The sequence below is a fragment of the Flavobacterium sp. PL02 genome (assembly GCF_035013205.1).
Taxonomy (GTDB): domain Bacteria; phylum Bacteroidota; class Bacteroidia; order Flavobacteriales; family Flavobacteriaceae; genus Flavobacterium.
Window position 1 is genome coordinate 576,713 of record NZ_JAYGJP010000001.1, and the last position, 57,671, is coordinate 634,383.

At 33.1% G+C, this 57,671-nt stretch carries 56 protein-coding genes (2 of these 56 running past the window's edge); 31 read left to right on the forward strand and 25 right to left on the reverse strand.

Annotated elements, in window-relative coordinates; translation table 11 throughout:
- Positions 1–19: the 5' portion of a class I SAM-dependent methyltransferase gene (locus SHI72_RS02420; protein ID WP_323488930.1), read on the reverse strand. It extends 761 nt beyond the left edge of the window; 19 of the gene's 780 nt are visible here — the first part of the coding sequence; its start codon is at positions 17–19; its stop codon lies off the left edge, out of view.
- Positions 20–222: 203 nt separating this feature from the next.
- Here SHI72_RS02420 and SHI72_RS02425 point away from each other — a divergent pair, with 203 nt between their 5' ends.
- Complete coding sequence (locus SHI72_RS02425; protein ID WP_323489630.1) at positions 223–1,773, forward strand: SDR family oxidoreductase; 1,551 nt, start codon at positions 223–225, stop codon at positions 1,771–1,773.
- A gap of 124 nt (positions 1,774–1,897) precedes the next feature.
- Here SHI72_RS02425 and SHI72_RS02430 read toward each other — a convergent pair whose 3' ends face one another.
- The 4 genes from SHI72_RS02430 to SHI72_RS02445 all read right to left on the reverse strand — a co-directional run bounded on the left by SHI72_RS02430 (position 1,898) and on the right by SHI72_RS02445 (position 6,127).
- Positions 1,898–2,344 carry a GNAT family N-acetyltransferase gene (locus SHI72_RS02430; RefSeq protein WP_323488931.1) on the reverse strand — a complete coding sequence of 149 codons (447 nt, stop codon included), beginning with the start codon at positions 2,342–2,344 and terminating at the stop codon, positions 1,898–1,900.
- A gap of 138 nt (positions 2,345–2,482) precedes the next feature.
- The gene (locus tag SHI72_RS02435) at positions 2,483–2,953 is read right to left on the reverse strand and encodes an FKBP-type peptidyl-prolyl cis-trans isomerase (RefSeq protein WP_323488932.1); all 471 of its coding nucleotides are present in this window, start codon (positions 2,951–2,953) and stop codon (positions 2,483–2,485) included.
- A 58-nt stretch (positions 2,954–3,011) separates the two neighbouring features.
- Positions 3,012–4,016, reverse strand: coding sequence for a hypothetical protein (locus tag SHI72_RS02440; RefSeq protein ID WP_323488933.1), 1,005 nt, complete (start codon positions 4,014–4,016; stop codon positions 3,012–3,014).
- Positions 4,017–4,264: 248 nt separating this feature from the next.
- A complete protein-coding gene (locus tag SHI72_RS02445; protein ID WP_039111235.1) occupies positions 4,265–6,127 on the reverse strand; it encodes an ABC-F family ATP-binding cassette domain-containing protein in 1,863 nt (620 codons plus the stop codon).
- A gap of 353 nt (positions 6,128–6,480) precedes the next feature.
- Here SHI72_RS02445 and SHI72_RS02450 point away from each other — a divergent pair, with 353 nt between their 5' ends.
- The gene (locus tag SHI72_RS02450; RefSeq protein ID WP_323488934.1) at positions 6,481–7,419 is read left to right on the forward strand and encodes a Dyp-type peroxidase; all 939 of its coding nucleotides are present in this window, start codon (positions 6,481–6,483) and stop codon (positions 7,417–7,419) included.
- 23 nt (positions 7,420–7,442) lie between these two features.
- Here the strand turns inward: SHI72_RS02450 and SHI72_RS02455 are convergent, their stop codons facing one another.
- The 4 genes from SHI72_RS02455 to SHI72_RS02470 form a co-directional block, all read right to left on the reverse strand.
- Positions 7,443–9,809 (reverse strand): FdhF/YdeP family oxidoreductase, encoded by a 2,367-nt coding sequence (locus SHI72_RS02455; protein WP_323488935.1) that lies wholly within the window; start codon positions 9,807–9,809, stop codon positions 7,443–7,445.
- Positions 9,810–9,820: 11 nt separating this feature from the next.
- Positions 9,821–10,702, reverse strand: a complete 882-nt coding sequence (gene fdhD / locus SHI72_RS02460) for a formate dehydrogenase accessory sulfurtransferase FdhD (protein ID WP_039117686.1) — start codon at positions 10,700–10,702, stop codon at positions 9,821–9,823.
- 346 nt (positions 10,703–11,048) lie between these two features.
- Positions 11,049–11,876, reverse strand: coding sequence for an NAD(P)H-binding protein (locus SHI72_RS02465; RefSeq protein WP_323488936.1), 828 nt, complete (start codon positions 11,874–11,876; stop codon positions 11,049–11,051).
- Between the two features lie 101 nt (positions 11,877–11,977).
- Positions 11,978–13,441 carry a PLP-dependent aminotransferase family protein gene (locus SHI72_RS02470; protein WP_323488937.1) on the reverse strand — a complete coding sequence of 488 codons (1,464 nt, stop codon included), beginning with the start codon at positions 13,439–13,441 and terminating at the stop codon, positions 11,978–11,980.
- A gap of 172 nt (positions 13,442–13,613) precedes the next feature.
- On the opposite strand from SHI72_RS02470, the gene SHI72_RS02475 reads away from it, so the two are divergent.
- From SHI72_RS02475 to SHI72_RS02485, 3 genes are all read left to right on the forward strand, one after another.
- Positions 13,614–14,063 (forward strand): GNAT family N-acetyltransferase, encoded by a 450-nt coding sequence (locus SHI72_RS02475; RefSeq protein WP_323488938.1) that lies wholly within the window; start codon positions 13,614–13,616, stop codon positions 14,061–14,063.
- Between the two features lie 173 nt (positions 14,064–14,236).
- Positions 14,237–14,668 (forward strand): DUF6326 family protein, encoded by a 432-nt coding sequence (locus tag SHI72_RS02480; RefSeq protein ID WP_323488939.1) that lies wholly within the window; start codon positions 14,237–14,239, stop codon positions 14,666–14,668.
- 298 nt (positions 14,669–14,966) lie between these two features.
- Entirely contained in the window at positions 14,967–15,677 is a 711-nt protein-coding gene (locus SHI72_RS02485) for a DUF4386 domain-containing protein (protein WP_323488940.1), read from the forward strand.
- 266 nt (positions 15,678–15,943) lie between these two features.
- Here SHI72_RS02485 and SHI72_RS02490 read toward each other — a convergent pair whose 3' ends face one another.
- The 9 genes from SHI72_RS02490 to SHI72_RS02530 form a co-directional block, all read right to left on the reverse strand.
- The gene (locus SHI72_RS02490) at positions 15,944–16,375 is read right to left on the reverse strand and encodes a hypothetical protein (protein ID WP_323488941.1); all 432 of its coding nucleotides are present in this window, start codon (positions 16,373–16,375) and stop codon (positions 15,944–15,946) included.
- A 4-nt stretch (positions 16,376–16,379) separates the two neighbouring features.
- Positions 16,380–17,468, reverse strand: coding sequence for an efflux RND transporter periplasmic adaptor subunit (locus SHI72_RS02495; protein WP_323488942.1), 1,089 nt, complete (start codon positions 17,466–17,468; stop codon positions 16,380–16,382).
- A gap of 7 nt (positions 17,469–17,475) precedes the next feature.
- The gene (locus SHI72_RS02500) at positions 17,476–20,625 is read right to left on the reverse strand and encodes an efflux RND transporter permease subunit (protein WP_323488943.1); all 3,150 of its coding nucleotides are present in this window, start codon (positions 20,623–20,625) and stop codon (positions 17,476–17,478) included.
- Positions 20,626–20,635: 10 nt separating this feature from the next.
- Positions 20,636–22,021 (reverse strand): TolC family protein, encoded by a 1,386-nt coding sequence (locus SHI72_RS02505; protein WP_323488944.1) that lies wholly within the window; start codon positions 22,019–22,021, stop codon positions 20,636–20,638.
- Positions 22,022–22,099: 78 nt separating this feature from the next.
- On the reverse strand, positions 22,100–22,507 hold the full coding sequence (locus tag SHI72_RS02510) for an HYC_CC_PP family protein (RefSeq protein ID WP_323488945.1): 408 nt from the start codon (positions 22,505–22,507) through the stop codon (positions 22,100–22,102).
- A 560-nt stretch (positions 22,508–23,067) separates the two neighbouring features.
- Positions 23,068–24,021, reverse strand: a complete 954-nt coding sequence (locus tag SHI72_RS02515; RefSeq protein ID WP_323488946.1) for a T9SS C-terminal target domain-containing protein — start codon at positions 24,019–24,021, stop codon at positions 23,068–23,070.
- 342 nt (positions 24,022–24,363) lie between these two features.
- Positions 24,364–24,906, reverse strand: coding sequence for a hypothetical protein (locus SHI72_RS02520; protein WP_323488947.1), 543 nt, complete (start codon positions 24,904–24,906; stop codon positions 24,364–24,366).
- A 64-nt stretch (positions 24,907–24,970) separates the two neighbouring features.
- Positions 24,971–25,462: a hypothetical protein gene (locus SHI72_RS02525; protein WP_323488948.1), complete on the reverse strand. Its 492-nt coding sequence runs from the start codon at positions 25,460–25,462 to the stop codon at positions 24,971–24,973.
- Between the two features lie 230 nt (positions 25,463–25,692).
- Positions 25,693–26,115: a hypothetical protein gene (locus tag SHI72_RS02530; RefSeq protein ID WP_323488949.1), complete on the reverse strand. Its 423-nt coding sequence runs from the start codon at positions 26,113–26,115 to the stop codon at positions 25,693–25,695.
- Positions 26,116–26,363: 248 nt separating this feature from the next.
- On the opposite strand from SHI72_RS02530, the gene SHI72_RS02535 reads away from it, so the two are divergent.
- Both SHI72_RS02535 and SHI72_RS02540 read left to right on the forward strand, forming a co-directional pair.
- Complete coding sequence (locus SHI72_RS02535; protein ID WP_323488950.1) at positions 26,364–27,554, forward strand: DUF5009 domain-containing protein; 1,191 nt, start codon at positions 26,364–26,366, stop codon at positions 27,552–27,554.
- Between the two features lie 70 nt (positions 27,555–27,624).
- Positions 27,625–28,266: a DUF4272 domain-containing protein gene (locus SHI72_RS02540; protein WP_323488951.1), complete on the forward strand. Its 642-nt coding sequence runs from the start codon at positions 27,625–27,627 to the stop codon at positions 28,264–28,266.
- 82 nt (positions 28,267–28,348) lie between these two features.
- Here SHI72_RS02540 and SHI72_RS02545 read toward each other — a convergent pair whose 3' ends face one another.
- Positions 28,349–28,738 (reverse strand): hypothetical protein, encoded by a 390-nt coding sequence (locus SHI72_RS02545; RefSeq protein WP_323488952.1) that lies wholly within the window; start codon positions 28,736–28,738, stop codon positions 28,349–28,351.
- Between the two features lie 20 nt (positions 28,739–28,758).
- A complete protein-coding gene (locus SHI72_RS02550) occupies positions 28,759–29,343 on the reverse strand; it encodes a hypothetical protein (RefSeq protein ID WP_323488953.1) in 585 nt (194 codons plus the stop codon).
- A gap of 400 nt (positions 29,344–29,743) precedes the next feature.
- Between SHI72_RS02550 and SHI72_RS02555 the strand changes: the two genes are divergently transcribed.
- The 15 genes from SHI72_RS02555 (at position 29,744) to SHI72_RS02625 (ending at position 41,720) form a co-directional block, all read left to right on the forward strand.
- Complete coding sequence (locus tag SHI72_RS02555; protein ID WP_323488954.1) at positions 29,744–30,877, forward strand: hypothetical protein; 1,134 nt, start codon at positions 29,744–29,746, stop codon at positions 30,875–30,877.
- A 26-nt stretch (positions 30,878–30,903) separates the two neighbouring features.
- Positions 30,904–32,067: a glycosyltransferase family 2 protein gene (locus tag SHI72_RS02560; protein WP_323488955.1), complete on the forward strand. Its 1,164-nt coding sequence runs from the start codon at positions 30,904–30,906 to the stop codon at positions 32,065–32,067.
- An 83-nt stretch (positions 32,068–32,150) separates the two neighbouring features.
- Positions 32,151–33,488: a dihydrolipoamide acetyltransferase family protein gene (locus SHI72_RS02565; protein ID WP_323488956.1), complete on the forward strand. Its 1,338-nt coding sequence runs from the start codon at positions 32,151–32,153 to the stop codon at positions 33,486–33,488.
- A gap of 165 nt (positions 33,489–33,653) precedes the next feature.
- Entirely contained in the window at positions 33,654–34,424 is a 771-nt protein-coding gene (locus tag SHI72_RS02570; RefSeq protein WP_323488957.1) for a 3'-5' exonuclease, read from the forward strand.
- 92 nt (positions 34,425–34,516) lie between these two features.
- Complete coding sequence (locus SHI72_RS02575) at positions 34,517–35,128, forward strand: fumarylacetoacetate hydrolase family protein (protein ID WP_039111211.1); 612 nt, start codon at positions 34,517–34,519, stop codon at positions 35,126–35,128.
- Entirely contained in the window at positions 35,128–35,472 is a 345-nt protein-coding gene (locus SHI72_RS02580; RefSeq protein WP_035625977.1) for an Hpt domain-containing protein, read from the forward strand. Before SHI72_RS02575 ends, SHI72_RS02580 begins: the two co-directional genes overlap by 1 nt.
- 199 nt (positions 35,473–35,671) lie before the next feature.
- Entirely contained in the window at positions 35,672–36,925 is a 1,254-nt protein-coding gene (locus tag SHI72_RS02585; RefSeq protein WP_323488958.1) for a CinA family nicotinamide mononucleotide deamidase-related protein, read from the forward strand.
- Between the two features lie 71 nt (positions 36,926–36,996).
- Positions 36,997–37,233, forward strand: a complete 237-nt coding sequence (gene rpmB, locus SHI72_RS02590; protein WP_007805815.1) for a 50S ribosomal protein L28 — start codon at positions 36,997–36,999, stop codon at positions 37,231–37,233.
- 27 nt (positions 37,234–37,260) lie between these two features.
- Positions 37,261–37,443: a 50S ribosomal protein L33 gene (gene rpmG / locus SHI72_RS02595; protein ID WP_017495179.1), complete on the forward strand. Its 183-nt coding sequence runs from the start codon at positions 37,261–37,263 to the stop codon at positions 37,441–37,443.
- 72 nt (positions 37,444–37,515) lie between these two features.
- Entirely contained in the window at positions 37,516–37,668 is a 153-nt protein-coding gene (locus SHI72_RS02600; protein WP_007805819.1) for a DUF4295 domain-containing protein, read from the forward strand.
- A gap of 329 nt (positions 37,669–37,997) precedes the next feature.
- Positions 37,998–38,951, forward strand: coding sequence for a signal recognition particle-docking protein FtsY (gene ftsY, locus SHI72_RS02605; protein ID WP_323488959.1), 954 nt, complete (start codon positions 37,998–38,000; stop codon positions 38,949–38,951).
- 563 nt (positions 38,952–39,514) lie between these two features.
- Positions 39,515–39,958 carry a lipocalin family protein gene (locus SHI72_RS02610; RefSeq protein ID WP_086896004.1) on the forward strand — a complete coding sequence of 148 codons (444 nt, stop codon included), beginning with the start codon at positions 39,515–39,517 and terminating at the stop codon, positions 39,956–39,958.
- Complete coding sequence (locus SHI72_RS02615; protein ID WP_039111206.1) at positions 39,939–40,235, forward strand: DUF721 domain-containing protein; 297 nt, start codon at positions 39,939–39,941, stop codon at positions 40,233–40,235. Before SHI72_RS02610 ends, SHI72_RS02615 begins: the two co-directional genes overlap by 20 nt.
- A gap of 19 nt (positions 40,236–40,254) precedes the next feature.
- On the forward strand, positions 40,255–40,728 hold the full coding sequence (locus tag SHI72_RS02620) for a hypothetical protein (protein WP_323488960.1): 474 nt from the start codon (positions 40,255–40,257) through the stop codon (positions 40,726–40,728).
- 272 nt (positions 40,729–41,000) lie between these two features.
- Entirely contained in the window at positions 41,001–41,720 is a 720-nt protein-coding gene (locus tag SHI72_RS02625) for a hypothetical protein (protein WP_323488961.1), read from the forward strand.
- Between the two features lie 106 nt (positions 41,721–41,826).
- On the opposite strand, the gene SHI72_RS02630 is transcribed toward SHI72_RS02625, so the two are convergent.
- From SHI72_RS02630 to bshC, 3 genes are all read right to left on the reverse strand, one after another.
- A complete protein-coding gene (locus SHI72_RS02630) occupies positions 41,827–42,246 on the reverse strand; it encodes a nucleoside-diphosphate kinase (protein ID WP_035625955.1) in 420 nt (139 codons plus the stop codon).
- Between the two features lie 164 nt (positions 42,247–42,410).
- Positions 42,411–43,682 (reverse strand): acyltransferase family protein, encoded by a 1,272-nt coding sequence (locus SHI72_RS02635; protein ID WP_323488962.1) that lies wholly within the window; start codon positions 43,680–43,682, stop codon positions 42,411–42,413.
- A gap of 157 nt (positions 43,683–43,839) precedes the next feature.
- Entirely contained in the window at positions 43,840–45,429 is a 1,590-nt protein-coding gene (gene bshC / locus SHI72_RS02640; protein WP_323488963.1) for a bacillithiol biosynthesis cysteine-adding enzyme BshC, read from the reverse strand.
- 323 nt (positions 45,430–45,752) lie between these two features.
- Here bshC and SHI72_RS02645 point away from each other — a divergent pair, with 323 nt between their 5' ends.
- The 7 genes from SHI72_RS02645 to SHI72_RS02675 all read left to right on the forward strand — a co-directional run bounded on the left by SHI72_RS02645 (position 45,753) and on the right by SHI72_RS02675 (position 53,929).
- On the forward strand, positions 45,753–47,030 hold the full coding sequence (locus SHI72_RS02645) for an MFS transporter (RefSeq protein WP_323488965.1): 1,278 nt from the start codon (positions 45,753–45,755) through the stop codon (positions 47,028–47,030).
- A 508-nt stretch (positions 47,031–47,538) separates the two neighbouring features.
- Positions 47,539–48,312 carry a hypothetical protein gene (locus tag SHI72_RS02650; protein ID WP_323488966.1) on the forward strand — a complete coding sequence of 258 codons (774 nt, stop codon included), beginning with the start codon at positions 47,539–47,541 and terminating at the stop codon, positions 48,310–48,312.
- Positions 48,313–48,325: 13 nt separating this feature from the next.
- Positions 48,326–49,717 (forward strand): RtcB family protein, encoded by a 1,392-nt coding sequence (locus tag SHI72_RS02655; RefSeq protein ID WP_323488967.1) that lies wholly within the window; start codon positions 48,326–48,328, stop codon positions 49,715–49,717.
- A gap of 14 nt (positions 49,718–49,731) precedes the next feature.
- Positions 49,732–50,337 carry a hypothetical protein gene (locus SHI72_RS02660; protein WP_039111198.1) on the forward strand — a complete coding sequence of 202 codons (606 nt, stop codon included), beginning with the start codon at positions 49,732–49,734 and terminating at the stop codon, positions 50,335–50,337.
- Positions 50,325–51,014 carry a peptide chain release factor H gene (gene prfH, locus SHI72_RS02665; RefSeq protein WP_086894086.1) on the forward strand — a complete coding sequence of 230 codons (690 nt, stop codon included), beginning with the start codon at positions 50,325–50,327 and terminating at the stop codon, positions 51,012–51,014. Before SHI72_RS02660 ends, prfH begins: the two co-directional genes overlap by 13 nt.
- A gap of 35 nt (positions 51,015–51,049) precedes the next feature.
- Positions 51,050–51,574, forward strand: a complete 525-nt coding sequence (locus SHI72_RS02670) for a hypothetical protein (protein ID WP_323488968.1) — start codon at positions 51,050–51,052, stop codon at positions 51,572–51,574.
- A gap of 123 nt (positions 51,575–51,697) precedes the next feature.
- Positions 51,698–53,929, forward strand: coding sequence for a radical SAM protein (locus tag SHI72_RS02675; RefSeq protein ID WP_323488969.1), 2,232 nt, complete (start codon positions 51,698–51,700; stop codon positions 53,927–53,929).
- Between the two features lie 314 nt (positions 53,930–54,243).
- Here the strand turns inward: SHI72_RS02675 and SHI72_RS02680 are convergent, their stop codons facing one another.
- Positions 54,244–54,933: a response regulator transcription factor gene (locus tag SHI72_RS02680; RefSeq protein WP_323488970.1), complete on the reverse strand. Its 690-nt coding sequence runs from the start codon at positions 54,931–54,933 to the stop codon at positions 54,244–54,246.
- Positions 54,930–56,192, reverse strand: coding sequence for a HAMP domain-containing sensor histidine kinase (locus SHI72_RS02685; protein ID WP_323488971.1), 1,263 nt, complete (start codon positions 56,190–56,192; stop codon positions 54,930–54,932). Before SHI72_RS02685 ends, SHI72_RS02680 begins: the two co-directional genes overlap by 4 nt.
- 170 nt (positions 56,193–56,362) lie before the next feature.
- On the opposite strand from SHI72_RS02685, the gene SHI72_RS02690 reads away from it, so the two are divergent.
- Positions 56,363–56,770 (forward strand): DUF1573 domain-containing protein, encoded by a 408-nt coding sequence (locus tag SHI72_RS02690; RefSeq protein WP_039111192.1) that lies wholly within the window; start codon positions 56,363–56,365, stop codon positions 56,768–56,770.
- Positions 56,771–56,931: 161 nt separating this feature from the next.
- Positions 56,932–57,671, forward strand: the 5' end (the start) of a protein-coding gene (locus SHI72_RS02695) for a L,D-transpeptidase family protein (RefSeq protein WP_323488972.1). It continues 841 nt past the right edge of the window; 740 of the gene's 1,581 nt are visible here — the first part of the coding sequence; it begins with the start codon at positions 56,932–56,934; its stop codon lies beyond the right edge, outside the window.

The following is a 57,671-nucleotide window of genomic DNA, read 5'->3' on the forward strand; positions in this document are numbered from 1 at the left end:
ATTTTATTTGAAATAACATAAAGGGTTTTGCAAAGTAGGTGCGAAGATACAAAAAAGTCGAAAGTCTAAAAGTCAAAGGTCATAAAGTTAGAAGTGAAAGGGGAGAAGTTGGAAATCAAAAGTGGAGACTTTATGACTTTCAAACTTTCGACTTTCAGACTATAAAAAGCCTATATTTGCGCACTTTTAAAATTGAGCTAATAGTAATACGCATTTTTTATGATGACGAAGGAAGAAATAGAAATTAAGAATACAATAACTTCGGAAGAAATAGACCGATGCATTGCTGTTTTGGCACAATTAAATACTGATACAAATCAAATATTTGATATTCCTAAAGAGCAAAGAATTGCATTGCTTAAAGAAGCAGGTATGTTTTCCAGACCAGACAGAGGTGAGTTCTCCCGACGAATTAAAGACGGGAAGGAAGCTGCAAAGCGTAAAAAGGAAAAGAAAGATAAAACGGCTCGTAAAGAAACCGGAATTCGTCATGCTCGTGAAGCGAGTATATTTGTTGCGCCAAAATTATTGGCTTATAATGATCTTGCTCATAAGGAACAATTGGAACTAGAAACACCTAGAAATTGTTATGTATGTAAAACGGGGTTTACAAAGATGCACCACTTTTACGATACTATGTGTACCGATTGTGGCGATTTTAATTATGCCAAACGTTTTCAGACTGCAGATGTAAAAGGGCAAGTAGCTGTTATAACGGGTTCTCGTTTAAAAATTGGCTATCATATTACTTTGATGCTTTTGCGTGGTGGAGCAACTGTTATTGCGACAACCCGTTTCCCTGTAGATTCTGCCTTGCGATTTTCTAAAGAAGAAGATTTCATGGAATGGGGACATCGCTTAAAAATTCACGGATTAGATTTACGACATATTCCTAGTGTGGAGATTTTCTGTAATTTTATTGAGCAAAAGTACGAACGATTGGATATTCTTATCAATAATGCTGCGCAAACAGTGAGACGTCCAGCTGGATTCTATACGCATTTAATGGAAAACGAAGAGCGTGCAATAAGTTCTTTACCTAAACAAGCACAAGAATTATTGCTAGATCATACCAATTGTTTGGATGAATTAAAGGTATTGACTTCGGGAGCTTCTTCTAACCAAAATATGCCAGTAACATGGCACGGACCTGAGCCAGGTATTGGTTTGCGTGCTTCGGCTAAATTATCTCAGATTCCTTATTCTTTTGATAATGCGCTTGTAGCAAATGAAGTTTTTCCTGAAGGGGAACTCGATGCTGATTTACAACAAGTAGATTTACGAAAAACAAATAGCTGGCGATTAAGATTAGGACAAATAGAAACGACCGAGATGATCGAGGTTCAATTGGTGAATTCTGTTGCGCCTTTTGTTTTATGCAATCGCCTTTCGGAAGTAATGAAGAAAGATAATACGGGTAAAAAACACATTATAAATGTTTCGGCTATGGAAGGGAAGTTTCATCGCTTTTTTAAAGAAGACCGTCACCCGCATACCAATATGGCAAAAGCCGCTTTGAATATGTTAACGCATACCTCATCGGGAACATTGGCAAAACATGGTATTTTTATGAACGCTGTAGATACAGGTTGGGTAACCGACGAAGATCCTGCTGAATTAGCAAAAAAGAAACAAGAACTAGAAGATTTTCAGCCACCGCTCGATATTGTTGATGGTGCCGCACGTGTAATGGATCCTTTATTTGACGGAATCAATACAGGAAAACACTGGTGCGGAAAATTCTTAAAAGACTATAATCCGATTCCTTGGTAGAATTAGTTTTCAGTCTCGGCCACAGTCTCAGTTTTTTACTTCATAATGAAAAAAGCCACAACAGAATTAAATTTTGTTGTGGCTTTTTTACTTGAATAGATGATGCTCTCTAAATTACAATTTGTTATTTTTTGATTTCCAGTTTCATTTTTAAAATAGGATACTCTTTTCCTTCATCATCTTTATCGGTTCTGTCGTATGGTAGAAAGCCAAATTTAGAATAAAAATTAATCGCATTATGATTTTGCTCGTTAACATCAACTTTGTTAACGCCAAGTTCATTGATGGCAAAATTGATCAATGTCTTGCCAAGCCCTTTTCCTATATGTTCTGGAGCTAAAAATAACATCTCGATTTTATTCTCTGCAATACCAATAAAGCCAAGAACTGTATCAGCTTCTGTCAGACAAAATACGGGGAAAGAGTTAAAATCGATAGATGATACTATTTTTTTATAATAATCAATATCAGATGGAACTAGGAAATCATGTGTGGCGCGAACGGAATTTTCCCAAACAAGAATCATCTGTTCTTTAAATTTATCATTGTAAGGTTGTATTTCAGTCTTCATTTTATGTTTTTAGAATAGTTGTTTTATAAAATAAAACCACAACAGAATTGGATTTTTATTGTGGTTTTGTTATTTAATTAAAGCTAGGCTTTTAGTAATTTTTTTCAGAGTTTAATAAATAAACAGTGAAGCAGTAACTTAGTTTATTGAAATTAATTTAATGTCAAAAATAAGTACAGAACCACCTGGGATAGAACTATAATCATTGTCTCCGTATCCTAAATGAGCAGGAACGATAAGTGTACCGCTGCCTCCAGTTTTAAAATAAGGAATACCTTCTGTCCATCCTTTAATAACTTGATCTAAGCCAAAAGAAATTCCAGCGCTACTTTCGTCAAATACTTTTCCATCGATAAATGAGCCTTTATATGCTACAGTTACATTAGAGGTTGGGGTTGGCTGTGCTCCAGTTCCAGGTTCGTTAATTACATAATACAAACCAGATTCAGTTCTATGTGCATCCAATTTATTTTTAACTACATAATCTTTGATTTGTTGCTCATTTTTGGCAACATTGTCAACAACAACATCAGTATTTTCTGTTTTTTTGTTTTTAGCACAAGAGATAAAAAGTGTTAAGGCTAATAATGCAGGTATAAGGTGTTTCATGGATAGTGTTTTTTTAAGGTGTAAAGATAACAAAATTTAGATGTTTTATTTTTTTGACTTATTTACAAATAATGTATTCATAATATGGTCTAGCTCCCATAGGCAGAACTATGAATGTACCTTTGTTAGACAATGTCATCGTAAAATCATTATCATATTCTTCATTTGCAACTGCATTATGGAATATGATTTTTCGTGTTTTTAATTTTTTAGATTGTATTTCTATGTCTCCAATTTCATAATTTTTAAATACGAAAGGTTTATCTTTAAAGTCCCAGTAGGTAAATTCTTTTTTACTAAAATCCAAATAGGACTCATTTTGGGAATCACAGAATTTCTGATGTTCTGTAATGTAGTTTTCGATATCTTTTTTGGAATCAAAAGGGATGAAAGCTGTTTTAGGGTCACTATAGGCAACGTCATCTGTGTAATCATAAGACAATCCTACTAGCTTTTTCTTCTCTTTTGTAATTGCAAAATAAAAATTATAAATTCGTTTTCCCTCTACATCCATAGCTAATGCTCTGTAATTACATTTATCTTCCAAAGCATGATGAGACTTAAAAACGCTATCCGAAAGGTTTACATAACCATTGTCAAAATCGGAAAGCTTGAACTTGTTTACATATTTTTCATAAAAAAAGCCTGTTTTTTCAAATTGGGTATCTCCTAAATATGTTGGGAATTTTTCAGAAGAAATGTTTGTATGGATTTTAGATTCAAACCATTCTATGTAATCCATTTTAGTGGTAAAAATTATTATAGGATATGGTCCGTCATAAAGAAATTCGACTAGACCATCTTTTTTATCAATGAACTTATTTATCTCTTTTTCTTTATTGCTATTAAATGCTTTTATGAAGTCTTGTAAAAAGATATTTAATTCTGTTTCTGGTATTTCTTCAGGAGTTGTACTTATTTCCTTCGGAGTATTTGGTTGTGTTGTATTTGAGATAGTTTTTTTAGACGAATCACTTTTGATTAAAAAAAATAAAAGAACAATCACTGCTAACGCAAAACCTATAATTATGGTTAATTTTAAAATCTTATTTTTTGATTCCATTTTTATATTATAAAGTGTTGTTAATCCTTGTTTAAGGCATTAGTATTTTGTTTTTACTTTTGCTAAAATAGGAATTTACTATTGTAAATAATTAAAAACGACTTTTGTTTTTTAGCATTATTTCTTGTTAATTTCTATTGGCTTTGAGCCAAAAAAAAGAACCTCAATATTTTTAGTGTTTTTTACTAAAAAATATTGAGGTTGTATAATATAAAATCTTGCTTTATTCCCCTTTGGGGCTAAGGGAATTACCCTTCAATCTTAGCAGAAAGCTCAAACCAGCGTTCTTCTTTTTGGTCTATTTTATTAATGATGTTTTGCAACTCATTAGCTTTTTTCTCAATATCAGCGTCAGCTACTTTTCCGTCAGAGAACAATTGTTCAATTTTAGTTTTATCTATCTCTAAGTCTTTAATTTCTCTTTCTAGTTTTTGATATTCCTTTTGCTCATTAAAAGTTAGGTTTCCAGTAGGATTGTTTTGTTTCCAATCTTTCTTATCGGCTTTGTTTTCTTCTTTTTGAGCTACATCGGCACTATCTTCATACGCTCTAAAATCCGAGTAGTTTCCTGGGAAATCCTCAACAACACCTTGTCCTCTAAAAATGAATAAGTGATCTACAATTTTATCCATAAAGTATCTATCGTGAGAAACTACTAATAAACATCCAGGATAATCCAAAAGGAAACTCTCAAGAACGTTTAATGTTACGATATCCAAATCGTTTGTAGGCTCATCCAGAATAAGGAAGTTAGGATTCTGAATTAAAACAGTACATAAATACAAACGTTTTAATTCTCCACCACTTAATCTGTCTACAAAATCATATTGTTTTTTTGCATCAAAAAGGAAACGCTCTAATAATTGTGATGCCGAAATAATCTTACCTTTCATCAATGGAATGTATTCTCCGTATTCCTTAATAACATCGATAACACGTTGTCCTGGTTTTGGGTTGATTCCGCTTTGCGTATAATATCCAATCTTAATTGTTTCTCCAACAACAACTTTTCCAGAATCTAACGGAAGTGTTCCTGTCAATAAATTAAGGAAAGTCGATTTTCCAGTTCCGTTTTTACCAATAATTCCGATACGTTCTCCACGTTGGAAATCGAAACTGAAATTATCTAAAATAACGTGATCCTTGAATTTTTTAGAAATTTTGTGAAGCTCGATGATCTTGCTTCCCATACGTTCCATATTAATTTCAAGCTCGACTTTATTTTCGCGACGACGGCTTTGTGCTTTTTCTTTAATTACATAAAAGTCATCCTGACGAGATTTAGATTTTGTCGTTCTCGCTTTTGGCTGGCGACGCATCCATTCTAATTCTTTTACAAATAAGTTTTGGGCTTTATCTACACTTGAGTTTTCAGAAGCAATTCGCTCTTCTTTTTTCTCTAAGTAATAAGAATAATTTCCTTTGTATTGGTATAATTTTCCGTTGTCTAGTTCTATGATTTCATTACAAACACGCTCTAGGAAGAAACGGTCGTGCGTTACCATAAATAAGGTAATGTTTTCTTTGGCAAAATAACTCTCTAACCATTCGATCATTTCTAGATCTAAGTGATTGGTAGGCTCATCCAGAATTAATAAATCAGGACGATTGATAAGAATAATGGCTAATGATAAACGTTTTTTCTGACCTCCAGAAAGACTTTTTACTTTAAGTTTAAAGTTCTCTAGTTTTAGTTTAAAGAGAATTTGTTTGTATTGCGTTTCGAAATCCCAAGCATTATGTTGATCCATTCCGTCAAAAGCTTTTTGATATGCTTCTTCATCCTCTGGATTTTCTAATGCTTTTTCGTAAGCTTCAATAACTTTTAGGGTTTCATTATCCGAAGCAAATATGCTTTCTTCGATAGTAAGCTCTTCTTGCAAATTATTGTTTTGCGAAAGAAAAGCCATTCTGATTCCTTTTCTTAAAACTACCTGACCTGTATCTGGTTCTTCTAAACCATTGATAATACTCATGATAGTTGTTTTTCCAGAGCCATTTTTGGCAATGAAAGCAATTTTTTGATCCTTATTGATTCCAAAAGAAATGTTGTCAAATAAGGTTCTTTCGCCAAATGACTTGGATATATTTTCTACAGATAAGTAATTCATGGTGTTCTAGTGCTTTATGTCAAGCTTTTATGTTTGCTAAAATTATGAGGTCTCTAATTGAGTCTCTAATTTTAAATAGGAGTCAAAAACGACGGTGCAAAGATAGCTTTTTGAAGCAAACAAAAAAAGGGGCTTTTGCACTATCTTTTTTGTTAAAATTTTAGTAATTCCCTGACTTAATATCTTTTCTGTTTTTAGATGATTTTGGTGTTTTATTTCTATCTAATTATATGTTGAGTCAACTTTTTTGTTTATTAATTTCATAACTTTATATCTTGTTGATACAGTCGAATTACTGATTTGTATCACTTGTTTTAAAAAAGCTAAATAGTATATAACGTATAAATATCAATATGGATCAATCGCAAAATGTTACTGATTACCCAAACAATAATACTATTTTCATGGTTTGGAGTTTTAAAGACCAGATAGATATTAAGCCTGCATTCGAGAAACTTTGTTCATTGGTAAGTAATTTGAATAATTCTTATACAATAAGAATCCCAAATGGGCGAAGTAGTTGCGTAATGGGTGTGGGGCATGATGCATGGATAAGGCTTGGTTTGCCAACACCTTTGCCAAAGGAATTGGTTAATTTTGAGCCTATCATAGGAGATAAGCATACAGCAAAAGCTACCGATGGTGATCTCCATTTTCATTTAAGAGCCCAAAATGTGGCTATTTGTTTTGATATGGCTATGGCTATTACAAATGTTTTAGAATCTGTGGCAGAGTGTCAGGAAGAAGTTCATGGATTTAGGTATTGGGATGGTCGTTCTATTATTGGTTTTGTAGATGGTACAGAAAATCCGATAGGAGATGAAAGACAATTTTTTGCAGTAGTAGGCGATGAGGATTCTGCTTATAAAGGAGGGAGTTATTTATTTGTTCAGAAATATTTCCACAACATGAAAAATTGGGAAAATTTATCAACAGAAGATCAGGAGAAAGTAATCGGCAGATCGAAGATGAATGATATTGAAATGGCAGACGATGTAAAACCTACAAACTCTCATAGCGCTCTTACTGCTATTACAGATGAAGAGGGTAATGAACTTAAAATTGTACGAGATAATATGCCTTTTGGAAATCCTTTTAAAGGAGAAGTTGGGACATACTTTATTTCTTATGCTAGTAAATTTGGTACTACCAGAAAAATGCTGGAAAATATGTTCATCGGTAATCCGCCAGGAAATTATGATAGAATACTGGATTTTAGTACAGCAGAAACGGGAACATTATTTTTTGTGCCAACCTTAGATTTATTAGACGATTATTCTGCTGAATCTTAAATTTTATCATTAAACCTCATCAATTACAATTGATTTATTCTCTCGTAAATTTTGGGGTCATGTTTTTTAATTTTAATTTTTACATATTTTGATGCTGGCATATTACTGTCTTTTACAACATTGTTTACTGAAACTAAAACGTTGGTTTCAGGGAAATAGGTAACCGTATTTTTTTGAGGTATTTGATAAGAAACAATGATAAATAAAGGGGCAATTCTCTCGATATTATCATCATAGTTAAACAAATCGACTTTATCACCCGCTTTTAGTCCAGCTTGTTCAATATCAATTTGATTCATGAATATTACCCGACGTTCGTTTTTTATACCGCGATAACGATCGTCAAGACCGTAGATTGTTGTGTTAAACTGGTCGTGCGTGCGGGTTGTTGCCATCATATATTCATCGGAAGCAAGTACATTCTTTGGTACAGCAGTTAATGTAAATGGTGCGCGATCTCCAAATTCTTTAGTAATAAATTGTCCATTACGTGCAGCATTAGGCAAATAAAAACCTCCTTTTTCTCGAACTCTTACATTATAATCTTCAAAACCCGGAATGCATTTTTCGATGTCATCTCTCACAGCATCATAACTATCATGATATTGCTGCCAGTTAATAACCGATTTGTTTCCTAATGTTGCCATTGCCATTTTGCAGACAATCTGCGTTTCGTTAATAAGATTATCTGATACTGGTTTTAGCATCCCTTTTGAGGATTGTACAACACCCATAGAATTCTCTGTAGTAATAAACTGAATTTCACCATTAACCATATCAATATCACTTCGGGATAGGGTAGGCAATATGATGGCTTCTTGTCCATGAATAAGATGAGTACGATTAAGTTTGGTAGATACACAAACCGTTAAATTAAGTTTTCTTATAGCATTGGCTGTGTAGGTTGTATCTGGTGTTGCCGATAAAAAATTACCCCCCATACAAAACAGCAATTTTACTTTTTCTTCATGCATTGCTTTAATGGCTCTAACAACATCATATCCGTGTTTACGAGGAGGATTGAAACCGTAAAATGCCTGTAAACGATCCAGTTGTTCATCAGTAGGTTTTTCATCAATCATCATCGTTCTGTTCCCTTGAACATTACTATGTCCACGTACAGGACAAACACCTGCACCGGGTTTACCAATACTTCCTTTGAGTAACAGGATGTTGAGAATTTCTCTAATCATATCGACACCGTTGGGTTGTTGGGTGAGTCCCATTCCCCAACAAACAATAATTCGTTTTTTTAATGCTAAAATTTCAGCAGCTTCATAAATTACTTCTTTAGTAACACCAGAAAGGATAGCAAGATCATCTAGATTGTAATCGTCAAATTGTTTAAGGAACGCATTATATCCGGTAGTTTTTTCTTTGATGAAATCATAATCAAAAACTTTCCCAGGGTTTTTCTTTTCAAATTCAATTAATATAATTTCAATAGCTTTTAGCAAAGCCATATCTCCATTTATTTTTACTGGCAAAAAAAGATCAGCTAGTTTAACGCCACCACCAAGAATTCCGCTAATTTCCTGCGGATTTCTAAACCCCATTAATCCAGCTTCTGGCAAAGGATTGATGGCAATGATTTTTGCTCCATTCTTTTTACCTTTTGATAAGGCACTCATCATCCTTGGTGCATTGGTTCCTGGATTTTGACCGATAATTACAATGACATCGGTATCATAAAAATCATCTAAAGTAACGGTGCCTTTCCCAATTCCTATTGTTGGCCTTAAGGCAGACCCTGATGTTTCGTGGCACATATTCGAACAATCTGGCATATTGTTGGTACCGTATTCTTTTGCAAAAAGTTGGTAAAGAAAAGAGGTTTCATTACTTGTTCTTCCTGAGGTATAAAAGGCTGCCTGATCTGGCGATTCTAATGCGTTAAGATGTTCGGCTATTTTTAGGAAGGCATTATCCCAACTTATGGGCTGATAGTGTGTGCCATTTTTAGGTAGATACATAGGATCTGTTAGTCGTCCCATTTTACCAATTTGATAGTCGTCTAATTTAGCAAGATCATAAATTGAATTTTCCTTAAAAAAGTTGGCTGTAACTTTTTTGGTAGTGGCTTCCTCTGCCAATGCTTTAGCTCCATTTTCGCAGTATTCGCCTAATGGAGATCGCTCATCGTCAGGATCAGGCCATGCACAGCTTGGGCAATCAAAACCTCCAACCTGATTCATCTTAAATAGCGCTTTTGTTCCTCTTACAATAGTTTTTTCTTCGATAAGATCGCTAAAAGCTGCTATAACAGCAGGAACACCTGCCGCCCAATCTTCTACTTTTGTTAGTTTTAGATCTAAAAGTCTATACGGATTTTCAGCGTCTGGTACTTTTTTATTATCGTCGCTATTTTTTTTGTTTTGATCTTCTTTCATGGCTTCTGCATTTAATTATTATGAGAACCTTGTATTGATACCTTGTCACAAGTATTGTATATATTAAATCTATCTTCTTTAAGAAATCCCAGAAGCGTAATATTAAATTCTTTGGCTAATTCTACAGCAAGACTTGATGGAGCGCCAATTGCAATAACAATGGATATACCTGCCATGGCAGCTTTTTGAATTAATTCAAAACTGGCTCTTCCGCTAAGAAGTAAAATATGGTTGTTTAATGGCAATAAGTTTGCAACTAATGCACTACCGATTAATTTATCTAAAGCATTATGTCTTCCTACATCTTCTTGTAAACAGATGAGGTCTCCATCAATAGAAAAAAGACCTGATGCATGAATACCTCCAGTTGCAGCAAAATCACTTTGGGCTGTTTTTAATTTTTGATGTAATTGATATAATACATCTACAGAAAGATTTAGTTTCGGTTTGTCTATAGCACTAAAAGAACTTACTGTTTTTATAGATTCAATAGAGCTTTTTCCGCAAACTCCACAACTGGATGTTGTATAAAAATTTCGATCAGATTGCATTAGGTTAGGAATAAAATCTTCTTTAAATTCTACCTGAATATTGTTTTTCTTTTGCAATTTGCATTCTGTTTGTAAATGGCTGACGTCTTTTACAACCTCGAAGGATGAAATAATTCCTTCGGTGAATAGAAAACCTAGAGCAAGTTCCGGATCGTTACCAGGAGTTCGCATTGTCACAGAAATGTTTTTTTGTGTTTTTTGGTTTTCGGGTCCGTACAGGATTCTTATTTCCAAAGGTTCTTCTACAGAAAGAATGTCTGATACTGATGAACTTTTAAAACCATTGACCTTTCTAATTAGTATCTCCTTAACGGAAACTAATTCCAAATTATTCATTTCCATGTAAGTTGATTATAAAAGATACGTAAATTTAATAAAAATAATGATTGAAAAAGACGCTGCTCTTTTTGTAATTAGATCATGATTTTTTTGAATTAAATAAAAAAAAAGATAGCTTTTAGACTATTGTGTGGACGGAAATATTATAAATAAATTTTGAACACGAATTTCACGAATTTGCACAAATTTTAATGGATAATTTAGTTTGTGAAATTAATTCCACAAACTAATTCGTGTCAATTCGTGTTTACTTCTTGTAGTTATGTCCAGACGGTATCACTTTAGATTATCTTTTAGATTGGGTTTTCATCTGTTTATTCTTCTGGAAATAGATGTATTTATTAAATTCTTATGTATTCCAAACACCAGTTTTGGATGTTAACTGTGCGTATGTAGTAAAATCTTTTGGTTTTCTGCCAAGGACTCTTTCTATATCATTGGTGATATGTGAATTTCTTCCGTCGAGTACTTGCTCAAAAAGATAATTTACTAACCAAATATAATCTTCGGGTAATTGATATTCTTGTAGCATTTGATCGTATTGTTCTAAAGTCAAAGCTTGAAAAGTAATGTTTCTGTTTGTTGCTCTGGCAATTTCAGCGACAGCCTGCCCAAATGTTAGTAGTTGTGGACCTGTAAGTTCATAGGTTTGTCCGTTGTGAATATCATACAAAAGTGATTCGACTACAACATCGGCAATGTCATCTGCATCTGTAAATGGCTCTAGTGTTTCGGCTCTTGGTAAGGCTATAACTCCTGAGAGAATAGGTTCTAGAAAGAAACTCTCACTAAAGTTTTGATTAAACCAACTTGCTCTTACAATTGTCCAATGTTTGGCAGTAGCTTTTACAATTTCTTCACAAACTTGAGCTTCTTTTTCGCCTCTACCAGATAATAAAACCATTTTTTGTACGCCATTTTGTACTGCAAAGTTGGTGAATCTTCTAATTGTATCTTCTGCTGAGGGAATGGCTAAATCTGGTTGAAAAGTAATATAAACTGAATCTATATCTTTGATAACTGCTGCCCATGATTCAGGATTTTCCCAATCGAAAGGTATTTTTTCGTTTCGTGAACCTAATCGAACTTCTACATTTGTTACTTTTTTTAATCTTTCGACTACTCTGCGACCTGTTTTTCCGTTTGCACCAAGTACTAAAATTTTCTTCTTGTTCATGTCAATATTTTTTTAAGTGAATACTGACACAAAGGTGTTTGTATTATGGTTAAGTCATTTGTCTTAAAAGAACTAAGATTTGTTTGAAAAGAATTATTGCTTTATTTTAATTCCTTAAAAACGTCTCCCATGATTTTTAATCCTTCAATAAGTTCTTCTTTATTTAGGGAGCCATAACCTAGTCTGATAGAATTATAAGGTTGGTTATCCAGATAAAAACTATTAGGAGGTACAATTTGAACTCCTTTTTGCTCTAATAGGGCAATATATTGGATGAGGTTTATTGGGGCATTAAATTTTATCCAAAAAGCTAATCCTCCAGCTGGTTTATTAAAAGTAATGGCATCTCCAAAATTCTCATGCAAACAAGATTCCATTACATCGCGTCTTTCTTTGTAAATCGCTACTACTTTTCGGGCATGTCTTTTTATGGTTCCGTCTTCCATTAATTCGGCTATGGTGTGTTCCAAGATAGTATCTCCTTGGCGGTCTATTTGTACACGTAGGTTTACCAAAGAATCCATAAAAGCTACTGGTCCTGTTACGTAACCTACACGTATAGCTGGTGCTAAGAGTTTGCTTAACGAACTAATGTAAATAACATTATCTGATTTTTCGTTACTTGCCAATGCTAGATTATTTCCTATTCCAAAATGGTATTCGTGGTCATAATCATCTTCGATTATAGCAAAATTATATTTTAAGGAAAGTTCGAGTAATTGTATTCTTCGTCCCGCTTTCATAGTAATCGTAGTGGGGAATTGATGATGTGGCGTAACGTATACTGCTTTGATTTTTGTCTTACGACATAACTCTTCAAGTGCATCAACATTAATCCCATCTTTATCTATTTCTACAGTTTTTATAATTGCTCCTGTTTCGCGAAATATCTTTTGTACGGCATAATATCCGGGATTTTCGACAACTACTGTGTCGCCAGGTTTAATAAGAACTTTGGCAACAAGATATATTGCCATCTGGCTTCCTCGGGTTACACAAATGTTATCAGGATTTACATTAAGTCCTCTATCACGAGAAAGCATTACGGAGAGCATTTCGCGGAGTTTATAATCTCCTTTTTCGCTGCTATAACCTAGTAATCCCCATTTTCCTTTGCGTTGAAAGATACGTTTGTATGCTCTCGATAACTCGTTGAGTGGTACAAGTCGTGTATCTGGCCCTCCTTCATTAAAAACAATTCGGCTTCCTTCCAGAGCATGGTCGGTAAGGTAAAAAGGGTTGTAATGGATATGTTCAAAAGTGCTTGTCTTTTTTGAAGGAGTGGTTTGGTGTTTCTTTATTAACGGTAGATTCTGGGATATATAGGTTCCAGATTTGTGTTTGCTCTCCAGCCAACCTTCTTCGATAAGTGCTTCGTAAGCAAAAACAACCGTTTTTCGGTTTACTCCAATATCTTCGGCCAGAACTCTACTGCCTGGTAAAGGTGTTCCTCTTTCTAGTCTTCCTTTAATAATTTCTTTTCGGATTACTTCGCTTATTTGCTCTACTAAGGTTTGGTCAGAATTAAACGAAATATTAAAAATAGTCTTCCAGGTTCTTAGCATCGTTTCTTTTATTTATTAAAAAAAGGAATGGTCTTTTGGTTCAAAATTAGCTTTTTTATGGTTATTGCGTAATTATATCTGGACCTATTTATTTGTAAAAACTGGATTAATTAAATACTCCTGTAATAAATGATATTTGCTCTTTTATAAATCATTAATAAAATTTTAAATTATGAAACACATTGAAATTGCTACGTTAGACCATTTGGATGAATTTGCAGAATTATTTAATAGTTATCGTGTTTTTTATAGACAAGAATCGAATGTCGAAATAGGGAAGGCTTTCCTTAAAGATAGAATCAGTAACAATGAAACAACTACTTTTTTAATTAAAGCTGATGGGAAATTTGTAGGTTTTGCACAATTGTATTCTTTATATCATTATAAGGCATTGCAACGACAATGGTTGTTAAGCGATTTATTTGTTGCACCCGATTTTAGAGGACGAGGTTTTTCTAAGGATTTAATTGATAGATGCAAGCAATTTTGTGATGAAACGGATGCTTGTGGTTTGTTATTAGAAACTGAAAAGACAAACGAAATTGGTAATATTTTATATCCTAAATGTGGTTTTGAATTAGACCAAGACCATAACTATTATAATTGGTGGAAGAATGCTTAATAAACGTGTTGTATATAACATGTAAGTATAAAATGAGCTGTCTCTGAATAATTGGAGCAGCTCTTTTTGTATTTGTCATATTTTAGAAACTTAAAATTTTCTTAAAAAAATAAAAATATCAATGTAACATAATGAGCTTAACCTCGTCATACTAAATAGATAAAGTGTTTATTATGAGTGCAAAAGAGATTAATACTAGCAGATTTGAAGATTTTAAGGTAAATGTGAGAATCAAACTTTCGGCTTTATGGGCTTCGGTTATGTTTTGTTATGTATATGGGGATTATTTTTCTCTTTACGTGCCTAATAAAATAAAGGGTTTTATAAGTGGAGAAAATATGCTTGATTCTCCGATAAAATTGTTTGCCGCAACGATACTAATGGTAATCCCATCTTTGATGATTTTTTTGTCGATACTGCTAAAACCTAAATTGTCTAGATTGCTAAATATAATCTTCGGAATTATTTATACGGCAATTATGTTATTAATTGCAGCAACTACACTTGCTCCGTGGTGGGCTTTTTATGTGTTTTTGGCGTTGGTAGAAAGTGTGATTACGATATTAATTGTTTGGCAGGCGTATAAGTGGCCTAGACTGGTATGATTTGTTTATTCCTGCGAGGTTTTCGAAACCTTGTAGGTATGAAATTAAAAACCTACAAGGTCAAAAAAAAGACCTTGCAGGATGAAGATTAATTAAGATAAACCTGTTGGTGTAATTATTTTAACACATAGGAACATAGATTTTGTACTCACAAAGAAGGCGTTTCGCTTGTTTTAAAGGCATCCCGAAGCTTCGGGACTAGCTCTGTGAAAGAAATGTATTTCTTTTTGTGTTCTTTTTTACATATAAAGGCTATGTTCCTATGTGTTAAATGAAATTTTTTATAAATAAAGAAATAATGGAAAATCAGATAGAAGTTTCGAATAAGAAAATGGCAAGAATTGCAGGTTTATTGTATCTCGTTGTTGTCTTAACTGGGATAATTAGCTTGGCTTATATTCCGTCAAAATTGATAGTTTGGGATAATGCTGCGACAACTTTTAATAATATTGTAAATTCTCAATTCCTTTTTAGACTTGGTATTGTGAGTGGTTTAATATGTTATACTTTCTTTGTATTTCTTCCTCTTACTTTATATCGATTACTTAAATCTGTTAATAAAATTTATGCTCAAGCGATGTTTGTTTTAGCGGTTGTAAGTGTACCAATATCTTTTGTAAATATGCTTAATAAGTTTGCTGTACTCTCGCTGGTTAGTGATGCCAGTCTTCAGAAAATGTATACAAATGAGCAATTACAAAATCAGGTTTTGTTTTATCTTAACCAATATGATTATGGGAATTTAATCGTTCAGATTTTCTGGGGTTTGTGGTTGTTTCCTTTTGGTTATTTGGTTTTTAAATCGGGTTTTTTGCCTAAGATTTTAGGTATTTTTTTGATGTTAGGTTGCTTTAGTTATTTGATAAACTTTTTAGGTTTTTCTTTATTATCAAATTATGCTGATTTTGGGGTTTCTTCTATGGTAAGATTACCAGCAAGTATTGGCGAAATTGGAACTTGTTTGTGGTTATTGATTATGGGGGCAAAGAATAAAGCTGTAGTTAATTAATAAAAATGATTTAAGATTTTAGACTAACGATTTTTGATTTCAGAAGTATGAAACCTTTAATGCCGATTGTGCTAGCCCAGATAGTAACGGCATCCTTTTCTTTGTTTCTTTAACAAAGAAAAGATAGAGTGTCCCGATAGCTATCGGGAAGCTGGGCACGAGCGAAGCGAACCGACGAAGTAAATAGCTCCTTAAAATGATACTTTATAAAACAAAAAAATCCACTTTAGGGTTAGTAAAGTGGATTTTTGATAAATGGGTTTTAATTAATTTTTAGCTTGTTCGTTATCTTTCATAAACTTCTGGAAATTCTCTTCGGATGCAAAATAAGCGACATTTCCTTCTTCGTTTAATGACACAATATATGCCGAGGCTTTATCGATTTTTTCTCCTGTAAATGGGTCTGTTGCTTTGCGAACGCTTTCGTCGCTCGGAATACGTTCTACGCACATGGCGCAACATCCGTAGTACATTTTACCATCAAAGGGAACTTCCATTTGCTTTTTCTCCATGTGTTTGTCATTAACCATACATACCTCATCGTTGGGAACGTGTTTTGCTATGTTAGGAATATCTTGTTGCACTGGTATTTCTTGCGGAGTTTGTGCCGTGATTTGTTCTTTGGCTTCTTTGTCTTTGCAAGAAATTAATACGGCTGCAATTGCGACTATAATTAGGTATTTACTATATGTTTTCATGATTTTATTTTTTAATTTTTGTTCCTTCTACAATTTCTTCGGTTGCTTTTAGGAGTATGTTATCGCCTTCGTTTAACTCACCAAATACTTCGATTTTATCCATTAATGGGCGTCCTTTTGAAACGGGGATATTTTTGGTCATTCCGTTTTCGATTCGGATTACGTACATACCGATATTACTTTCGACCAAGGCTGTTTTTGGTATAAAAAAAGTAGCTTCTTTTGCTTGCAACGGAATCATTGCTTCGACTACCATTAAGGGTTTTAGCTCTGGATATGTTTTCAATAAATCGGCTTCGATACGCTCGGAGCGGAGTTTAAAATCCAGTACTCCTGATTTTCGGGATATTTTTGCCATATACTTTTTCTGAGGAATCGAATTTACTTTGAAATGTATCGAATCTCCTAAGTTTAAAAAGGCTGTATTTGCTTCGGGAACTGATAGGGAAACTCTCAATTTCTTATTATCCTGAAGTATTAATAAAGGTTTATCGGAACCTTTTCCCATTGGACCAACATACGAGCCTAAATCGATGTTTCTTTCGGCAACGATTCCGCTAAAAGGTGCTCGGATTACCAAGTAATCATTCATGATTTGTATTTCCTGATAAGCTGATTTAGCTGCTTCTAGTTGTGCTTGGTCGGCTAGTTTTCTTGCCGTAATCTGGTCTAAAGCATCTTTGGCAATTGCTCCTTTTGTTTCATTGGCTTTGAACATTCGGTCGTAATTGGATTTTGTCGCAATATATATTGCCTCTTGTGCTTTCCATTTTGATTTTGCCGATGCTAATTGTGCTTGTATTTCTGGTGCTTCGAGTACAAGAATAACTTGCCCTTTGGTTACTACCGAACCAATATCAACCGGAAGTTTCTTGACATAACTATTTACTTTGGCATAAATAGCTGTTTCCTGATCTGAAACTAATTCTCCAGCTAGTTTTAACTGAAGCAGTGGATTACTTTTCTTGATGGCTATTGTTTCAAAATTTGGCATCATCATCATTGGCATCGCGTCTGTTTTTTCGGCCTTTTTAGTTTCTGAATTGCAGGATGCAAATACAATTCCGATAAGGATATAATAGATTAGTTTCATCTGTGTTTTATTTTTCTAATGTTATATAATGTGTACTGTTTTCGTCTTCGGGATCTAATGATGGAGATTGTGTAGATGCTTTGCTTTGTATCCATACAAATACTAATGGTAATAGTAGTAATACACTAAATGAGGACGCGATTAATCCGCCAATTACGGCTCTCCCTAACGGTGCAACCTGGTCGCCACCTTCGCCATGACCAATAGCCATTGGTAACATTCCTGCAATCATTGCCAGTGATGTCATGATAATAGGGCGAATACGAAGTGATGCTGCCTGAATTGCCGAGCTTAACGCATTTCCGTTTTGCATGCGCAATGTTTCGGCATTACTTATTAATAATACGGCATTGGCAATAGAAACTCCTACCGACATAATGATTCCCATATAAGATTGTAGGTTTAGGGTCGAGCCTGTAATTTTTATTAATAGCAACGAACCTAAGATTACAAACGGAACGGTTGTTAGGATTACAAACGAAACTTTGAACGATTGGAAGTTGGCTGCCAGCATTAAAAAGATTACCATAATGGCAATTAATAATCCCATTGCCAGACTGCTCATAGTTTCATCCAGAACAGGAACCATCCCCGAGATTTGAATATTTACTCCTTTTGGTAATTCTCCCAAGGAAGCAATCGCAGCTTGTACATCTTTTTGTGCGCGACCTAAATCGGCATTATGGATATTGGCCGTAACGGGAGTATAGCCCATTGTTCCTAAATTGTAACTTTCGCCTAAAACTTTTGTTGGTGTAATTGTGGCTACATCGCCAAGAACTGGTCGGTCGGAGTTTTTTCCTAACGGAACATTAAGCAATTCGTCCTTACTGTTTAATATGTTTTGTGGCGTTTGTACTTGTACATCGTAGGCAATTCCCATCATTCCGCCTACCCACATATTTTTGCTTGTATAACGAGAAGATGCAGTAATTGGAACTAAGGAACGAGCTATATCCTGAGCGTCGATTCCTAATTGCGCAGCTCTTAATCTGTCGATATTAATTTCGAAAGCTGGATAGTTTAACGATTGCGGAATTTGCTGGTCTCTTAAATAATCGATTTCTTTTAGTTTTGCCAGTAATTTATTGGCATACATAATGTTCATTTTTTTCATCATTCCTGAGAAACGAACTTCGATAGGCGTATTGGTTCCTTGGCTAAGAATTTTTTCTGTCAACTCGATTGGTTCGAAAGAAAAGTGCAATTCGGGCATTTTAGCTTTCATGTGGTGACGGATTTTTTCTTTTAAGTCATTGGTGTTTCCGTCGAAATCTTTTAATGCAATTTGCATCAAAGCTTCGTGTGGTCCTGCATTGTATAAGTAAATAGGGCTTACCGCAAATGAGGAAGGATGCTGACCAATAAATACCGAAGAAATTGCAATGTGGTCTTTACCAATTACGGTTTCCATTTCGTGTAAAACCTGCTTGATTTTTAGCTCTGTTTTTTCGATACGAGTTCCTTCGGGCGCTTTTATACGTACCTGAAACTGACTCGAATTAACGGTTGGCAATACATCTTTTCCTGTATTGCTGTACATTATGAAAACTCCCAATGCAACCAAGACAAAACTCGCAATTAATATAGTTTTACGTTTTTCCATTATGGATTGTAAGAACGTTACAAAACGATTTTTAAATCTATCAAATTTGTCTTCTTCATGTACGTGGTTTTCGTCTTTGGCTTTCATTAACCAGTTTGCCATTACGGGAACAAAGGTTTGTGATAGGATAAATGACAATATCATCGAAAATCCTATAGCAAGAGCCAATGGCATAAATAGAGAACCAGGGATTCCTGTCATCATAAATGCGGGTGCAAATACAGCCAGAATACAAAGCAGAATCAATAATTTAGGGAAGGCAATTTCGCGACAAGCATCCAGAATTGCTTTGGCTTTTGTTTTGCCCATTGCAAGATGTTGGTGAATGTTTTCGATAGTAACGGTACTTTCGTCAACTAGAATTCCTATAGCCAGAGCCAATCCTGATAAGGACATTATATTGATACTTTGTCCGAATAATTTCAGGAATAATACGCCTGAAATAATCGAAATAGGAATCGTTAATACTACAATTAAAGCGGCTCTGTTATCACGCAAGAATAACAATACCATTAATCCGGTAAGTAAAGCTCCCAATACACCTTCGAGAATCAAACTTTTTACAGCATTGATAACATATACGGATTGGTCAAACTCATAAGAAATAGTAACATCATCCGGTAAATTATTCTGAATCCTCGGGATGGCTTTCTTTAAATTTTTCACCACGTCCCAAGTCGAAGCATTACCCGATTTTGCAATATTGATATATACGGAACGCGCTCCGTTTATCAAGGCATAACCAGTTGTAATATCGGCACCATCTTTTACAGTTGCCACATCACGGATATAAACATTATCGACTGTACCTTTAAAAATTGGAATATTTCCAAAATCGGCAACCTCTTTAATTGTATTGTTTGTAGGTGTTAGATAATTAATATCGTCGATGTAAATATTCCCTGATGGTGAGGTAATATTATTGCGGCTTATAGCTTCTACAATTTGCTCAGGAGTTAATTGATGGGTACGTAATTTATTTGGGTCGATGTTTATTTCGATTGTTCTCGGGCTTCCGCCAAAAGGTGGTGCGGTGGTTAATCCCGGAATTTTAATCAAAAAAGGTCGTGCCGTAAAGTTGGCAATATCCTGCAATTCATTATTGGTTTTCGAATTACTCTTGAAAACCAATTGTCCAACAGGTTGCGACGATGCATCAAATCGAATGATGAATGGAGGCGGAGCTCCCGGTGGTAAGAATACCTGGGAACGATTGGACAATGCATTGATTTCGGCAATAGCCTGTCCCATATCAGTACCTTCGTAAAAGTTTATTTTCATTAAGGTCAATCCCTGTGTATTCTTAGTTTCGATGCTTTCGATTCCGCTCGTAAACAGCATCATATTTACATACATCTTTGTAAAATAACCTTCCATTTGTTGAGGTGTATATCCATTAAATGAATGGGCAATATACACGACAGGAAGATTCATATCTGGCAGAATATCTACCTTTATATCTTTAGTAGCTTTAATTCCGAAGAATAAAAGCCCTAGCACCATCACCATAATCGAGATGGGCTTGCGCAAGGCAAAACGTATTAAATTCATAATTTAGGCTTTAGTATATCGCGTTTAGTAAAATAGTCAGGTCACCCTTGGCAGCAGCTTTAATCCATAAGGCTTGCCAGATATTGTTTTGTGCTATTTCATAGTCTATTTCGGCTCTGTTGAGCGTGTAGAAAGATTGTGTCAGGTCTACAATAGTCGTTAAGCCATTGTTGTATAATGCAGTATGTTGTTGGTATGCGTCTGTGGCGGCTTTTACTTGAGTTTTGGTTTCTTCAAAATTTTCAAATGCATTTTTTAATTTGTCATCTGCCAATTTTTGTTGCGCCACAAGTTCCTGATTCATATAATCATATTCCTTTTGTAAGGATTGCGTAATGAATTTTTGCTCTTTCTTTTTAGAAGACTGACGGTATAAATTCATCAAATTCCAACTGATACCTATGCCAACAATATAATTGCTGCGGTCTATGCCTACACCATCTGAATACGATTTAGAGAAAGCTGAATTGTTCTGCACATAATTCCAATCGAACCCTGAACCACGCCCTTGTATTACGCCAAATGACGAAATAGTAGGAAGCCCAAGTGCCGATTGTAGTTTTTCTTGTTGTTTACTTTTTTGAACCGTACTATTTTGCCATTCCAGAATAGGATGTTTGCTCGTTTCTATCGAAGATTCAAGGAGTAGAGTAGGAGTCTTGTTGGTAAAAAGACTGTCTAGTTTATACTTTCTATATTCTTCTCCCATCATAACTGCCAGTGCTTTGGAGTAATCGAGTTCTAAATCATAGGCTTTTATTACTGCCGATTTAGCATTGGCAACTTCGGCTTTCGCCAAAGAAAAATCGACTTCTGGAATCAAGCCGCTATTAGAACGGCTCTCGGTAGTTGTAGCAACAACTTCGGCGCGTTCTAGGTTTTTATCCTGCACAAACTTTACACGTTGTGCAGCAAGGAGATTTAAATATGCAGCGCCAACTTTTACCTGATGTTGGAATTTTAGTTGTTCCAAATCTTTCTGAGCGACAGTTTCATCTGCTTTGGCTATGGAAACCTGGTTTTTTATTTTGCCAAACGTAAATAGGTTCCAATTGATGTTTGCTAAGTAAAGAGAGCCAAAAGCGGCATTCCAGTTTTGCTCTTGCAAAGGCATAGAAGTTGATGCAACACCCAAACCGCCATAACCATATAAAGGTCCGTTTTGAGCATTGATGGTTCCATAACTTTGTTGTGCCATCAATGTGAAATCAGGCAAATACTGACTTTTTTGGTATATTACATTTTCTCTCGAAGCAAGTACTATTGCTTCTTTGGCTTTTATTTTTTCAAAATTCTGAACAGAACGTTCAAGAGCATTTGGTAATGTTACGGTCTGCGCCAAAAGATTTCCTGTAGCAAAACCGAAGAATACCAATGCAAAGAATTGCATTTTCATACATTAAATATTTAAAATTAAACAATAGAAATCCCGTGCTATTCTTTGGAAACAGCACAGTTTATCAATTGAATAAAATCAAATTCGGTAAACGCAATAGTAAATGTAGAGTATTGTATTCCTTAAAGGAATCGTTGTAAATACGTATGAAAAACCAGTAGTTTTTACTTGTGGAAGTTCATAGCCAAATACAACTTTAAAGAAGTGAAAAGGCAAGGCGACTCCCAAGTATTTTAAAGAAGGATTGTCAGGGGAAGCTTTTTGAGCCTTTTCTGTTATTTTTAATAATTTAGTTTCATGTTTGCAGCAATCCTTAAGTATTTTCCCGTCTTTACGGTCGCATTTGGTGCAAGGTTGCCCTTCTTTATTGTTTGCAAAAAAGTAAGTTTCCTGTTTGATTCCTTTACAGATATGAGTATTCTGGGTAAAGCCAGATGACAATACCAAGTAGAAAAAGGAGAGGAATAGGATTAATGCTTTTTTCATATCAGAGAGCAAAGGTTGCTATCTTATTGGAAATGGTTGTTGCATAATTTTGGTAGTTATTTACAAGATTTACAAAATTTTATTTTACCGTTGAGTTTTTTACCATTAAGAGATTAAGGAAAATTAAGTTTTAAGATGGGAATGCAGATTTAAAAAATTAACCGCAAAGGGCGCAAGGGTTTACGTAAAGGTCGCAAAGTTTTAAAATTTAACCACAAAGGGCAGAAAGGGTTATGTTAAGCTAACAATCCCGAAGTGCCGGGATAAAATCTGTCTAATCCTTTTAATCTGTGGCGAGAAAAATTGATAGCGAAGAGTTCGCAAAGTTTCTTCCAATATTGTCATTCTGAGCGAAGTTGAAGAATCTCCGCAAGTAGCTCGATAATCTAGGACTAGTTTATGAGAATATAGAGTAAAAACAATATTGAGTATATACTCTATAAATGTATTGTCGGTTTCGTGTTTTTAAAATATTAGAGAAGATTAAGAAAATTTAAGTTTAGCTTAATGAAACTTAATATCTTAATGGTTCAATTTTTTATTTTAAAGTTTTTTTGAGATTATCGACCTAAATATGTACTCAAATCAACTCGATGAATTTGTTGAGGTACATTGAGTACTGGTTTTCTAACTAAAGATTCATTGGTTAAATAATAATGAAAACCATCTTCGGTTGCGATACCTTCAATTTGATGAAATGGCAAAGCAATCTTAATTTTTCGTTTATTACCCGATAGAAAATCATTGTTTTTATAATCATACAAAAGATATAAAAAAGGATTACCAATTTTAGAATATCCACAAAGAACAATCCGTTTTTTGGATGGCAAATAAGTAGCACCAGTAACTAACCCTTTTACGTCTAAAGTTTCTTTTAGTTGCGCAATATGACTTCCGGGTGTATTTGGTAAAGCATAAATACTGGTTTTAGAACTTTTCCATTGTTTGGTAAACAAATAAATGCTGTCGTTTGTAACGATAAAAGCCTCACAATCGAAGTTGGTTTTGTTTGCTTTTTCTCGTGTATAATCCGTTTGGTTGGAATAAGAGAACGAAATGGTATCGATGATAGGTTTTCCTGCCAGAAACGATTCTTTTTCGATTTTCAGAATATGTAAATTGGTTCTGTTTCCCATATAATTATTCCCAAAATCGCCTATGTATATGTGTGTGCTGTCTTGCGAAATTTCCTCCCAGTCATTATTGACTACTTTCTCCAGTGCAATTTTCTTTTTAATCTCTCCTTGATGATTTAATCCATAAACGGTTTTATCATGGTCATCATTATGTGTCCACAATAGCGAATCAAAAGCTATTAATCCCGAAGTTTCTTTGATAGAATCACTTAGTTTATTAGAATATTCAGGTTTTATTTTTACAGATTTGTACAAACAACTTCCGTCATTCTCAGTTGCTTTTGGATTGTAGTTTTTAGACAGCGGGTCTGTACAACCTAGGATTTGCCCGTAAGTTGAAGTAATGCATAAAAAGAAAAGCAAAAGGGCTTTTTTCATTGGGATGAATTGTGATTATCAAAAGTAGGGGAATATTTTTTGATTGTGGGTGTTCTGAATTATAAAAACAAAAAACTCGCAAGCAGCGAGTTTTTTGTTTTTGAGCAGTAAGAATAAAACATCCTGATAATTATCGGTTACAAAAAACTAAAATTTTAATTAGTAGTTACTAAATGTCTTCCCACTCAAAAACTTTGGGATGAGACTTATTAAACAGAAACTACCATCAATTACTTTTCTAAATCTTAATAAGCTCTTTTTAGCTTTTCGTAGATCCTATTCCAACGAACACTGAAATTTTGATATTTCACTCCATTATATCTAAAAAAACGACAAATAATCTTATTTACCCGAACTATTCTTAAATACATCTTCCGGGATTTTATCTCGGAACGTGTTTTTATAGTTTTCAAAATCATCACTATTTTTTATAGGATAATTTAAAAGGATATAACTATTTTTCGGATTCGATTTTTCATAAATGACCAAATAGGAGATGTTTAAATCTGGTTTAGCATCAGGTATTGAAACAATATAACTTTCATAATAAGAATTTTCTATGGTTTCATTATTGCAGACATATTTAAACTTTATTGAATTACCAGGATTTCCTTTATAACCTTTCAAATTTACTACTATATATTCTTCTATTTTACCTGTTGTTAAAGCAAAATTATTTTTTAAATTATTATAATCTTTATTTTCTTCTTTTTCCTGAAAAAAAAGCCAAATTGAACCTAGAATTGCAATGCATAAAAGCAATTTTGGTTGAAATTCTAGTGTTTTATAATTTTTAAAAAAGTAGTATATACTACATATTAACACTAAAAAAAGTATTGATATTTTTATTTTTGGACCATCCTGGAAATCAAAAAAATCTGTCATATTTATTATAATTAGTAAACTTAAGTTTTATCTGGTGTTTAAATAGAATGTTGGAGTTGTCCAACTAAATAATTGGATAAAAAACTTTTTCTTTTGTTATCTTAATATCTTTGAAGTTTTCTTCTAATATTGTATCAATTTTACTTGAATACAAAGAGGTAATGATAAAAAAAGACCCATCTAGTAGTTTTACTTTTGCATAATAATACTTACTATATGCTAAAGTTCCATTAGAAGTATCTTTTGAACCATTGAGACGAAATGTTATTTCGCTGATATCTGAATTGTTGTACTTTAAAATCTCTATCCCTCTTTTTTTTAATATAACATTTTTGCTTATTTCATAAACGACATCTTTAGTCTCATTTAAATAATTAAAGTGTAACCATAATACAGGAAGGAAAAACATCAAAAAATAAGGAATAAGTAGATAAACAATCAGTTTAATATCAAAAGATGTATAGAAATAATATACCATCAGAAAATAGATGAATGTTATGAAAATCAAATCTAAAAGTATTTTCAATTGGTTTAAAAAACTTATTTTTAATGTCATATTGTTAATTGTTGTCTTATAAAATTTCTGCTACTTAAAGCATTCTTGTATTTGAGGTGCAATAATATTACACTAACGTTCAGTTCCTTGAAAAACAATATTGATGATTATTCTGTTAAAGTGGTATATTGGTTTCGGCTTATCGTTGCGTTTATTATATTCATCTGCTTGGGTTGAATGCCTTCTTCATTATATTCTTATAATATCCTCTTGTACATTGGGAACTTTATTTACTCTTTTATATAAATACAATCTATTGTATAATCTGACAAACCAACTTCATATTGTAACATCTCATCTGTTTTGTCGATATGGTATTCAAACTTGTATCCAAAAGGCATTTTAATCCATCTTTTCTTGATATTTTTATTTACTGATACCACGCTAGAAGAATTATAATCATAATATTTAGATTTCTTTATTTGGATAATAATATTTTGAAAATCTGCGGAATCCAGTTTTATTGTGTAAGACTCTGAATAATCTCCAAAGGCAGATTCTGAAGAAGATTTGATTAAATTAAATTTTGAAATAACTATTCCACTATTTTTTTTAATTTCATTTCTAATATCATTTTGTGTTGATTTATTGGTATTGCATGATAACATGAATACTACTAAAAACACCCATATGTGTTTAATATTTATATGCATAAAATTTTTAGAGTAATTCGGCAAAGATAACTTTTTGACCCAAACAAAAATCCCCGTTTCTACTGATATTTAACATAAATCAACAAGTTTGTCAGTCTTTTAAATACTCCTTTGATTTCTCCTTGAATATTTTATATTTGTTAATGTTAATACTGTAATGAATTATGAAATCGGCATGATTTGAAATCATAATTCATAAAAAAGAATGGCGATACCATATTCCTTTAAAAAACAAATATTATCTCTGTATGAAAATAAAAGAAGATTTATTCAATAAAAGAATTATTTCCATAGATGCTTTTCGTGGAATTACCATTTTTATAATGATTTTTGTTAATGAGCTGGCTAGCATAAAAAATGTACCACAATGGATGAAACATATGCCAGCCGATGCCGATGCAATGACCTTTGTCGATTTGGTATTTCCTGCATTTTTATTTATTGTCGGGATGTCTATTCCATTTGCATTTAACGCTAGATTAATTAAAGGAGATACACCTAAAACTATCTGGACACATACCTTAAAAAGAGCATTAGCACTTATTATTATCGGAGTTTATATGGTAAATGCCGAGTATGGTTATGATGCCTCCAAAATGGTGATTTCTGCAGCTTTTTGGGGACTTTTGGCGTATTCAATGCCAATTCCTATTTGGAATAAATACGATAAATCATTTCCTAAAATCACTAAAAACATTTTGCAATATGGCGGAATGTTGGTTCTGGTAGCCTTATACTTTTTATATGTTCAGGAAAATGGAGAGATAGGAATCACTCCAAAATGGTGGGGGATCCTAGGACTTATAGGTTGGGCGTATTTAATTACGGTAGTCTATTATTGGCTTGTTAATGGAAAATTGATAGCCATGATTGCGTTTCTTTTTGTTTGTCTTGCGGCAAATATTTTAAATCAAATTGAAGGTTCTTTTGTTCATGAAATAAAATGGATAGGTTTTATTGCTGGACATATGACGCACGCTACACTTGTTTCAGCTGGAGTAGTAATATCTCTTTTGTTTTTTGAAGGAAAAATATCCGAAAAAATCAATTGGAAAATAATAGGTTTTGGAGTGCTGTTTTTTGTACTGGGGTATTTATTGCGACCATACTATGAAGTTTCTAAGGTAAGAGGAACACCTTCTTGGGTATTATATTCTGCGGGTATTTGTACTATAATCTTTTATTTCTTGTATTGGCTAATGGAAATTAAAAAACAAACCAAATGGAGCAACTTTTTTATGCCAGCAGCTGCAAATCCGCTTCTTATTTACATACTTCCAGGGATAATATATTACTTCAATTTAGCATTCAAAATACATATAATTCCGGATTATTTCCGTGAAGGAACGCCTGGAATTATCTGGTCTTTAGTATTCTCGACGATTATGTTATTTGCCATGCGAATTTTTAATAAATATAAAATTCAGTTGCATTTGTAAAGTTTCAATTGAATCAGTTTGTGTTGAAAGAAATTAGTTCTATTTTCGGGTATATTTTGAAAATTACATTATGACTGAAGAACAACGCCGACAAATTAAAATTGATAATGATACAATTATTAAACAAAAAGAATATCGTGTAAATGATTGGTTACCGATTTTAGATACACCAAAATTAAGAACCCTAGAAGAGATTAAGGGAAGAATGTCGGTTATGAATGCTTTGATAAACATCGCGTTTGAGGCTCCGACTTATATTATTAAAGAATGGATAGAGAATCATGATTTAGCTAAATATCTATCAGATTCAGAAAAAGAAATACTAGATAAGGAAAATGATGATTTAACCGAATTTGAAATTAATTCTTTAAGATGGTATTTAGAGTCTTTGTGGGCTTTTATGTGGGTAACAGAAATGATTCCAGGGCTAGAAGCAGAAGAGTATATAGGAGATAATATGGCTTCGCTATTGCCAAATTTAGAGCAAGGAGATGGCAATGAAAAAATGGAAAGCTTGCAGAATTTAAAATCAGAAGTTGAGATTTATACCATGCTTGATTATTATTACCGACTTCATTGGTATTGTGTAGATGAAAGACTAAACGGTCGAGAAGCAAAGCTAAATGGAGGATTAGTATATGAAAGACGCAAATCGTTGGAATGGATTTACAACCGAGCTGATGATTGGGACAATGTAGAAATGGGTACATAAATAGTATAAAAAGGGAGTTAATAATCGCATTAACTCCCTTTTGCATTTTACAAAAAAAACATTTCACCTTTCACAAGAAATATCATCTGACACGTTTAAAAGCAATAGGACCTTCTCTTTTTTTGTTGTCTTTGTAAGTGCCTTCAAGTGTATTACCGTCTTCAGATAATGTTAAGGTATGTGTTCCTTGAGTTGCCCAACCCTCAATAGGTAAAGTTACATCAACCGTATATTCTATCGTGTTTCCAGTTCTTTTTCCGATGCCACTTTCTACAAATTTTTGTCCTTTCCATTCCAGGTAATGAGAAAAAATCACCTTTCCGTTTTGTTCAGAGATAATCACAACTGCATTTTCTACCCCCGAATTAATATCGGCCCAAACACCATTAATATCTGTTTTCTTATTTTGACTATAAGTAAGATTAGAAAAGAACAGTATTAGAAATAAGAATTTTAGAATTTTGATTTTCATAATGTTGAGGTTAGTTAGTTTTATGGTTTTAAATTTTGAATCTGTACTTCAGTTATTTCTAATATAGAGCCAGAAACAGGATGATAATTCACAAAATTAAATTTGCAAAGATTATGAATGTTTACAGATTTGCCGTTTAGTATAAAATCCGACCAAGGAATTTTTATTGTAGAAAATTTATCGGGAGAAGCAGGTAAATCAGCCATTGCATGAGTTCCTCCATGTACGCAGCCAATACCAGAATCATTTCCTTCGCGAGCTTGGATTTTTATTGGTTGTGATGATTTATAAGTAATACTAACAAAGCCAGAATTGCTAGGTAAATTGGTTGATTTTCCGTCGTTAGATTCAGATTGAGTTATCATTACATTCAGTTCGATTTCTCCAACAGGCGAGTCGCTTGCTGTAACAAGAATATGATGTTCTTTTATTCGAGTATTGTTTATTGTTTCCTGATTTTCTTTGGTTGGCCCGGCAATGTACCAAGTGTTTGAGACAACCAAATCAGAATTGGTATGTTGTATAGAAGTTGTTTTGCAGCTTAAAAATGAGATTATAATAAATCCTAGAGGTAAAATTCTATTAATGATTATTTTATATTCCATAAAGAGAAAGCTATTTTTTGCTAAAATAAATAATTAAAGTTTTAGTATTCAGTTGTAGTCACAGTTTTTAGTAACAGTAGTCGGTTTCAGTTTCCATCTCTCATCTCTCATCTTCCTTTTTTCATCTCACATCTCACATCTCACATCTTGCATCTTGCATCTTGCATCTTGCATCTCACATCTTGCATCTCACATCTTGCATCTCTCATTTTTCATCTTCACATCCCATATTTTTTTGTAAGAATCTTTATTGATAAATTCGAGAGTAAATGAAATTTTAGTTTTATTTTTGTTAAGAGAGTGTGTTTTAAAACAGTTAAAAATGAGTAGCTTACAATTAAAAAGTGTTTTGTCTTTTCTTTTTTTTAGCTGTTTTTGCTATTCGCAAAATGACTCCATCATGCACAAAAAAGATTCTCTCAAACATAATAGCAGAGATATTATCGATGTGTACAAAAGCATATTTTCTAAGAATGATACCGTAAGACATGATGCCAAAAAGAAGATAGCTTTCTCATTATCTCCAATCCCCGTAGAAGGTAATGGAAATGCCAGAATAATTATTTCGTTTCTGAGTACTTTTTATCTGGGTGATGATCATGAAAAAACTACAATGTCACAAGTTGTTTTTTCACCTTATTTTAGTTTTTCTAATCAATATGTATTCCCAATTCAGTCCTATATATATACTAAGGATGATAAGTATAACTTTACAGGAGATTATCGATTTATGATTTATCCGCAACCTACATATGGTTTGGGAGATCATCATCTCGACGACGAAATGTCTATCCTGAATTATAAACAATGGCGTTTTTATGAATATGTAACAAGAAAAGTCAAAGGCAATTTCGGACTCGGATTAGGAGTTCTGTTTGATAGTTATCAAAATATTTCCGAAGATTCTAAGATTGATGGAGAAACCGATTATTTTAAATATATGAGCGGAGATTATTCTGATGATGTTTCATTTGGAGTTGCAATACAAGCACTTTATGATTCCAGAATTAATAATATCAATCCGGAGCAGGGAACATATCTTGAAGCCAATTTCCGAATGAATACCAATGGAGGTCTTGATAATAAAGGGTGGCAATCCTTATATATAGATGCTCGAAAATACCATTCGTTTAGCGATGTAAAACATAAAGTTTTGGCATATAGAGCTTTTTATTGGTCAACAATAGGAGGTGGGGATCCACATTATCTCGACTTACCGAGTATTGGTTGGGACCGACAGCAAAAAACAGGACGAGGTTTTACAAGAAATCGTTTCCGAAGCAATGCATTATTGTATTTTGAAACCGAATACAGAACAGATATTTCTGCTGATGGTTTTTGGGGAGCAGTATTTTTTACCAATATTTCATCAGTATCTAAATTTCAGACTTATCAATTTACCAAATGGAATCCTGCAATTGGTACAGGATTGCGCATAAAATGGAACAAACGTAACAATAGTAATCTTGTAATGGATTTTGGAGTTAGTAAAAATGATTGGTCATTACGGTTCGGTTTAGTAGAAAATTTCTAACTTTCGAACTTTCAAGACTATTTTACATGCAATTATCGGTTATTATCCTCAATTATAATGTGCGTTATTTTTTAGAACAATGTGTTTTAAGTGTGCAACAGGCGCTTAAAGATATTGATAGCGAGATTATTGTAATAGATAATAATTCTCCAGATGATAGTTGCGACATGATTCGTAGTTGTTTTCCTGATGTAAAATTAATCGCGAACACCGAAAATTTAGGTTTCCCTAAAGGAAATAATATAGGAGTTTTACAAGCCAAAGGGGATTATATCTGCATTTTAAACCCCGATACAGTCGTTGCCGAAGATACATTTACAAAAGTATTGGCTTTCGCCAAAGAGCAGCAGGATTTAGGAATAGTAGGCGTGAATCTTATTGATGGAGCAGGGAATTTCCTTCCTGAAAGCAAGCGCGGAGTCCCAACGCCCTGGGTGGCTTTTACTAAAATTACCGGATTGTACAAGTATTTTCCAAAATCGAAATACTTCAATAGATATTATGCCCAACATTTAAGTGAGAACCAAACAGGCAAAGTCGAAATACTTGTTGGCGCTTTTATGGTAATGAAACGAGATTTATATAATGAAGTCGGTGGTTTTGATGAAGATTGTTTTATGTACTCCGATGATATCGATTTATCGTATATGGTCTTAAAAAAAGGCAAAAAAAATTATTATTACGCTGAAACTACGGTGATTCACTATAAAGGAGAAAGTACTGTAAAAGACGAAAAATATATGAAACGCTTTCAGAGCGCGATGAATTTCTTTTATAAAAAACACTTTAAAGTATCATTTTTGTTTTCTCTTTTTATGAAAACAGGAATAGTATTTTTCTCTATCGTTAAAATGATACAGGGAAAAACGACGATAAAAACAATACCAAAAGAATATTTTTTTTATTCCAAGAATGATAATTTAGTCGAAAAATTGAGTTTAATTTTACAAAATAAAGTTACATTTTACGATTTAAAAAAAGAAAAAATGGTAAATTCGTCCCTGATTTACATAGGAAAAGGAGCAGAGGTAATTTTAGATAATCAATACATATCGTTCAAGAAATGTATCGATATGATAAAATCTGAAAGGCATAAGAAGATTACTTTTAAAATTTTACCCAAAAACACCACTTTCTTAATCGGAAGTGATTCAAGTAATGATAGAGGTAAAATCGTTAAAATCACATAAAAATTATATTTAATGTAATTTATATTTAAAAATTTCAGTAATTTCGCAATCTGAAAATCAAAATCACCTTTTAGGTTAACAATATGGCAAGATTTGAATTAAAACTTCCTAAAATGGGAGAAAGTGTCGCTGAAGCAACAATCACAAATTGGTTGAAACAAGTTGGAGACAAAATTGAAATGGATGAAGCAGTACTGGAAATCGCTACAGATAAAGTCGATAGCGAAGTGCCAAGTGAAGTTTCTGGAATTTTGATTGAGCAATTGTTTGGCAAAGACGATTTGGTACAAGTAGGGCAAACTATTGCCATCATTGAAACTGAAGAAGGTTCGTCATTTTTAGTTGATAAAGTAACTGAAGAAACGGTCGTTCCTACAGAAGTTGTTTTTGTTGAAAAAACAATCGAAGCTGCTAAAGAAGCGGTTGCAACACCTGCAGATTACACTACTTCGGATAAATTCTTTTCGCCATTAGTAAAAAATATTGCTAAAGAAGAAAATGTTTCTATTGCAGAGCTAGAAAGTATAAATGGTTCAGGAAAAGATGGTCGAGTGACCAAAGAAGATATATTGGCTTACGTTGTTGGTAGAACAAACAAAGTAGAAGCTCCAAAAGTAGAAGTAAAAGTTGAGGTTGTAGCACCAGTAGTACAAGTAGCAGCTAAAGTGCAAGAACCAGTTGTTTTAAAAGCAGCACCGGTTTCTGTAAATGGAGGTGACGAAATCATAGAAATGGACAGAATGCGTAAGCTTATTTCTGGATACATGGTAGCTTCAGTTCAAACATCTGCACACGTACAATCATTTATTGAGGTAGATGTAACTAATATTGTAAAATGGAGAGAAAAAGTTAAAACTGCTTTCGAGAAAAGAGAAGGAGAAAAATTAACTTTTACACCAATTATGATGGAAGCTGTTGCGAAAGCATTAAAAGACTTCCCAGGAATGAATATCTCTGTTGATGGTGATTATATCATCAAAAAGAAAAATATAAATTTAGGAATGGCGGCTGCATTACCAAATGGAAACTTAATTGTTCCAGTAATTAAAAATGCAGATCAGTTAAACCTTGTCGGAATGGCAAAAGCTGTTAATGATTTAGGTAATCGTGCAAAAACAGGAAAACTAAAACCAGATGATACACAAGGCGGAACTTATACTGTAACGAATGTGGGGACTTTTGGAAGTGTTTTTGGAACGCCAATTATCAATCAGCCACAAGTAGGGATTTTAGCTCTTGGAGCGATTCGTAAAGTGCCAGCGGTTATCGAAACTCCAGAAGGAGATTTTATCGGAATCCGTCAAAAAATGTTCCTTTCGCACAGTTATGACCACCGTGTTGTAGATGGGGCATTAGGAGGAAGTTTTGTAAAAAGAGTTGCTGAGTACTTAGAAGCTTTTGATATAGATAGAGATTTCTAGAAAAAATCCATCTTATAAATAATTAACCCTTTTAACGTTTTAAATGTTGAAAGGGTTTTCTTTTTGCAGCATTATTGCATTACAGGTAGTAATCGGCAACTTTCTAAAAAAAACAGGTGAAATTCGTGTTTAAAAATTATATTTGTAAACTTATAAAATTAAAAAATGGAACTGAAACTCAACAAACCAATTTGCTTTTTTGATCTGGAAACTACCGGAATAGACATCGGAAAAGATCGAATAGTAGAAATTTCAATATTTAAAGTTTTTCCAAACGGAAATAAAGAAAGTAAAACTTGGTTGGTGAATCCTACGATTCCAATTCCTCCACAAACTACGGCCGTTCATGGTATTACTGATGAAAAAGTGGCAAATGAACCTACGTTTGTCGTGTTGGCGCCTCAGGTTTACAACATGATAAAAGATAGCGATTTGGCAGGGTTTAACTCCGATCGTTTCGATATTCCGTTGTTAGCAGAAGAATTGCTTCGTGCAGGAGTTGATTTTGATATGAAAAATAAGTGCTCAGTCGATGTGCAGACTATCTTTCATAAAATGGAAGAAAGAACATTAAGTGCTGCTTTGAAATTTTATTGCGGAAAAAGCCTTGAGAATGCACACTCTGCTGAAGCTGATACAATGGCGACATATGAGATTCTTAAAGCACAATTAGATCGTTATCCAGAATTGGAAAATGATATGAAAGCGTTATCTGAATTTACAACCAGAAAAAAAATAGCCGATTTTGCAGGAATGATTGCTTTTGATAAAGATGATGAAGAAGTTTTTACCTTCGGAAAACATAAAGGAGCAAAAGTAGAGAAGGTTCTGGAAACAGAACCAGGATATTTTAGCTGGATACAAAATGCGGATTTTCCTTTATATACCAAAAAAGTATTGACGGCAATTAAATTAAGAAAATTAAATACTAAATAAGGTCCTGAGAAACTAAGGTTCTAAGGTTCTGAGTTTTTTGTGCTTAGTTTCTTAGCGACTTAGTAGCTTAGTGACTTAGCAACTTAAAAAGAATGAAAATAATCTGTATCGGTAGAAATTATACCAATCATATCGAAGAGTTACAAAACGAACGCCCAACAGAGCCAGTTGTATTTATGAAGCCTGATTCGGCAGTTTTGTTAAAGCAACATCCATTTGTAATCCCCGAATTTTCTGAAGATATTCATCACGAAATTGAGCTTATTGTTAAAATTAATAAGGTCGGGAAATATATAGAGCCAAAGTTTGCGCACAAATATTACGACGAGATAAGTGTAGGTATCGACTTTACAGCTAGAGATTTACAAGAAAAACTAAAGCAAAAAGGATTGCCTTGGGAGAAAGCAAAAGCTTTTGATGGTTCGGCTGTAATAGGTGATTTTTTGCCTAAGACGCAATTTAGTTCATTGGAAAATATTACATTTGAATTAACAAATAATTCTAAGACCGTTCAAAAAGGAAACTCTAATATGATGTTGTGGAAAATTGATGAGCTTATTTCATATGTTTCTCAATACTTCACGCTAAAAATTGGAGATATTATTTTTACAGGAACTCCAGAAGGAGTTGCGGCTGTAAAGCCAGATGATGTTTTAGAAGGGTTTTTAGAAGGAAAAAAATTATTCAGAATACAAGTAAAATAATGGCTTTAAAATATAACCTTTCAAAAGTGTACGCACTTTCAGACAACGATCCCGAATTTGTAAACGAAATTCTTAATTTGTTTGTAACCGAAGTTCCTGAGGATTTAAAACAGATTAAAGAAGGGATAAAAAAGAAAGATCATAAGCATGCTTATGCGTATGCGCACAAAATAAAGCCTACGCTTGATTTATTAGGGCTTAATGTTGCTTTTGAGGAGATTCTTCAAGTCGAAGCCTGGACAAAGGCTGAGGGTAAAAAGAAAGCCATAGAAGAAACATTTAAAAGCATAAAAAATCAAGTTAAAGAAGCAATCAAAGAAATTAAGAAAGACTTTGATTTGTAAAACTTCATAGATTGCCAGCCTGAATTTTCAGGTTGGTCTATCTTCTCCAAATACAATTTGCTTTGTAAATTAATTATAATACAAGTAAATTGATTTTTTCTTTCTTCCGTTTTACTTCGCGATAAAAAGGATTTTCATTGCTATTCCCCACGCAATTCCTTGCGATATATAATCTAGTAGTAATTTGAATTTTAGATACATGAAAGCAACAATAATTACAATTGGTGACGAAATCTTAATAGGACAAATTGTAGATACAAATTCTGGTTTTATAGCTAAATCTTTAGATAAAATCGGAGTCGAAATTCACGAAATGATTTCGATAAGTGATGATAAGCAGCATATTTTAGACACATTTTCTCAATTACAAAACAAAGTCGATTTGGTAATCGTTACAGGAGGTTTAGGGCCTACAAAAGACGATGTGACCAAAAAAACATTTTGTGATTATTTTGAAGATGAATTGGTTGTTAATCCCGAAGTTCTGGCGCATGTCACAGAACTAATCGAAGGTTTTTATAAGCGACCGATTACCCAAATGAACAAAGATCAGGCGTTAGTTCCTTCTAAATGTACGGTGCTTCATAACCAGATGGGGACGGCACCAGGAATGTGGATGAAGAAAGAAAATACCGTTTTTATTTCGCTTCCGGGAGTTCCTTATGAAATGAAATATTTGGTAGAAAGCGTAATAATTCCAAAAGTTGTAAAAGAATACGAGCGACCATATATTATTCATAAAACGATACTTACATACGGTCAGGGCGAAAGTTTAGTAGCTGAGCGTATAGAAGACTGGGAGAATAATTTGCCTGATTTTATAAAACTAGCTTATTTACCAAATCCGGGAAGAGTGCGTTTGCGACTTTCTGCCCGAGGTACAGATAAAGAAATGCTTGAAGCAGCTATCGAGGCCAATGTGCAATCGCTAGATGCAATCATTCATGATATTATTGTAGGCTTCGATGATAATGAAACTCTCGAAGTAGTAGTAGGAGAATTACTAACAAAAAAAGGAAGGACGGTTGCGACTGCCGAAAGTTGTACTGGAGGAAAAATCGCATCACTTTTAGCGGCAGTTTCTGGTGCTTCAAGCTACTTTAGAGGTAGTGTTGTGTCCTATGCAACCGAGGTAAAGACTACTGTTTTGGGTGTTCCGGCTGATTTAATAGAAGAAAATACTGTGGTAAGTGCTGCGGTTGCTTCATCGATGGCTTCAAACGTAAAACGCATAATGAAAACTGATTACGCAATCGCGACAACTGGGAACGCCGGACCGACAAAAGGAGACTCAAATGCGGAAATTGGTACTGTTTTTATTGCAATTGCCACACCAGACGATGTAATAGTCGAAGAATTTAACTTTGGTCAACCACGTGAAAAAGTGATAGATAGGGCTGTAATTAAAAGTTTAGAAATGTTACAGAAAGAAATTTTAAAAAATGTACACTAATTTTTTGTTTCAATCGTTTATTTTTCTTTTCTTTGCACCCTGATTTTGAATAACGATAAAACATAAGTATAATGTCAAGAGTTTGTGACCTTACAGGTAAAAGAGCGATGGTAGGAAATAACGTTTCTCACGCTATGAACAAAACTAAGAGAAAATTTTCTGTGAACTTAGTTAAAAAGCGTTTTTATCTTCCAGAAGAAGATAGATGGATTACTCTTAGAGTAGCAGCATCTACGATAAAAACAATTAATAAAAATGGAATTTCTGCGGTTTTGAAAAAAGCGCAGTCAGAAGGATTTATCAAATAATCTTTTCCAAAATAAATATATAGCAAGATGGCAAAGAAAGGTAATAGAATCCAAGTAATTTTAGAATGTACTGAACACAAGACTTCTGGTGTAGCAGGAACTTCAAGATACATTACAACAAAGAACAAAAAAAATACTCCAGACAGATTAGAGATTAAGAAATTTAATCCAATCTTGAAACGTGTAACAGTTCACAAAGAAATTAAGTAATAATTAGAGATTTTATAAATCTCAATGGTTTTCCATTAGAGCTTTATAAAAACTTCAAATAACATTTGAATCATGGCAAAGAAAACCGTAGCATCGTTACAAACATCTTCTAAGAGATTATCAAAAGCCATCAAAATGGTGAAATCTCCTAAAACTGGTGCATATACATTCGTAGAATCTATTATGGCTCCTGAAGAAGTTGATACTTTCTTGAAAAAGAAATAATTAACAATTACAATATATAGAAAAGCTACTTTCATTCGGAAGTAGCTTTTTTATTTTTTATATTTGTCTCAAAATTTAGAGAAGCCAAACAAAAGTTCTTTTTTTAATCAAAGTTCCTGCTTTTGCTGCGATCTTTTGTTTTATCCCGAGCTTCGGGACCAGAACAAAAGGGTATTGCTACAAACGTAGTTCACTGAACTCCTATAAAATTGGAAAGTATGTGAAGTAATCAGGGTTAATTAAAGATACTTTGCTTTTTTAAACTTTAGAATTGTTGTAGATTGTGAGAAAAATCTAAATAATTCGAAAAACTAACAACCTATATAAAAATGAGTTTTTTTAAAAAAATATTTTCTTCCGATAAAAAAGAGACATTAGACAAAGGTCTTGAAAAATCTAAAACCAGTTTCTTCTCTAAATTAAGTAAAGCCGTAGCCGGAAAATCTAAAGTTGATGACGACGTTTTAGATAATTTAGAAGAAATTCTTGTTTCTTCGGATGTTGGAGTAGAGACAACCCTAAAAGTTATTACCCGAATAGAGAAACGCGTAGCAGCCGATAAATATCTTGGTGTCGATGAGTTAAACCAAATCTTGCGAGAAGAGATTGCAGGTTTATTATCAGAGACTAATACAGGCGAAGCGACGGAATTTGTAGTTCCTATGCAAACAAAACCATATGTTTTAATGGTTGTTGGTGTAAATGGAGTTGGTAAGACTACTACAATTGGTAAATTAGCTTATCAGTTTAAAAAAGCCGGTTATAAAGTAGTTCTGGGAGCAGCAGATACTTTTCGTGCAGCAGCGATTGATCAATTGCAAATTTGGGCTGATCGTGTAGGTGTACCAATCGTAAGACAAAATATGGGGAGTGATCCTGCATCTGTAGCTTTTGACACCTTACAATCTGCAGTAGCACAAAATGCCGATATTGTAATTATTGATACAGCAGGTCGTTTGCATAACAAAATCAATTTAATGAACGAATTGACTAAAGTAAAACGTGTAATGCAAAAAGTTGTAGCCGATGCGCCTCATGATGTACTTTTGGTTTTGGATGGTTCTACAGGGCAAAATGCTTTTGAACAAGCCAAACAGTTTACCGCTGCAACCGAGGTAACAGCTCTGGCTGTAACCAAACTAGATGGTACTGCCAAAGGTGGTGTTGTGATAGGTATTTCGGATCAGTTTAAAATTCCTGTAAAATATATTGGTGTAGGTGAGGGAATTGAAGACTTGCAGGTTTTTAATAAATATGAGTTCGTAGATAGTTTCTTTAAATAGTTTTTAGATGAGTTTTAATAATGTCCCGCCGATTTATTTTTATTTTGGTAGTATCCTGTCTTTTGTTTTATCTAATGTTTTTAGAGAACAAAATCTAACTTTGTATTACGTTTTATTAGTAGTAGGTGTTATTTTATTTCTTTTAGGTCTTCTTAGAAGAATCCAAACAAAAAAATAATCTGGCAGCATAATTTTCGATTAAAGGTTTTATGATATAAAACTTTTATAATTAGAATAATGTCTGTTCAATATATAAAAACCAACGAATGCTTTTAGTATTCGTTGGTTTTTTTGTTTTATAAGTAAATCAAAATCTATAAAATAGTTTAATGGGTTTTGGCAATTTTTTCTTCTTTATCAATTATATAAAGTTAACTTTGTAACTCACAAAAATAAAATATTTATAGTACCGTGAAGCTTTAGCCCTGATTACTTCACAGAATTTTTATTTTAATAAGAGTTCAGTGAATTTCATTTGAAGCGGTATCCTTTTTTGTGGATTTTTCTTCCACAAAAAGATATAGCGGATAGCAGGAAATAGCTCCTAAAAAATAAAATTTATAATGAAAAACGTATTTAAAATTCTCTTAGTATCATTTTTGTTTGTTGGATGTCAGCAAAAAATAGAACCTGCAGATATTGCTAAATTAAATGGATATTGGGAGATTGAAAAAGTAGTTTTTGATAAAGGTGAAGATAAAGATTACGGGATGAATGAAAGCTATGACTTTTTTAAGATAGAGGCCGATAATAACGGTATTCGTCAAAAAGTAATGCCACAATTAGACGGAACTTTTATGACAAACGATTTACACGAAACGGTAAAAGTTAGATTTAAAGACGGTAAGGCTTTCTTAGATTATTCGACTCCTTATACAAAATGGACGGAAGAATTAATTGCCTTAACAGACGATAAATTAGTGCTGCTTAACGCCGAGAAAAAAGAATATCATTATAAAAAAGCAGGACCAATTAATATTATAGATAATGGCAAAAAGACTAAATAATCAGAGTAGTGTTGGGGATATTTTGCAAAGGATTATCCAGGTAAATAAGCTCCAACCCGGAATGGATCAGATTGATGTAAAAGAGGCATGGCGACAACTGATGGGGAATGGTGTAAATAGTTATACCCGAAATGTAGTTTTAAAAGGGAGTACACTTTATGTAGAGCTTACATCCTCTGTTTTGAGAGAGGAGCTAACTCATGGGAAATCAAAAATTATTACGATGATCAATGAGGAATTACGAAGAGATGTAGTTCGGGATGTGGTTTTGCGTTAAAAAATAAAAGTTTCTAAAAATGATAAGTATAGAATCTAAGTTTAAATTACTTGCAGTTTTAATTGCGTCTTTTGTAACAGTTTTGCCACCTTTGGTTATTTATTTAAGTTATACATCACCAGAAGCTGAAATGATTTTGCCTATTTTATTGTTATTATTTATTATCTTCTTTTGGTTGACAGTATTTAGAACTAGAGCACACAAGTTGACAATTGATAATAAAAATATAATCGTTAATAAGTATTTTGGATTAGGAAAGTCTAAAGTGCATGATATTGGTAAATTAGATGGTTTTGTAACCACTTTTGAGAGTGGAAAACTAGGTGTTTCAGAGTTCCTTTTTATACTTGAAAATAGAAAAAGAGTAGCTTGTATTTCTTCTTTTTATCAGAGTAACTTTGATGAACTAAAAGAAATTTTAAAACGTAAAATACCAGATTTAGGAGAGAAAGAATATAGCTCTAAAGAGGAAAGAGCCGAAGTTTTAAGATAAAACAAAACCCGCTTCATTGAAGCGGGTTTTTATTTGCAAAAAAATAATGCTGATCAATTTAGAGGATTCGTGACAACTGCTAATGGTAACTACGTAAATGGTTATACCCGAAATGTAGTTTTGTATTTGACTTTTTAATTTTAGCGAAGATTTTGGTTTTTAGATTTTAACCTTAAAATAAATTAACGTTCCTGTCTTAGAAATGGATTTTTTATGATATATTTTAATTGTAAGTATTTTTTTAATAATTATAAACAATCAAATAGAAAAAAATGAAGAAAGTATTATTTATTTTAACCGTATTATTTGCTTTAAATAGCTATTCACAAAAGAAAAAGGTGGCGGTTGTTGGTTTTTACACAGACAAAACAATTGATCTTTCTGATTTGGGGCTTAACAGTTTGGCTGCAATAGCTGATTTGGGCAACAATCCAAACTTTAATCTTAGTCCTATTTTAGAGAAATACCATAATGCTTTTTTTAATGTTTATTCTAAACAATTTCCATTTGATTTAATTCCTGAAAATGAAGTGATTCAAAAACAAGAATACATTGATTTTTCTCCTAAATATGCTAAAGATGAAGTAGGAGAGAAAACTATAATAAATTACCCAGGATATAAATATATTTATGAAGGAACGGCTGGTCAAGCAAATGAAGTAGGAACAGCTACTATTTTTAAAGAAATTGCAGATGGTGTTTTATTTACAGAAATACATTTTACTTTAGTAAAAGGATTTGCTGTTGGAGGAACAGGAACCGTTAAAATGAAAGCTTATGCTAGAATCTCTTTGTATGATAAAACCGGAAAGAAAGTATTTGCTATAAATGAAGGGGCAAGCTCTAAAAAAACGGGTGTTATAGTAGGTGGAATTCCTGTTTTAACTCCTGAAAAAGTACTGCCTATGTGCGAAAGTGCTTTAGACGAATTGCTAAAAGATTTAGATCAAAAAATTAGCAAAATAATCAAAAAGAGTGCTGCTAATTTCTAATGTTTTTATAAGTAAAAAAGGAAAACCCGCTTCATTGAAGCGGGTTTTTATTTTAATCTAAGTCAGTCTAAGTAGTCTGAAAATCTAACTATCTAAGAAGTCTAAATTAGAATTGCTCTCTTCCAGCAAAATGGAATGCACCTTCGATAGCAGCATTTTCGTCGCTATCAGAACCGTGAACTGCATTTTCTCCGATAGAAGTTGCGTATGCTTTACGAATTGTTCCTTCAGCAGCTTCAGCAGGGTTTGTAGCTCCGATTAAAGTTCTGAAATCTTCAACAGCGTTGTCTTTTTCTAAAATTGCAGCAACAATTGGTCCACGAGACATAAATTCTACTAATTCTCCGTAGAAAGGTCTTGCAGCGTGAACAGCATAAAATGCTTGAGCATCAGCTACAGTTAATTGAGTTAATTTTAATGAAACGATTTTAAATCCTCCATTAGTAATCATTGCTAAGATATTTCCGATGTGTCCGTTTTGAACTGCATCTGGCTTAATCATTGTAAAAGTTCTATTTGTTGCCATTTTTATTTTTATTAAATTTTGTGCAAAAATAGACTTTTTTTATGAATTGAATTTAATAAATTCATAATTATAACTATCCAGAATACCTTTATGATAATTAATTATGAGTAATGACGTACTGCAGTAGAGACGCACCGCAGTGCGTCTTATACAAGTTTTAAAATTTATACCTTAAAAATAAGTTTGTTCTTGTAGAAAAGCCATAAAATAAACGTCCAGATTCCAACATAAGTTAGTGCTCCAGCTAAGGAAGCTGTCATTGGATTACTGAAAAAAGGTGCAATCCCAAAGCTATATAAATAATTTAAAAGATTGATTTGTTCGCCTGGATTATGCGGGTTCTCAAACTGAACCATTACTAATCCTTGTGGGATTATTTGGGAGAAGAAAAATACAATCATTGGGTTAACGCCCCAAATTAAAAATATTTTGATTCCTTTTTTTAAGTTTAAAATATCAATAAGGTAATATAATAATGCCAGACAAGTTGTTGCTAGTCCTGCTGTGTATAATGTGTATGTACTTGTCCAAAGTGATTTGTTAATAGGGAAAACGATACTCCAGATTTGAGCAACAATAATTAAAGCAATACCTGCGATTGCCATTTTTTTTGCAATTTCAATTTTGGGTATGGCACGGTGTAATAACTGACCAATAAGTAGTCCGATAATTCCGGTTCCGATGGATGGGATAGTACTTAATATACCTTCTGGGTCCCAAGTTATGGTTCCGCGATACATATGTCCTTTTAGCAAGATACTATCTAGCCAAGAAGCAAGATTGGTTCCTTTATCAAAATTTGCTTCTCCAATTCCTGGAACTGGTATTAAAGCCATTATTGCCCAATAGGCTAATAATAAGATTACAGCAACTATTATCTGTGTTCTTTGGTTTGATTTTAAGTACAAAAGGGATACTACAAAATATACGATGGCTATACGTTGTAAAACGCCTGGTAATCGTACATTTTGATACGCTTCGATACCGCTATAGGCCAAGAAGAGGTAAATAAACAGGATCGAAAAGGCAAGAATATTTTTTACTTTAGAACTAAAATTTCCCATTAAGGCATAACCTACCGCAATAGTTATAATTAATCGACCTATAAGTAACGGAATTCCGTCGAGTCCAAAAAGTTGTATTTTGGCAAAAAAATTAAAGAAGATTCCTAAGCAAAACATTCTTAATGAGCGTACTAGTATTTTGTTGAATGTAGTACTGTCGAAAGTTTTTGTAGGCATTGCAAATGAAACAGCTACTCCCATTATGAAGATGAAAAAAGGGAAAACCAAATCGGTTAGTGTGCAGCCATGCCACTCAGAGTGTAATAGAGGAGGATAAACAGCGTCCCAGCTTCCAGGATTATTGACAATCGTCATTAATAAAATAGTTAATCCTCTGAAGACATCTAGTGAAATCAAGCGCTCTCTGGTCATAATTTTTTTGTAATAGGTTAGTTCTCGTTTTTTAAAGTTAATAATTTGGTTTAGAGGGTAACAATCTAAGAGGTAAGTGGTTATTTGTTTCTTATGATTGTTACTTTTGTTTTTTTGCTACAAATTTCTGCGAATTAGCGAAATTCGTAGCAAATTTTTATATTGTTATGACATTAAAATTAGATTCTAATGGTTTTAATTCTTTAATGAGAAGGGGGATTAATTCCTCTCCTTTTTCCAGATAAAATTCTGAAAAATTGGCTTGACGTTCCTGCAAGCTTTTATTTGGAAATAGTTCATTTTGCAAGTCGGTAATACGTTGCAAAATGTCATTTAATTTTCTTTTTTGTGCTTTTAAGAGTCTTTTTTCAAGGTTTTCGAGTCCTTTTATTTGTTTAACTTCTTGTGCTTTTACTGCTCCGGTAAACGATTTATCTGTTTGATTTGCTAATTCATAAAGATATTCGAATTGCTTATGCAAAAGTTCTTTTTGAGGCGTTAAATCAATAGAGAATGGTGATAATTCTCTTGTGCTTTTGTTGATTAAACTGTCTTGTTTTGAGAATAAATCGCTCCATGATAAATTTAATTGATCCGCTTTTTTTGCCTGTTTTTCGGTAGCCAAAAGCACGGAATTTCTAATTAAAAGCATCGGAAAAGTTATCTTTACAGTATCAAAGAATGATTTTAATTCTAACCAATAAGCGATTTCTCCGCCTCCGCCGATATAGCATAAATTTGGCAAGATAATTTCCTGGTATAACGGACGCATAATCACGTTTGGACTAAATTTTTCGGGATTACTGTCTAGTAAATCAAAGATTTCTTTTTCTGAAAATTCAATTCTGGTATTATTAACTTTATATTTTCCGTTTTCAAAAATGATGCGTTCACGTAAATTATCTTCGATATAAAATAAATTGATTTCGCGTGGATTCACCTGAACCGTATAATCTTTAAGCTTTTCGATAGTTTCCTGAACGGCTTTGTATGAGGTTTGAGATTCTAATTCTTCTTTTATATACGGGATAAAAGCACGTTTTAAATTGGCATTATCAGCATCTAGAATTACTAAACCTTGTGATGCAAATAAACTATTGGCAAGATAACGAGTTGCATCTGCCAGATTATCGTGTTTTAAATAAGCATCTTTAAATATTTTTTTCAAAACATTGGCATTGATGCTTGAACCTAATTCTAAAGCATATATTTCAAAAAAATCTTCAAGTCCTTTAGTCGATAATCTTCCAACAGGTCCAGTACTCTCGGCATTCCATCGAAACTTTTTGCCTTTAAAATTAAAATAATTGATTTCTTCGAAGTCATGATCTTCAGTTGCCATCCAATAAATGGGAACAAAGTTATGAGAAGGGTATTTTGACTTTAATTCGTTGGTAAGATTTATAGTTGAGATTATTTTATATAAAAAATATAATGGACCGCTAAATAAATTTAATTGATGTCCTGTAGTAACCGTAAATGTATTTGGGAGCGCTAAGGCTTTGATATTTTGTTTGGTAGAATCCGAAAGATCAATTTTAGCATATTGTTCTTTTAAGACAGAAACTAAGGGGATTCTATTGTTATTATCGAAATTTTGTTGCTTTTCGATAATTTGTTTTTCAAAATTTTCCAGAGTTGGAAAATTATTATATAATGGTTTTAAATCTGATTTTTGTTCTAAATAATCATGTATCAATGTTGAGAAATATCCTGAGTTTTGGTAGCTGATACAGTCGGTTGGCATAAGTATTGGTTTTTTTTGATAGCTGTAAATTTAATCAAAATTTATACTTAAAAATGGATTTAACTATTGCTTATGATTTGATTTTTAAAAATAGATGTAAATATTTGTAAATGAGTGTATTAATCAAATTGAAAGAAAATACTTGTTTTTTAATTTGTTTGAAAAATAATTCACAGAATTTGAATATGTTAATGGGATTTTTAGGGTTGTGAGCATCATAATTTTTTAAAACTAATTTCCTGAAAAAGCTGAATTTAATATTTGTTATTTTCAAAAAATAGAATCAATTTTATATTCTATTTTCAAAAAACTATATAAACCACATGAAAAATAATTCGACTAAGGAAAATTCCTTGAAACACGTCCTTTTCGGGAGCTTAATAGGTACAACAATTGAATTTTTTGATTTTTATATTTATGCCAATGCAGCCGTATTGGTATTTCCTCAATTATTTTTTCCAGGTGCTAGTAGTACAAATTCTACCCTAGAATCTTTGGCTACTTTTTCGATAGCTTTTTTATCCAGACCAATAGGCTCGGCTGTTTTTGGTCATTATGGAGATAAAATAGGTCGTAAAGTTACTTTGGTCGTGGCTTTGCTTACCATGGGATTATCGACAATTGCAATTGGTTTTTTACCGAGTTATGCAAGTATCGGCATTGCTGCACCAATTTTATTGATGTTATGTCGATTTGGTCAGGGAGTTGGTTTAGGAGGCGAATGGGGTGGAGCAGTTTTATTAGCGATAGAAAATGCGCCTCCGCATAAACGTGCTTGGTATGGAATGTTTCCGCAATTGGGAGCGCCTATCGGATTGTTACTTTCCGGCGGAACTTTTTTAATTTTAACGGATACTATGACCAGCGAAGATTTTATGGATTATGGATGGAGAATTCCGTTTATAGCGAGTTCACTTTTGGTAATTGTTGGCTTTTATATTCGTCTAAAAATTAGTGAAACTCCCGCTTTTGAAAATTCTAAATTGGAGCAGAAAGAAGTTAAAATTCCATTTTTTACTTTGCTTAAATCGTATAAAAATCAATTGATTTTTGGGACATTATCTGCAATTACAACCTTTTTGGTATTTTATTTAATGACGGTTTTTACCTTAAGCTGGGCTACTTCAGATTTAGGTTTTACCAAAAGAGATGCTTTGTTAATACAATTGTTTTCTGTATTATTTTTTGCTGCTTTTATTCCTGTTTCGGCTTTGGTTGCCGATAAAATTGGTCGCAGAAAAATATTAATTTTCACGACTTTAGCTATTGCTGCTTTCGGTTTTTTCTTTTCGTATTTTCTTAATTCTGGAAGTCCTTACATGGTAACGGCTTTTGTTTGTATCGGAATGTCATTGATGGGTTTTACTTATGGTCCATTGGGAACTTTTTTATCGGAGTTGTTTCCTACCACAGTTCGTTATTCAGGTGCTTCCTTAACTTTTAATATGGCTGGTATTTTGGGTGCTGCTTTTGCACCAATGATTGCAATTTGGTTGGCAACAACTTATGGTTTGAGTTATGTTGGGTTTTATCTGACCGCCGCTGCTTTGATTTCTTTAGTTTCATTTTTGGTGATTTCTAAGAAAGTACATCAGTTTTAAGAACATATTTGCTTACATAAATAACTAGAATATTAGAAAGCTTGATACTTATAAATATGAATTTAAGGATTTATGACTAATCTTTACTCATGATTTTGATTTTATATTGATGTTTATTTTGTTGATAATCAATATTTTGATTTTGAAATAAGAAAATACTTGTTTTTAAATTTGTTTATTTCAAAAAAAAATCACAAAATTTGCATCAGAAAATAAATCATTAACCAAATTAATAACGAAGACAATGTTTGTACCAAACTTTACCTCTCAAAACATCACATCAGGATTAGATTCTGTTGTTATGTGTCTTCGTGGCTTTTCGCAATCATAGCAAATCAATTTTAGATATATGAACAAGCCCGAAGGAAATTAACTTTCGGGCTTTTTTTATTCTAGACACTTCAAAAAATTCCCGATACCCCGAACTCAATTTATCTATTGGAGATAAAATGCTTTTGCCTTGTATTTTCTAATACTTGGCAGGAAAACTATAATTTAAATTTTTTAAATGGACAATTATCTTTTAGATGATTACATCTTGTGTAGTCGTTTAAAAAAGGAAAAGCAAAAAAAGAGCGCAGTTAAAAAAGATTTTGAAAAACAATTAATTCAGTTAGATAAGCTTGAAGATGAACTATTACGTAAGCGCAGTGCTTTACCATTAGTTCTTTTGGCAACACCTTATCAAAAAGGATGGGAACGCAATTTTGTACTTAGGGAGGATATTGCGAGATCTAAAGAAGCATTGTTTTATAAAACGGTATTGGAAAAGATAAATACGGTGCAATATTCTTCTGATAAAGCTTTTAAGAAAAAGAAAAAGAGAAAAAGAAAGCATGTTTATGTCGAAAAACTTCAAACTGTAAAAGAGTTTTCAGAATCGGAATGGAGAAGTCCAAAACTAGCATTGACGGATAAAGAAAAAATGCATTTTTATAAAAGGGAACGATGGTGTCCTAATTGTAAACGCTATAAAGTTCATTATATATTTAATGAGCCTTGGCGATATGTATTGCGTGTGAGACCAAATATGATAACACATACAAAAATGGTTGATGGAGTTTTGGAAAGTGAAATTGATAGGATAAGTAATTATATCACGAATCGTTTTCTTCGAAATTCAATGATGAAAATTGCACACGGTAGCGCAAAATATTGGAGATGGATAGGTAACAAAGAATTGAAATACCAAAATCCATTAGACAATAAACAAATTCATACCATAATGGATGAATATTATAAAGAAATAGAATATCTAAATAAAGGAGTCATTGCACTCTAAAGATAAAAATACAATGGGAAATAAATTATCTGGAAAGGACCTGATTAAAATAGGCTTTCCAAAAAATAATAGTATCAACATTGCCTTGGGGCAGATAAACAGATACAGAAAACGAGAAAAAAAAGAAAGTATATTAAACGAAGCGAAAGAAGTTTTACTATCGCCAGAAAAGTTTACAGGACATGGTACTTGGGGCAAAGTTGCCGAAGGATTGGTAAATCCGGTTCAAGTAAGAATGCATCAGCTTAATAATACAAGAGCTCCTTTTTCCATATTTGGAGAAAATGAAATCGATGAGCAAGCTAAGTATCAGTTATATGATGCTTTAAAACTACCAATTTCGGTTGCAGGAGCTTTAATGCCTGATGCGCATTCTGGTTACGGATTACCAATTGGGGGTGTACTTGCAACAGATAATGCTGTGATTCCGTATGGGGTAGGAGTAGATATTGGTTGCCGAATGAGTTTGTCAATTTTTGATATTCCAGCCTCTTTTTTTAAAGGAAAAGAGCATCAGTTGCAAGCGATTTTAAAAGACAATACTAAGTTTGGAATGTACGAAACCCATACTATAAGAGCAGACCATGAAGTGTTTAGCCGAAGTGAGTTTCAGGATATTCCGATTATAAAAAACTTGTTAGGTAAAGCGTACAAGCAACTCGGGACATCTGGTGGTGGAAATCATTTTGTAGAGTTTGGAATTGCCAAAATAACTGATCCGCTTAATGAATGGAAAATTGGTGTAGGCGAATATTTTGCAGTACTGTCACATAGCGGATCAAGAGGTTTAGGAGCAAATATTGCTAAACATTACACGTATTTGGCAACAAAACAATGTCCGTTACCTAAAAACGTACAGCATTTGGCTTGGTTAGATTTAAATACGCACGACGGACAAGAATATTGGCTGGCTATGAATTTAGCGGGAGATTATGCCAAGGCTTGTCATGATGATATTCATCGTCGTATTGCCAAAGCTATTGGTAAACGTGTGGTTGTAACAATCGAAAATCATCACAATTTTGCTTGGAAAGAAATGGTAAATGGCAAAGAAGCCATTGTACATCGTAAAGGTGCAACTCCAGCTAATGCAGGTGAACTTGGGATTATTCCTGGGTCGATGACTGCACCTGGATTTATTGTTCAGGGCAAGGGAAATACGGAGAGTTTAAACTCAGCTTCGCATGGTGCAGGACGACTTTTTTCTCGCAGAAAATGCAAGGAATCGTTTACACAAAGTGAGATTAACAAAGTCTTAAAAGCAAACGACGTAAGCTTGATTGGTGGCAATATCGATGAAGCGCCAATGGCATATAAAGACATTAATAAAGTAATGGCTAATCAAACGGAATTGGTGGATGTGTTAGGCACGTTTACACCAAAAATCGTTAGAATGGACAGATAAAGAAGTTCAAGATTATGGAAAGGTTTAAAGATGAAAATAAATGGTTAGGCAGTTTTGGAAATGAAATTTTGGTAAAATGTCCAAAATGTGCTTCTCAAGCAGTTGTTAGGAGAGCTTTGGAATCTGAACTTTATTATAGAGATAAAAGAATTTTAGAATGTAAAAATTGCTATTATTCTTTAAAAGAAGGGATGGTAAAATACATTGCTTATGTAGATACTTATTGCTGTAATAATGAAGACAAAATAAAGTTTGAGTCGCAATTACTGAATGAAAAACCAGAAACAATCAAGCTAAAATGTTCTATATGTAATGAGATTAAAGAGTTTAAGCCTAATATAAAAGAAGTTCCTTTTGTGTTAGATACTGATAAATCATTACAAAGAGTAGGTGCTTTTAATGCTGAAATATGGTATCAGAAAGAATTTGACCAATCAATTTTTTGGGCTTATAATTTGGAACATATCAATTACTTAGAGAGATACATTAAAGCTGATTTGAGAGAAAGAAACAATAACGGAAGTGGTAACGGGACAATGGTTTCCAGACTTCCGAAATTTGTAAAAGAAGCAAAGAACAGAGAAAAACTGTTGAAAATTATAGAGAAATGGAAAAAATAATTCAAATAACATCAGGTCGTGGCCCAGCAGAATGTAGCTGGGTTGTGGCTCAGGTTTTAAAGACTTTTCTGGAAGAAGCCAATGATAATAAAATAAAAACAACATTGCTTCAGAGAGAAACAGGAATTGAAAATGGTACGGTCGAAACGGCTACAATTTTATTAGAGAGTAATAATCTTAATGAGTTTGTAAACTCTTGGATTGGAACAATCCAATGGATAGGGCAGAGTCAATTCAGGAAATTTCATAAACGTAAAAATTGGTTTATCGGGATTTTTGAAATTGATAAAGCTACTACAACGCAAATTTCTGAAAATGATATTCAGTATCAGGCAATGCGTAGTTCGGGTGCAGGAGGACAACATGTAAATAAGGTGAGTTCGGCAGTAAGAGCAACTCATATTCCTACAGGAATTAGCGTTGTGTCGATGGATTCACGGTCGCAGCATCAGAATAAAAAACTAGCCACAGAGAGATTATTACAGAAGTTTAAGGATGAAACTGTAAAGCAGTTTAAAGCCGAATTTCAGGCTCAATGGATGAATCAATTGCAAATTCAGCGAGGAAACCCAATTCGGGTTTTTCAGGGTTCAGATTTTAAAAAACAAAAACAAACAAAAAATTACAAACAGGAAAGGCAAAGATTAAAAAGAGAAGATTATTTAGATAATGATTAATCTCTAAATCTCTGAATTTCTAAACAGAATAAACTATGAAAACAGTAGATAAATATCTTTTTCAGGCATTAGATAGTTATCCATATTCGCTGGAAGAAACCATCGAATCATTGGATTATGCTTTGTCTTATGATGATAAAAATACAATGGCTTTGTGTTTATATGGGCAGGTTTTAAGTGACCAGTTATTTAAATATGAAGAAGCCAAAGAATATTTTCAGCAGGCTATCTCAATTAATATTAATGCAATCGAAGTGTATACTTTTTACATTCATACTTTAATTTTAAATGAAGATTATGAGGAAGCCGTGAAGTTGATTGATTTTGCATTAACAATTAAAGGAATTAATAAAACAGAAATTCTTCTGAAGAAAGTGATGCTTTTAGAAAGTCAACAAGAGTTTAAAAAAGCCTTGAAAGCAATGAAAGAGGCTAAACTTGCAACTTTAAATTCAGCTTATGATTATGGTATTGAAGAAACCGAAAAAAGATTAAATAAAAAATTTGATAAAGATTCTGGAAAAAGTAAGTCAGATAAGAAGAAAAAGAAAAATAAGTAAAGAATAAAGGATGCTGTAAGGCATCCTTTATTGTTTCTATTCAAAAAAGCAGTAAAAACAACCACCAAATCTTTTTATAAAAAGTCCCTAAATATGCCTTATTTTTGCACAAAACATTTCCCTTTGAAAACTAAGCTTTTTATAATCACTCCTCCTTTTACACAACTGAATACACCGTATCCGGCAACTGCCTATATCAAGGGGTTTCTGAATACTAAAAATATAGAATCGGTTCAGGCAGATTTAGGTATCGAAGTGATTTTAGAATTGTTTTCGAAAGAGGGATTGAAGAATTTGTTTAAGGCTTATGAAGATAAGGCAGAAGCAAGAAGCAAGAATGGGCAAGTGTTGGTAGATGCTGAAAAAATCTCAGATAACTCCAAACGTATTTTTGCTTTACAAGATGAGTATCTTAAAACGATTGATGCTGTTATTGCTTTTTTGCAGGGAAAGAATCCAACATTGGCATTGCAAATTTGTCAGGAAGATTTCTTGCCTGAGGCTTCTCGTTTTGTACAATTGGAAGAACTTGATTGGGCATTTGGAACAATGGGAACGCAGGATAAAGCAAAACATTTGGCGACATTATATCTCGAAGATATCTCAGATTTTATAGTGGAATGTGTCGATGAGAATTTTGGTTTTAGCCGTTATGCTGAACGTTTAGGGCGAAGTGCTAATTCTTTTGATGAATTATACCAAGCTTTGCAACAAGAGCCAACTTATATTGATGAAGTTTTAATTTCCATTTTAAAAGAGAGAATAGAATCGGTAAAAACAACTTTGTTTTTAATTTCAGTCCCTTTTCCTGGGAATTTATATAGTGCTTTTAGATGTGCGCAATGGGTAAAAGAGCATCATCCCGAAATTAGAATTTCGATGGGTGGCGGTTTTCCAAATACTGAATTACGTTCGTTATCAGATGCTCGTGTTTTTGAGTTTTTTGACTTTATTACTTTGGATGATGGGGAAGTACCTATTGAATTGATAGTTGATAATTGTGAATTGAAAGTTTCTGATGAGTATAAAAGAACTTTTTTACTCGAAGACGGGAAAGTTATTTACAAAAACAATTCGTTACGACATGATTATAAACAATCTCAGGTTGGAACACCGGATTATTCTGATTTGCTTTTGGATAAGTATATTTCGGTTATCGAAATTGTCAATCCGATGCATCGTATGTGGAGCGACGGACGCTGGAATAAACTCACCATGGCGCACGGTTGTTATTGGGGAAAATGTACGTTTTGTGATATTTCATTAGATTATATAAAGGTTTACGAACCTGTTGCAGCCAGTTTGTTGTGTGACCGAATGGAAGACATGATGAAGCAAACGGGGCAAAATGGTTTTCATTACGTAGATGAAGCTGCTCCGCCTGCGCTTATGCGTGCTTTGGCACTCGAAATTCTTCGAAGAAAGTTAGCAGTTACTTGGTGGACAAATATTCGCTTTGAGAAAAGTTTCTCTGCCGATTTATGTTTGTTATTGAAAGCTTCGGGGTGTATTGCTGTTTCTGGTGGTTTGGAAGTTGCTTCGGATAGATTATTGAAACTAATAGATAAAGGTGTTACCGTAGAGCAAGTTGCAAAAGTAACCCGCAATTTTACCGAAGCAGGTATTATGGTTCATGCCTATTTAATGTATGGATACCCGACACAAACGGTTCAGGAAACAGTTGATAGCCTCGAAATGGTACGTCAGTTGTTTGAAGCAGGAGTTTTACAATCGGGATTTTGGCATCAGTTTGCCATGACAGCTCATAGTCCGGTCGGAATGTATCCTGAAAAATTTGGAGTGGTAAAAGAAACAGAAGCCATTGGGACTTTTGCTAATAACGATATTAATTATACCGATAAAACAGGAATAGATCACGATAAATTCAGTTTTGGATTAAAGAAATCGTTGTTTAATTTCATGCACGGAATTTGTTTTGATTATGAACTTCAGGATTGGTTTGATTTTAAAATTCCTAAAACGAAAATTGGATCCGACTTTATTTATGATGCTTTACAGGAATCTGAAGATTTTAATATAAAACCTACTGCCAAAATTGTTTGGCTGGGAGGAAAGCCTTTTACAGAAGCTTTTACCAAATCTAAAAAAGGAAATTCGTGGGAAATGCTAACGCTTACTTTTCATGATAAAAAAGAAAGCTTCAGTGTTCAGACCAATAAAAATGAAGGAGAATGGTTAGTTGAAATACTACAGAAAATTTCTTCTTCTAAAACTAAAACCTATACATTTCAGGAGATAAAAACTGATTTCGAAACCAATTTTGAAGACTTTGAGTTGTTTTGGTATTCTAAACCTGTGAATACTTTAAGAGAATTTGGATTATTGGTGTTGTAGTAGATTATTACGCAAAGTTTCACAAAGAGAAAACGTAAAGGGTTATTGTATAAAAGGCCTTCTTCCGTCCCTAAGTTTCGGGATTGGGACGTTCAGGATGATAAAATTGAGATGTTTAGCAAATAGACGAAACAAGTCAGCGTAAGAATAGATAACGATTAGTTTTAATCGTTGTGGAATTATATTGAGAAGACGCACTGCGGTGCGTCTCTACAGGCATTGCGTAATAACTGTTGAGCTTTTACTTTTTAATCTTAGTTCCTCAGAACCTCAGTAACTTCCTTTGAACCTTTGTCGCTCTGTCGCTCTGCACCTTAAGAATCAACCTTAAACCTAAACCCAATTCCGTGTAAGTTCTCGATAACAATTCCTTTTTCGTTTACTAGGATTTTGCGTAGGCGTGAAATAAAAACATCGAGACTTCGTCCCATAAAATAATCATCATCACCCCAAAGAGAAGTAAGGATTTGTTCCCTTTTTAAAACGGTATTTTTGTTGTCGATAAACAACTTCAGAAGTTCTGACTCGCGTTGTGTAAGACTTGTTTTTTCGTTTTCATTATATAAAATGAAATTCTGAATGTCAAAATGGTATTTCCCAATTTTATAAACCGATTTATCTATGGAGTCATTCTTTTGCGAACGCTTTAAGAAAATTTCAATTTTAAGGAGTAATTCTTCAATACTAAAAGGCTTTACGAGATAATCATCGGCACCCAATCGCAATCCTTTTATTCTGTCTTCTTTTAGTGTTTTTGCCGAAAGGAAGATAATAGGAATATCGGAGTTGATTTTTCGTATTTCGGTAGCGAGTTCAAATCCGTCTATTTTTGGCATCATAATATCCAAAATACAAATATCGAAATTCCCTTTATTAAAGGCTTCCAAACCTAATTCTCCATCACAACAATGTGTTACCTCATAATTATTTTGTTCCAAATTATCTTTGGTAAGAAACGCTAAGGTTTCATCATCTTCAGTGTAAAGAATTTTGAAAATACTCATTTTTTGTACGGAATTAAGATGGTTATGGTTATCCCTTTTTCGGGATTGTTAATAGCATTGATTTTCCATTGATGCAAGTTGCAAATCTTTTTCACATAATACAAGCCCAATCCAAAACCATTAGATTGCGTACTTTTTTCATTTGGAATCCTATAAAATTTATCGAAGATAAAAGAAATATTTTTGTTAGCAATACCAATTCCGTTATCTATAAAGGCAATTTTTAATAGCTGGTTTTCAGTACTTAAACGAATTGTGATTTTTGGTTTAGTATCACAATATTTTATGGCATTATCAAGAAGGTTGTAAACAATGTTTGTAAAATGAAAAACATCGGCAACGATATGATAATTTGTAGCGACTGACTCAATTTTTATATCAGTTTCGGGATATTTTAGTTTGATGTTTTCTATTGTTTCCTCAATAGCAGGAATAATTGAAATCTTTTTTAATTCGAGTTCTAAAGGGGTATAATCAGACTTTGCAATGCTCAAAATCTTCTCGATATGATTATTTAATTTACCACTTTGACTGATAATGATTTCGGTATATTTTTCGAGTTTCTTGTCTTCCTTAATCGGATTCTGTTTAATTAAATAATTAGATGCGATTAAAATAGAAGCCAAAGGTGTTTTAAACTCATGGGTCATATTATTGATAAAATCGCGTTGTAACTCAGAGTATTTCTTTTGCTGTAAAAGCGTAAAAATCGAATAGATATAAATTAGTAAAATGACAATAAGCATTATCGAAAGCACAAACCAAAAACGCATGGAACTGAAGATATAGCTGGTTTCATTAGGAAAACGAACAGCGAAGTAATAGACTAGATTTTTGTGTTTCGGGAAATAAACTGACTGTTTTTCTTTTGAATTTTTGGATAAAGAAACATGATTTCCATAAACCATTTCATTGCTTTGACAATTGTACATAGCATATTCAAAATCGGTTGTAATATTCATTTTTTTGAATTCCGATTTTAAATAAAATTCTAAGATATCCGGTTCAAAATCATTTTCGATGTTTACAACATAATAGTCATTAGATATTTTCTGGATAGGACTTTGTGCAGGCAACTCGTTACTACTACTTTCATGTAATTTTTTGGCAACTTCAAGTAACGCAATATGTGTTTTCTGATTCAGTTTTTTTTGCTCAAGCATAAAAGCTTCCTTGGTCCATAGTAATTGTGCGACCAATATGCCGATAATTGCTATAAACCCCAGAAGGATAATACTGTTGAGTCTGTTTATTTTCACTTAAATAGAATTTTCAAGGTGTAATATTAATCAAAAATATCTTTAAATATAGCGATTAACAAGTCGTTAACAAACATTTGAGATCGATTAACAGCGTTCCGTTTTTATGTGATTTACATTTGTAATGTTCAAAATATGAAAAACCAAATAATCATTTAAATTTTAGACTTATGAAAATTATCAGACCTTTATTATTAGTATTTACATTAGGATTAATGTCTTTTTCTGCAATTGCTCCAGTGCAATCATTAGTAGAAAATAATGTTGTAGCTGCAGCAGGAATTGCATGGAAAGCTGAAACGATTGATGTGGGACAGATCCCTCAGAATGTACCAAAAGCAATTGATTTTGAATTTAAAAACACAGGAAAAACAGCTGTAGTTATTACAAGTGTTCAAGGGTCATGTGGATGTACAGCAACAAATTACACAAAAGAACCAATTCTTCCTGGAAAATCGGCAAAAATTACAGCAACATACAATGCTGCCAATAAAGGTGCTTTTTCTAAAACTGTTACAGTTGTAACAAGTGCAGAAACAACACCAAAAGTACTTACTTTGAAAGGGATAGTTTTATAATAAGTAGTTTTATATCTCTGAACTCCAAACAACTCAACTTGTTTGGAGTTTTTTTATGTTTATTTCTGAAGTAATTATAGGTAGATTGTAAAGCAAAGATTAAATTTTTATAAATGGTTTGTTTCTACTAAAACTTTTCTATTTTTATTAAAAAATATATTATGAAAGTTTTGTATCCACTTGTAGCTGTTGCCATTTTTTTGGCTACTATTTCTTGCAATAAAAAGTCAGGAAAGAAAGAAGGAGAGTCAAAAAACACTTCAGAGAAAGTAGTTCCCGAATTAAAAATTACAATAGATAGTTCGAGCGTTATTACTTTTTATCAAGTATACCCTAAATTGCTGAAATTTCAGAATGATGTTTTAGCATTATACAAGAAAAATAAGTCTACTCAATTGTGGTTGGATAATAAAGGAGTTGTAGAGTTCGCACATACATTATTCAATAAGTATAATGGATTGGATCAGGAAGGCTTAAAAGCTAATTTTCCTTATAGCGACAAGGTTAGTCCTATTTTTGAACATACTTCAGAAAACCAATTATCACAAGTAGATACAGATTTAATGATTACGAATCTATATTTTTATTATGTTCAGAAAGTATCTGGGGTAGATGAAAAAACAACTAAATCATTAGAATGGCTTTTACCTCGTAAAAAAGTGAATTATCAGGTTTTTACAGATTCAATTTATAAAAAATCTACTATAAGTGATGACAAAAAGAACAAAATGTTCAGCCAGTATTACAAACTTCGTGATGCACTTCATCAATATAGAGAAATTGAAAAAAAAGGAGGTTGGAAATCAATTGAGGCAGGTGATGATTTTAAAAGTCTAAAAAAAGGAGATTCAGCACTTGCTGTTGCGCAAATCAGAGAGCGATTGTTTATAACTGGTAACCT

What these genes read in the sequence shown, in the direction of transcription:
- SHI72_RS02425 (WP_323489630.1), top strand. Translation starts at nt 223, where the DNA reads ATGACGAAGGAAGAAATAGAAATTAAGAATACAATAACTTCGGAAGAA.
- SHI72_RS02430 (WP_323488931.1), bottom strand. Translation starts at nt 2,344, where the DNA reads ATGAAGACTGAAATACAACCTTACAATGATAAATTTAAAGAACAGATG.
- SHI72_RS02435 (WP_323488932.1), bottom strand. Translation starts at nt 2,953, where the DNA reads ATGAAACACCTTATACCTGCATTATTAGCCTTAACACTTTTTATCTCT.
- SHI72_RS02440 (WP_323488933.1), bottom strand. Translation starts at nt 4,016, where the DNA reads ATGGAATCAAAAAATAAGATTTTAAAATTAACCATAATTATAGGTTTT.
- SHI72_RS02445 (WP_039111235.1), bottom strand. Translation starts at nt 6,127, where the DNA reads ATGAATTACTTATCTGTAGAAAATATATCCAAGTCATTTGGCGAAAGA.
- SHI72_RS02450 (WP_323488934.1), top strand. Translation starts at nt 6,481, where the DNA reads ATGGATCAATCGCAAAATGTTACTGATTACCCAAACAATAATACTATT.
- SHI72_RS02455 (WP_323488935.1), bottom strand. Translation starts at nt 9,809, where the DNA reads ATGAAAGAAGATCAAAACAAAAAAAATAGCGACGATAATAAAAAAGTA.
- fdhD (WP_039117686.1), bottom strand. Translation starts at nt 10,702, where the DNA reads ATGGAAATGAATAATTTGGAATTAGTTTCCGTTAAGGAGATACTAATT.
- SHI72_RS02465 (WP_323488936.1), bottom strand. Translation starts at nt 11,876, where the DNA reads ATGAACAAGAAGAAAATTTTAGTACTTGGTGCAAACGGAAAAACAGGT.
- SHI72_RS02470 (WP_323488937.1), bottom strand. Translation starts at nt 13,441, where the DNA reads ATGCTAAGAACCTGGAAGACTATTTTTAATATTTCGTTTAATTCTGAC.
- SHI72_RS02475 (WP_323488938.1), top strand. Translation starts at nt 13,614, where the DNA reads ATGAAACACATTGAAATTGCTACGTTAGACCATTTGGATGAATTTGCA.
- SHI72_RS02480 (WP_323488939.1), top strand. Translation starts at nt 14,237, where the DNA reads ATGAGTGCAAAAGAGATTAATACTAGCAGATTTGAAGATTTTAAGGTA.
- SHI72_RS02485 (WP_323488940.1), top strand. Translation starts at nt 14,967, where the DNA reads ATGGAAAATCAGATAGAAGTTTCGAATAAGAAAATGGCAAGAATTGCA.
- SHI72_RS02490 (WP_323488941.1), bottom strand. Translation starts at nt 16,375, where the DNA reads ATGAAAACATATAGTAAATACCTAATTATAGTCGCAATTGCAGCCGTA.
- SHI72_RS02495 (WP_323488942.1), bottom strand. Translation starts at nt 17,468, where the DNA reads ATGAAACTAATCTATTATATCCTTATCGGAATTGTATTTGCATCCTGC.
- SHI72_RS02500 (WP_323488943.1), bottom strand. Translation starts at nt 20,625, where the DNA reads ATGAATTTAATACGTTTTGCCTTGCGCAAGCCCATCTCGATTATGGTG.
- SHI72_RS02505 (WP_323488944.1), bottom strand. Translation starts at nt 22,021, where the DNA reads ATGAAAATGCAATTCTTTGCATTGGTATTCTTCGGTTTTGCTACAGGA.
- SHI72_RS02510 (WP_323488945.1), bottom strand. Translation starts at nt 22,507, where the DNA reads ATGAAAAAAGCATTAATCCTATTCCTCTCCTTTTTCTACTTGGTATTG.
- SHI72_RS02515 (WP_323488946.1), bottom strand. Translation starts at nt 24,021, where the DNA reads ATGAAAAAAGCCCTTTTGCTTTTCTTTTTATGCATTACTTCAACTTAC.
- SHI72_RS02520 (WP_323488947.1), bottom strand. Translation starts at nt 24,906, where the DNA reads ATGACAGATTTTTTTGATTTCCAGGATGGTCCAAAAATAAAAATATCA.
- SHI72_RS02525 (WP_323488948.1), bottom strand. Translation starts at nt 25,462, where the DNA reads ATGACATTAAAAATAAGTTTTTTAAACCAATTGAAAATACTTTTAGAT.
- SHI72_RS02530 (WP_323488949.1), bottom strand. Translation starts at nt 26,115, where the DNA reads ATGCATATAAATATTAAACACATATGGGTGTTTTTAGTAGTATTCATG.
- SHI72_RS02535 (WP_323488950.1), top strand. Translation starts at nt 26,364, where the DNA reads ATGAAAATAAAAGAAGATTTATTCAATAAAAGAATTATTTCCATAGAT.
- SHI72_RS02540 (WP_323488951.1), top strand. Translation starts at nt 27,625, where the DNA reads ATGACTGAAGAACAACGCCGACAAATTAAAATTGATAATGATACAATT.
- SHI72_RS02545 (WP_323488952.1), bottom strand. Translation starts at nt 28,738, where the DNA reads ATGAAAATCAAAATTCTAAAATTCTTATTTCTAATACTGTTCTTTTCT.
- SHI72_RS02550 (WP_323488953.1), bottom strand. Translation starts at nt 29,343, where the DNA reads ATGGAATATAAAATAATCATTAATAGAATTTTACCTCTAGGATTTATT.
- SHI72_RS02555 (WP_323488954.1), top strand. Translation starts at nt 29,744, where the DNA reads ATGCACAAAAAAGATTCTCTCAAACATAATAGCAGAGATATTATCGAT.
- SHI72_RS02560 (WP_323488955.1), top strand. Translation starts at nt 30,904, where the DNA reads ATGCAATTATCGGTTATTATCCTCAATTATAATGTGCGTTATTTTTTA.
- SHI72_RS02565 (WP_323488956.1), top strand. Translation starts at nt 32,151, where the DNA reads ATGGCAAGATTTGAATTAAAACTTCCTAAAATGGGAGAAAGTGTCGCT.
- SHI72_RS02570 (WP_323488957.1), top strand. Translation starts at nt 33,654, where the DNA reads ATGGAACTGAAACTCAACAAACCAATTTGCTTTTTTGATCTGGAAACT.
- SHI72_RS02575 (WP_039111211.1), top strand. Translation starts at nt 34,517, where the DNA reads ATGAAAATAATCTGTATCGGTAGAAATTATACCAATCATATCGAAGAG.
- SHI72_RS02580 (WP_035625977.1), top strand. Translation starts at nt 35,128, where the DNA reads ATGGCTTTAAAATATAACCTTTCAAAAGTGTACGCACTTTCAGACAAC.
- SHI72_RS02585 (WP_323488958.1), top strand. Translation starts at nt 35,672, where the DNA reads ATGAAAGCAACAATAATTACAATTGGTGACGAAATCTTAATAGGACAA.
- rpmB (WP_007805815.1), top strand. Translation starts at nt 36,997, where the DNA reads ATGTCAAGAGTTTGTGACCTTACAGGTAAAAGAGCGATGGTAGGAAAT.
- rpmG (WP_017495179.1), top strand. Translation starts at nt 37,261, where the DNA reads ATGGCAAAGAAAGGTAATAGAATCCAAGTAATTTTAGAATGTACTGAA.
- SHI72_RS02600 (WP_007805819.1), top strand. Translation starts at nt 37,516, where the DNA reads ATGGCAAAGAAAACCGTAGCATCGTTACAAACATCTTCTAAGAGATTA.
- ftsY (WP_323488959.1), top strand. Translation starts at nt 37,998, where the DNA reads ATGAGTTTTTTTAAAAAAATATTTTCTTCCGATAAAAAAGAGACATTA.
- SHI72_RS02610 (WP_086896004.1), top strand. Translation starts at nt 39,515, where the DNA reads ATGAAAAACGTATTTAAAATTCTCTTAGTATCATTTTTGTTTGTTGGA.
- SHI72_RS02615 (WP_039111206.1), top strand. Translation starts at nt 39,939, where the DNA reads ATGGCAAAAAGACTAAATAATCAGAGTAGTGTTGGGGATATTTTGCAA.
- SHI72_RS02620 (WP_323488960.1), top strand. Translation starts at nt 40,255, where the DNA reads ATGATAAGTATAGAATCTAAGTTTAAATTACTTGCAGTTTTAATTGCG.
- SHI72_RS02625 (WP_323488961.1), top strand. Translation starts at nt 41,001, where the DNA reads ATGAAGAAAGTATTATTTATTTTAACCGTATTATTTGCTTTAAATAGC.
- SHI72_RS02630 (WP_035625955.1), bottom strand. Translation starts at nt 42,246, where the DNA reads ATGGCAACAAATAGAACTTTTACAATGATTAAGCCAGATGCAGTTCAA.
- SHI72_RS02635 (WP_323488962.1), bottom strand. Translation starts at nt 43,682, where the DNA reads ATGACCAGAGAGCGCTTGATTTCACTAGATGTCTTCAGAGGATTAACT.
- bshC (WP_323488963.1), bottom strand. Translation starts at nt 45,429, where the DNA reads ATGCCAACCGACTGTATCAGCTACCAAAACTCAGGATATTTCTCAACA.
- SHI72_RS02645 (WP_323488965.1), top strand. Translation starts at nt 45,753, where the DNA reads ATGAAAAATAATTCGACTAAGGAAAATTCCTTGAAACACGTCCTTTTC.
- SHI72_RS02650 (WP_323488966.1), top strand. Translation starts at nt 47,539, where the DNA reads ATGGACAATTATCTTTTAGATGATTACATCTTGTGTAGTCGTTTAAAA.
- SHI72_RS02655 (WP_323488967.1), top strand. Translation starts at nt 48,326, where the DNA reads ATGGGAAATAAATTATCTGGAAAGGACCTGATTAAAATAGGCTTTCCA.
- SHI72_RS02660 (WP_039111198.1), top strand. Translation starts at nt 49,732, where the DNA reads ATGGAAAGGTTTAAAGATGAAAATAAATGGTTAGGCAGTTTTGGAAAT.
- prfH (WP_086894086.1), top strand. Translation starts at nt 50,325, where the DNA reads ATGGAAAAAATAATTCAAATAACATCAGGTCGTGGCCCAGCAGAATGT.
- SHI72_RS02670 (WP_323488968.1), top strand. Translation starts at nt 51,050, where the DNA reads ATGAAAACAGTAGATAAATATCTTTTTCAGGCATTAGATAGTTATCCA.
- SHI72_RS02680 (WP_323488970.1), bottom strand. Translation starts at nt 54,933, where the DNA reads ATGAGTATTTTCAAAATTCTTTACACTGAAGATGATGAAACCTTAGCG.
- SHI72_RS02690 (WP_039111192.1), top strand. Translation starts at nt 56,363, where the DNA reads ATGAAAATTATCAGACCTTTATTATTAGTATTTACATTAGGATTAATG.